The 57671-nt window shown below is 46.6% G+C and carries 60 protein-coding genes (1 of these 60 running past the window's edge); 23 read left to right on the top strand and 37 right to left on the bottom strand.

The features are described 5' to 3' along the window. Positions 1-398: 398 nt before the first annotated feature. Positions 399-947, top strand: a complete 549-nt coding sequence (locus R7P74_RS20570; protein WP_005379096.1) for a gamma carbonic anhydrase family protein — start codon at positions 399-401, stop codon at positions 945-947. 7 nt (positions 948-954) lie between these two features. Here R7P74_RS20570 and R7P74_RS20575 read toward each other — a convergent pair whose 3' ends face one another. The 4 genes from R7P74_RS20575 to R7P74_RS20590 form a co-directional block, all read right to left on the bottom strand. Then, a complete protein-coding gene (locus R7P74_RS20575; RefSeq protein ID WP_005379090.1) occupies positions 955-1218 on the bottom strand; it encodes a DUF1488 domain-containing protein in 264 nt (87 codons plus the stop codon). A 3-nt stretch (positions 1219-1221) separates the two neighbouring features. After that, positions 1222-2055 carry a shikimate dehydrogenase gene (gene aroE, locus R7P74_RS20580; protein WP_318123136.1) on the bottom strand — a complete coding sequence of 278 codons (834 nt, stop codon included), beginning with the start codon at positions 2053-2055 and terminating at the stop codon, positions 1222-1224. A 101-nt stretch (positions 2056-2156) separates the two neighbouring features. Then, positions 2157-3074, bottom strand: a complete 918-nt coding sequence (hemF, locus tag R7P74_RS20585; protein ID WP_053350839.1) for an oxygen-dependent coproporphyrinogen oxidase — start codon at positions 3072-3074, stop codon at positions 2157-2159. Positions 3075-3121: 47 nt separating this feature from the next. Then, positions 3122-3679: an L-threonylcarbamoyladenylate synthase gene (locus tag R7P74_RS20590; RefSeq protein ID WP_005379084.1), complete on the bottom strand. Its 558-nt coding sequence runs from the start codon at positions 3677-3679 to the stop codon at positions 3122-3124. 199 nt (positions 3680-3878) lie between these two features. Here R7P74_RS20590 and purE point away from each other — a divergent pair, with 199 nt between their 5' ends. Together purE and R7P74_RS20600 are read left to right on the top strand one after the other, a co-directional pair. Next, on the top strand, positions 3879-4364 hold the full coding sequence (gene purE, locus R7P74_RS20595; RefSeq protein ID WP_005379082.1) for a 5-(carboxyamino)imidazole ribonucleotide mutase: 486 nt from the start codon (positions 3879-3881) through the stop codon (positions 4362-4364). 4 nt (positions 4365-4368) lie between these two features. Beyond that, entirely contained in the window at positions 4369-5502 is a 1134-nt protein-coding gene (locus tag R7P74_RS20600; RefSeq protein WP_104975714.1) for a 5-(carboxyamino)imidazole ribonucleotide synthase, read from the top strand. A 66-nt stretch (positions 5503-5568) separates the two neighbouring features. Here R7P74_RS20600 and R7P74_RS20605 read toward each other — a convergent pair whose 3' ends face one another. The 4 genes from R7P74_RS20605 to R7P74_RS20620 all read right to left on the bottom strand — a co-directional run bounded on the left by R7P74_RS20605 (position 5569) and on the right by R7P74_RS20620 (position 8884). Beyond that, positions 5569-6138 carry a DNA topoisomerase family protein gene (locus R7P74_RS20605; RefSeq protein ID WP_213906779.1) on the bottom strand — a complete coding sequence of 190 codons (570 nt, stop codon included), beginning with the start codon at positions 6136-6138 and terminating at the stop codon, positions 5569-5571. 76 nt (positions 6139-6214) lie between these two features. Further along, positions 6215-6694, bottom strand: coding sequence for a DUF494 family protein (locus R7P74_RS20610; RefSeq protein ID WP_005379074.1), 480 nt, complete (start codon positions 6692-6694; stop codon positions 6215-6217). 2 nt (positions 6695-6696) lie between these two features. Then, the gene (dprA, locus tag R7P74_RS20615; protein ID WP_262681862.1) at positions 6697-7806 is read right to left on the bottom strand and encodes a DNA-processing protein DprA; all 1110 of its coding nucleotides are present in this window, start codon (positions 7804-7806) and stop codon (positions 6697-6699) included. Continuing rightward, a complete protein-coding gene (locus R7P74_RS20620; RefSeq protein ID WP_318123139.1) occupies positions 7790-8884 on the bottom strand; it encodes a LysM peptidoglycan-binding domain-containing protein in 1095 nt (364 codons plus the stop codon). The genes dprA and R7P74_RS20620 overlap by 17 nt, the downstream gene beginning before the upstream one ends. A gap of 138 nt (positions 8885-9022) precedes the next feature. On the opposite strand from R7P74_RS20620, the gene def reads away from it, so the two are divergent. From def to R7P74_RS20650, 6 genes are all read left to right on the top strand, one after another. Then, on the top strand, positions 9023-9541 hold the full coding sequence (gene def / locus R7P74_RS20625; RefSeq protein WP_005379068.1) for a peptide deformylase: 519 nt from the start codon (positions 9023-9025) through the stop codon (positions 9539-9541). A 33-nt stretch (positions 9542-9574) separates the two neighbouring features. Continuing rightward, positions 9575-10522 (top strand): methionyl-tRNA formyltransferase, encoded by a 948-nt coding sequence (fmt, locus tag R7P74_RS20630; protein WP_005379066.1) that lies wholly within the window; start codon positions 9575-9577, stop codon positions 10520-10522. Between the two features lie 80 nt (positions 10523-10602). Beyond that, a complete protein-coding gene (gene rsmB / locus R7P74_RS20635; protein WP_025628789.1) occupies positions 10603-11886 on the top strand; it encodes a 16S rRNA (cytosine(967)-C(5))-methyltransferase RsmB in 1284 nt (427 codons plus the stop codon). Positions 11887-11949: 63 nt separating this feature from the next. Beyond that, positions 11950-13326 (top strand): Trk system potassium transporter TrkA, encoded by a 1377-nt coding sequence (trkA, locus tag R7P74_RS20640; RefSeq protein ID WP_005379062.1) that lies wholly within the window; start codon positions 11950-11952, stop codon positions 13324-13326. A gap of 9 nt (positions 13327-13335) precedes the next feature. After that, a complete protein-coding gene (locus tag R7P74_RS20645) occupies positions 13336-14781 on the top strand; it encodes a TrkH family potassium uptake protein (RefSeq protein ID WP_017821575.1) in 1446 nt (481 codons plus the stop codon). Between the two features lie 26 nt (positions 14782-14807). Beyond that, entirely contained in the window at positions 14808-15392 is a 585-nt protein-coding gene (locus tag R7P74_RS20650) for a DUF3157 family protein (RefSeq protein WP_025768917.1), read from the top strand. Between the two features lie 33 nt (positions 15393-15425). Here the strand turns inward: R7P74_RS20650 and trhA are convergent, their stop codons facing one another. Continuing rightward, positions 15426-16079, bottom strand: coding sequence for a PAQR family membrane homeostasis protein TrhA (trhA, locus tag R7P74_RS20655; protein ID WP_025768918.1), 654 nt, complete (start codon positions 16077-16079; stop codon positions 15426-15428). Between the two features lie 70 nt (positions 16080-16149). Next, positions 16150-16956, bottom strand: a complete 807-nt coding sequence (locus R7P74_RS20660) for a sporulation protein (RefSeq protein ID WP_031781056.1) — start codon at positions 16954-16956, stop codon at positions 16150-16152. 296 nt (positions 16957-17252) lie between these two features. On the opposite strand from R7P74_RS20660, the gene R7P74_RS20665 reads away from it, so the two are divergent. The 5 genes from R7P74_RS20665 (at position 17253) to R7P74_RS20685 (ending at position 21261) form a co-directional block, all read left to right on the top strand. Next, the gene (locus R7P74_RS20665) at positions 17253-17420 is read left to right on the top strand and encodes a hypothetical protein (protein WP_005379043.1); all 168 of its coding nucleotides are present in this window, start codon (positions 17253-17255) and stop codon (positions 17418-17420) included. Positions 17421-17586: 166 nt separating this feature from the next. Beyond that, the gene (locus R7P74_RS20670; RefSeq protein WP_017821571.1) at positions 17587-17853 is read left to right on the top strand and encodes a YihD family protein; all 267 of its coding nucleotides are present in this window, start codon (positions 17587-17589) and stop codon (positions 17851-17853) included. Positions 17854-18164: 311 nt separating this feature from the next. After that, positions 18165-19586 carry a cytochrome c oxidase accessory protein CcoG gene (ccoG, locus tag R7P74_RS20675; RefSeq protein WP_225474243.1) on the top strand — a complete coding sequence of 474 codons (1422 nt, stop codon included), beginning with the start codon at positions 18165-18167 and terminating at the stop codon, positions 19584-19586. A gap of 48 nt (positions 19587-19634) precedes the next feature. Next, the gene (locus R7P74_RS20680) at positions 19635-20621 is read left to right on the top strand and encodes a serine/threonine protein kinase (RefSeq protein WP_225474246.1); all 987 of its coding nucleotides are present in this window, start codon (positions 19635-19637) and stop codon (positions 20619-20621) included. A gap of 34 nt (positions 20622-20655) precedes the next feature. After that, positions 20656-21261: a thiol:disulfide interchange protein DsbA/DsbL gene (locus tag R7P74_RS20685; RefSeq protein ID WP_225474244.1), complete on the top strand. Its 606-nt coding sequence runs from the start codon at positions 20656-20658 to the stop codon at positions 21259-21261. 46 nt (positions 21262-21307) lie between these two features. On the opposite strand, the gene R7P74_RS20690 is transcribed toward R7P74_RS20685, so the two are convergent. Continuing rightward, the gene (locus tag R7P74_RS20690) at positions 21308-22186 is read right to left on the bottom strand and encodes an acyltransferase (RefSeq protein WP_005383867.1); all 879 of its coding nucleotides are present in this window, start codon (positions 22184-22186) and stop codon (positions 21308-21310) included. Between the two features lie 149 nt (positions 22187-22335). Here R7P74_RS20690 and R7P74_RS20695 point away from each other — a divergent pair, with 149 nt between their 5' ends. Continuing rightward, complete coding sequence (locus R7P74_RS20695) at positions 22336-23292, top strand: DUF2860 domain-containing protein (RefSeq protein WP_005383865.1); 957 nt, start codon at positions 22336-22338, stop codon at positions 23290-23292. Positions 23293-23347: 55 nt separating this feature from the next. On the opposite strand, the gene R7P74_RS20700 is transcribed toward R7P74_RS20695, so the two are convergent. Continuing rightward, positions 23348-24871, bottom strand: a complete 1524-nt coding sequence (locus R7P74_RS20700) for a YifB family Mg chelatase-like AAA ATPase (RefSeq protein ID WP_262591890.1) — start codon at positions 24869-24871, stop codon at positions 23348-23350. 465 nt (positions 24872-25336) lie between these two features. On the opposite strand from R7P74_RS20700, the gene ilvG reads away from it, so the two are divergent. From ilvG to ilvA, 5 genes are read left to right on the top strand one after another with little or no spacing between them, the layout of a single operon-like run. Continuing rightward, complete coding sequence (gene ilvG, locus R7P74_RS20705) at positions 25337-26983, top strand: acetolactate synthase 2 catalytic subunit (protein WP_005378960.1); 1647 nt, start codon at positions 25337-25339, stop codon at positions 26981-26983. Positions 26984-26994: 11 nt separating this feature from the next. Next, on the top strand, positions 26995-27279 hold the full coding sequence (gene ilvM / locus R7P74_RS20710; RefSeq protein ID WP_005378958.1) for an acetolactate synthase 2 small subunit: 285 nt from the start codon (positions 26995-26997) through the stop codon (positions 27277-27279). A 12-nt stretch (positions 27280-27291) separates the two neighbouring features. Beyond that, entirely contained in the window at positions 27292-28230 is a 939-nt protein-coding gene (ilvE, locus tag R7P74_RS20715) for a branched-chain-amino-acid transaminase (protein WP_005378953.1), read from the top strand. A 13-nt stretch (positions 28231-28243) separates the two neighbouring features. Further along, a complete protein-coding gene (ilvD, locus tag R7P74_RS20720; protein WP_005383859.1) occupies positions 28244-30085 on the top strand; it encodes a dihydroxy-acid dehydratase in 1842 nt (613 codons plus the stop codon). 2 nt (positions 30086-30087) lie between these two features. After that, positions 30088-31635, top strand: coding sequence for a threonine ammonia-lyase, biosynthetic (ilvA, locus tag R7P74_RS20725; protein WP_017635600.1), 1548 nt, complete (start codon positions 30088-30090; stop codon positions 31633-31635). Between the two features lie 55 nt (positions 31636-31690). Here the strand turns inward: ilvA and punR are convergent, their stop codons facing one another. Then, positions 31691-32593 carry a DNA-binding transcriptional activator PunR gene (gene punR, locus R7P74_RS20730; RefSeq protein ID WP_017821565.1) on the bottom strand — a complete coding sequence of 301 codons (903 nt, stop codon included), beginning with the start codon at positions 32591-32593 and terminating at the stop codon, positions 31691-31693. Between the two features lie 152 nt (positions 32594-32745). On the opposite strand from punR, the gene punC reads away from it, so the two are divergent. After that, complete coding sequence (punC, locus tag R7P74_RS20735) at positions 32746-33951, top strand: purine nucleoside transporter PunC (protein WP_085570050.1); 1206 nt, start codon at positions 32746-32748, stop codon at positions 33949-33951. Between the two features lie 44 nt (positions 33952-33995). On the opposite strand, the gene R7P74_RS20740 is transcribed toward punC, so the two are convergent. Continuing rightward, complete coding sequence (locus R7P74_RS20740; RefSeq protein ID WP_005378944.1) at positions 33996-34772, bottom strand: transporter substrate-binding domain-containing protein; 777 nt, start codon at positions 34770-34772, stop codon at positions 33996-33998. 115 nt (positions 34773-34887) lie between these two features. On the opposite strand from R7P74_RS20740, the gene R7P74_RS20745 reads away from it, so the two are divergent. After that, a complete protein-coding gene (locus R7P74_RS20745) occupies positions 34888-35628 on the top strand; it encodes an amino acid ABC transporter permease (protein ID WP_005383852.1) in 741 nt (246 codons plus the stop codon). A gap of 80 nt (positions 35629-35708) precedes the next feature. Here R7P74_RS20745 and glmU read toward each other — a convergent pair whose 3' ends face one another. The 23 genes from glmU to R7P74_RS20860 form a co-directional block, all read right to left on the bottom strand. After that, positions 35709-37070 (bottom strand): bifunctional UDP-N-acetylglucosamine diphosphorylase/glucosamine-1-phosphate N-acetyltransferase GlmU, encoded by a 1362-nt coding sequence (gene glmU / locus R7P74_RS20750; RefSeq protein WP_085570052.1) that lies wholly within the window; start codon positions 37068-37070, stop codon positions 35709-35711. 149 nt (positions 37071-37219) lie between these two features. After that, positions 37220-37642, bottom strand: coding sequence for a F0F1 ATP synthase subunit epsilon (locus R7P74_RS20755; protein ID WP_005378937.1), 423 nt, complete (start codon positions 37640-37642; stop codon positions 37220-37222). Positions 37643-37660: 18 nt separating this feature from the next. Beyond that, the gene (atpD, locus tag R7P74_RS20760; protein ID WP_005383849.1) at positions 37661-39064 is read right to left on the bottom strand and encodes a F0F1 ATP synthase subunit beta; all 1404 of its coding nucleotides are present in this window, start codon (positions 39062-39064) and stop codon (positions 37661-37663) included. Positions 39065-39099: 35 nt separating this feature from the next. Then, a complete protein-coding gene (gene atpG / locus R7P74_RS20765; protein ID WP_005378932.1) occupies positions 39100-39966 on the bottom strand; it encodes a F0F1 ATP synthase subunit gamma in 867 nt (288 codons plus the stop codon). A 44-nt stretch (positions 39967-40010) separates the two neighbouring features. Next, on the bottom strand, positions 40011-41552 hold the full coding sequence (atpA, locus tag R7P74_RS20770; RefSeq protein WP_005378931.1) for a F0F1 ATP synthase subunit alpha: 1542 nt from the start codon (positions 41550-41552) through the stop codon (positions 40011-40013). A 13-nt stretch (positions 41553-41565) separates the two neighbouring features. Continuing rightward, entirely contained in the window at positions 41566-42099 is a 534-nt protein-coding gene (atpH, locus tag R7P74_RS20775) for a F0F1 ATP synthase subunit delta (protein WP_017635596.1), read from the bottom strand. A 14-nt stretch (positions 42100-42113) separates the two neighbouring features. Further along, a complete protein-coding gene (gene atpF, locus R7P74_RS20780; RefSeq protein ID WP_005378929.1) occupies positions 42114-42584 on the bottom strand; it encodes a F0F1 ATP synthase subunit B in 471 nt (156 codons plus the stop codon). 74 nt (positions 42585-42658) lie between these two features. Next, positions 42659-42913, bottom strand: coding sequence for a F0F1 ATP synthase subunit C (gene atpE, locus R7P74_RS20785; protein ID WP_002540812.1), 255 nt, complete (start codon positions 42911-42913; stop codon positions 42659-42661). Positions 42914-42970: 57 nt separating this feature from the next. Beyond that, positions 42971-43783 carry a F0F1 ATP synthase subunit A gene (gene atpB, locus R7P74_RS20790; protein ID WP_005378922.1) on the bottom strand — a complete coding sequence of 271 codons (813 nt, stop codon included), beginning with the start codon at positions 43781-43783 and terminating at the stop codon, positions 42971-42973. Positions 43784-43791: 8 nt separating this feature from the next. Next, positions 43792-44181 (bottom strand): F0F1 ATP synthase subunit I, encoded by a 390-nt coding sequence (locus tag R7P74_RS20795; RefSeq protein ID WP_005378921.1) that lies wholly within the window; start codon positions 44179-44181, stop codon positions 43792-43794. A gap of 189 nt (positions 44182-44370) precedes the next feature. Next, positions 44371-45252, bottom strand: coding sequence for a ParB/RepB/Spo0J family partition protein (locus R7P74_RS20800; RefSeq protein ID WP_005383840.1), 882 nt, complete (start codon positions 45250-45252; stop codon positions 44371-44373). A gap of 24 nt (positions 45253-45276) precedes the next feature. Then, on the bottom strand, positions 45277-46050 hold the full coding sequence (locus R7P74_RS20805; protein ID WP_005383838.1) for a ParA family protein: 774 nt from the start codon (positions 46048-46050) through the stop codon (positions 45277-45279). Positions 46051-46060: 10 nt separating this feature from the next. Then, positions 46061-46696 carry a 16S rRNA (guanine(527)-N(7))-methyltransferase RsmG gene (gene rsmG / locus R7P74_RS20810; protein ID WP_005378902.1) on the bottom strand — a complete coding sequence of 212 codons (636 nt, stop codon included), beginning with the start codon at positions 46694-46696 and terminating at the stop codon, positions 46061-46063. After that, positions 46696-48591 (bottom strand): tRNA uridine-5-carboxymethylaminomethyl(34) synthesis enzyme MnmG, encoded by a 1896-nt coding sequence (gene mnmG / locus R7P74_RS20815; RefSeq protein ID WP_158157054.1) that lies wholly within the window; start codon positions 48589-48591, stop codon positions 46696-46698. Before mnmG ends, rsmG begins: the two co-directional genes overlap by 1 nt. Before the next feature lie 477 nt (positions 48592-49068). Then, positions 49069-49503 (bottom strand): FMN-binding protein MioC, encoded by a 435-nt coding sequence (gene mioC / locus R7P74_RS20820; RefSeq protein WP_154204938.1) that lies wholly within the window; start codon positions 49501-49503, stop codon positions 49069-49071. Between the two features lie 100 nt (positions 49504-49603). Beyond that, on the bottom strand, positions 49604-50965 hold the full coding sequence (gene mnmE, locus R7P74_RS20825) for a tRNA uridine-5-carboxymethylaminomethyl(34) synthesis GTPase MnmE (protein ID WP_005383836.1): 1362 nt from the start codon (positions 50963-50965) through the stop codon (positions 49604-49606). A 130-nt stretch (positions 50966-51095) separates the two neighbouring features. Then, positions 51096-52718 (bottom strand): membrane protein insertase YidC, encoded by a 1623-nt coding sequence (gene yidC, locus R7P74_RS20830; protein ID WP_005383834.1) that lies wholly within the window; start codon positions 52716-52718, stop codon positions 51096-51098. Positions 52719-52720: 2 nt separating this feature from the next. Beyond that, positions 52721-52978: a membrane protein insertion efficiency factor YidD gene (gene yidD / locus R7P74_RS20835; RefSeq protein WP_005378822.1), complete on the bottom strand. Its 258-nt coding sequence runs from the start codon at positions 52976-52978 to the stop codon at positions 52721-52723. Continuing rightward, a complete protein-coding gene (gene rnpA, locus R7P74_RS20840) occupies positions 52945-53268 on the bottom strand; it encodes a ribonuclease P protein component (protein WP_005394102.1) in 324 nt (107 codons plus the stop codon). The genes yidD and rnpA overlap by 34 nt, the downstream gene beginning before the upstream one ends. A gap of 46 nt (positions 53269-53314) precedes the next feature. After that, complete coding sequence (rpmH, locus tag R7P74_RS20845) at positions 53315-53449, bottom strand: 50S ribosomal protein L34 (protein ID WP_005378825.1); 135 nt, start codon at positions 53447-53449, stop codon at positions 53315-53317. Positions 53450-53691: 242 nt separating this feature from the next. Further along, complete coding sequence (locus R7P74_RS20850) at positions 53692-54429, bottom strand: amino acid ABC transporter ATP-binding protein (RefSeq protein WP_005378827.1); 738 nt, start codon at positions 54427-54429, stop codon at positions 53692-53694. Then, positions 54426-55097, bottom strand: coding sequence for an amino acid ABC transporter permease (locus R7P74_RS20855; protein WP_005378829.1), 672 nt, complete (start codon positions 55095-55097; stop codon positions 54426-54428). Before R7P74_RS20855 ends, R7P74_RS20850 begins: the two co-directional genes overlap by 4 nt. A 114-nt stretch (positions 55098-55211) precedes the next feature. Next, positions 55212-55958, bottom strand: a complete 747-nt coding sequence (locus R7P74_RS20860) for an amino acid ABC transporter substrate-binding protein (protein WP_005378831.1) — start codon at positions 55956-55958, stop codon at positions 55212-55214. A gap of 412 nt (positions 55959-56370) precedes the next feature. On the opposite strand from R7P74_RS20860, the gene dnaA reads away from it, so the two are divergent. Then, positions 56371-57671, top strand: the 5' portion of a protein-coding gene (dnaA, locus tag R7P74_RS20865; protein WP_005378835.1) for a chromosomal replication initiator protein DnaA. It continues 106 nt past the right edge of the window; the window shows 1301 of its 1407 coding nt (coding positions 1-1301); its start codon is at positions 56371-56373; its stop codon lies off the right edge, out of view.

The raw sequence follows: 57671 nt of genomic DNA on the forward strand, positions 1-57671 counted from the left end.
TGATACCGAAGTATCGAATTGGATTATCATCAACGAGTGCCCACACAGATTGATAGGTCTATATTGTTAAAGAGCTTTCCTGTTGAGCTTTGCTCAAAACAGGACGGCCATTTTAGCGAGTTAAAGTTTAGTGTCAATCACTTTTTTCAAACTTTCTTCAAGCGTTTCCGCTTGGCTAATTTGGCTTGCTAACTTGGCTTCTTACTTTCGAAACTTAAGCTTCGAAGCGTTGCCGTGTCAGCGAGGTGGCATTATAGAGATTGCGATCACATTGGCAAGCCCTTTTTCTCGTTTTTTTTGATTTTTTTATCGTTTGGGTGTTTTTTATTCTAAAAGGCGAGTTTTCACTACTATTCTACCTCCATACACCCTGTAATCGCCCTGAATAAGGAAAAAAGATGAGCTCAATGAGAAGCTACAAAGGTATAAAGCCTGAACTTGGTGAGCGTGTTTACGTTGACCCAACCTCTGTTTTAGTCGGTGATATCCGAATTGGCGATGATTCTAGCATTTGGCCACTGGTAGCAGCGCGAGGTGATGTAAACCACATTCACATTGGTGATCGAACGAATATTCAAGATGGCAGTGTTTTGCATGTCACCCATAAGAACGCCGAAAACCCAAACGGCTACCCATTGATTATTGGTAATGACGTTACGATTGGCCACAAAGTGATGCTGCACGGTTGTGAGATCCACGATCGTGTTTTGGTTGGTATGGGAGCTATTGTTTTAGATGCTGTTGTAATTGAGTCAGAGGTGATGATCGGAGCAGGCAGTTTAGTGCCACCTGGGAAAGTATTAGAAAGTGGCTACTTATATGTTGGAAGCCCAGTAAAACAAGCTCGCCCTCTATCAGAAAAAGAACGAGCTTTCTTGCAAAAGTCTGCCAACAACTATGTGCAGAACAAAAACGACTACTTAAATGAAGTAAAAGACTTGAACTAAAACCCTGTTAACCGATGATGATATGGCCTTCTTCGTTGAAGGCTTCATCTTCTATTAGCTCTTCAGCCATTTCTTCTAGGTCGAATCGGTAATCAGTAAACACTTTAATTGCCGCTTGCTCAGTTTCAATCAGTGAACCACTGAGCTTTTCTAACTTTTGTTTCGTCACAAAGCACTCTATTAGTGCGCCTGATTGTTGCGCCGAAAAGTTTACCGATTGTGATACTTCATCCCATGATTGAATATCTGGGAATAAGATGGATTGATTCATCGCTTATTGACCTTCAAGATTCTTTCTTAGTTCTCTGAGAATTTGTTTGGCACCAGGACGTAAGCCACGCCAGAGCATAAAGCTTTCCGCAGCCTGCCCAACTAACATTCCAAGACCGTCATACGCATGAGCGGCACCATTCTCTTTTGCCCATAAGTTAAAGCTCGTCACCCCTTTGCCATAAATCATGTCATAGCTTGTACTGTTAGCGGCAAAGATGGAGGATGAAATAGTCGGTAGTTCACCACTAAGAGAAGCGGATGTGGAGTTAATGATGACATCATACTCTTCATCAATACTTGCCATCTCTTTGGCGCGGATAGGACCGTGAGAGACAAACAGCTCTGCAAGCTCCTGTGCTTTACTAAAGGTACGGTTGGAAATGGTTAAAGAGGTCGGCTTTTGATCGAGTAGTGGCTTAATAACACCACGAGCTGCACCACCAGCGCCAATAATTAGGATTCGCGCGCCTTCCAATACAACCTGATGCTGAATCAGATCTTGCACTAAACCTGCACCATCAGTGTTGTCACCGATGATTTCACCATCGTCTAACTTCTTGAGGGTATTTACCGCGCCTGCTAACTGAGCCCGTTCTGTCAATCGACTAGCAAATTGATAAGCATCTTCTTTAAATGGCATAGTGATGTTGCACCCCTTGCCACCTTCAGCAAAAAACACCTTCGCCGCGTCAATAAAACCATCAACAGGTGCACTTTCTGCGGTATACACCAAAGATTGATTAGTTTGACGAGCAAACAAGGTGTGAATGAATGGCGACTTACTGTGTCCGATAGGATTACCAAACACGGCATAGCGATCGATTTGCTGGGTCATTTCCTTACCTTTGTTCCTTACTTAGATATAGAGAAAACAGGGCCACCTGATTACAGATGACCCTATCACTATCTATCTATATAGAAAAGGAGATTCCGTGCTTACCACTCTCGTGGCGTTAGGTATCGCTCGTAAAGTTCAGCTTCTGGCGATCCCGCTTCTGGCTCGTAGCAGTACTCCCAGCGAGCGAGCGGCGGCATTGACATCAGAATCGACTCAGTACGCCCACCACTTTGTAAACCAAATAAGGTACCACGGTCATACACTAAGTTGAACTCTACGTAACGGCCGCGACGATATAGTTGGAATTCACGCTCACGCTCACCATACTCGATCTCTTTACGACGAGAAACGATCGGCAAGTAAGCCTGGCAATAGCCTTCACCGACTGCTTTGATGTAAGCAAAACACTTATCAAATTCCCACTGGTTTAGATCATCAAAGAACAAACCGCCAACACCGCGAGTTTCATTACGATGTGGTAGGAAGAAATATTTGTCACACCATGCCTTATGCTCTTGGTAAACATCGTCACCAAATGGTGCACAAAGCAGTTTTGCAGTATCGTGCCATGATTGGCAATCTTCTTCAAATGGATAGAACGGCGTTAGGTCAAAACCACCACCAAACCACCAAATTGGGTCTTCGCCATCTTTTTCTGCAATAAAGAAGCGAACATTGGCGTGTGAAGTCGGTACATAAGGGTTTTTAGGGTGAATAACCAAAGAAACACCCATCGCTTCAAAACGACGACCCGCTAGCTCTGGACGATGCGCTGTCGCAGATGCTGGCATTTCTTTCCCTTCCACATGCGAGAAGTTCACGCCTCCCTGCTCGAAAACAAGGCCATCACGCATAACACGTGAGCGCCCACCGCCACCAAGACGTTCGCCCGGTTCACGATGCCATGCATCCTCGACAAAGACGGCCTTTCCATCTTCTTGTTCTAACTGCTGACAAATGGAGTCCTGAAGTGACATCAAGAACTGCTTTACGGCGTGCTTATCGATCGCTGACATACGTTATTACCTATTACGTGAAACCTAATGATGGCTGGCTAGCAGGGTTAACCCTGTCTTAATATTTGTGAAGTTTTGGCGTCACGAATCTCGCTGGGTTTATCACGACCGCTGGTCTCGCCACGAAGAATGGCGACCAGCTTATCACCCAACTGCTCTTCGACTTCTTCCGTGGTCATACACGGTGGTAAGCCGGAAAGATTCGCGCTGGTAGAGGTTAACGGCTTTCCGAATGCATTACACATTTTTTGCACCAAAGGATGATCAGTCACACGAACCGCAATTGAATCAAACTGCCCTGAAACCCAGTTGGATACTTTATCGCTCGCTGGCATGATCCAAGTGTATGGGCCTGGCCAAGTGGCATGAACAGTCTGTAATTGTTCTTCAGTCAACTGAGATTCATCAATATAAGGCAAGAGCTGATCATAACTTGCCGCGATGAGAATCAGCCCTTTTTCTACCGGACGCTGCTTGAGCTCTAATAGCTTTTGAATTGCTTCTGGGTTATCTGGATCACATCCGACACCAAAAACCCCTTCTGTTGGATAGGCAATCACTTCGCCTTGCTTGAGTGCGTTGAGCACTTGTTCAAAGTTATCCACCGATTACTTCCTATTTGTTTGACTGTGTTGTTTTCACTAAGTGTACAAATATTCATTCTCAGACACTAAAGCAATTTTTTTATAAAATGTATCAATAGCGCCAACAACAAGACGCAAACGTTTGCTTGAGATAAAAATCCCCGTATAATGCGCACAAATTTATAGCTCACCTAATTTTTGCAGCTTAAAGGAGTTTGAGATGAAAGTCGGTATCATCATGGGTTCTAAATCCGATTGGCCAACCATGAAACTAGCAGCGGACATGCTAGACCAATTTGGCGTGCCTTACGAAACAAAAGTCGTGTCAGCACACCGAACTCCTCAATTACTGGCTGACTACGCTAGTGGCGCAAAAGAACGCGGCATCAAAGTTATCATCGCAGGCGCAGGTGGTGCAGCCCACCTACCAGGTATGGCGGCGGCGTTTACTAGTTTGCCAGTGCTTGGGGTTCCCGTTCAGTCTCGTGCACTGAAAGGTATGGATTCACTGCTTTCTATTGTACAGATGCCAAAGGGAATTGCGGTTGGTACATTGGCGATTGGCGAAGCGGGCGCAGCAAACGCCGGTATCCTAGCTGCGCAAATCCTAGGCACTCATGATGAAAACATCATGGCGAAGGTAGAAGCATTCCGTAATGAGCAAACGGAAACAGTTCTCGCAAATCCAAACCCTGCAGAGGATTAATCAGATGCATGTACTGGTTCTTGGTGCGGGTCAGTTGGCTCGTATGATGTCTCTGGCTGGTGCGCCACTGAATATTCAAATTTCAGCTTACGATGTCAGCAGCGGTGATGTCGTTCACCCTTTAACTCAACAGGTACTTGGCCATGGCTTGGAAAATGCGATTACGCAAGTTGACGTGATTACTGCCGAGTTCGAGCATATTCCACATGACGTGCTCAAGGTTTGCGAAGCGAGCGGCAAGTTCCTACCAAGTACGCAAGCCATCAAAGCAGGTGGTGATCGCCGTATTGAAAAAGCACTGCTTGATGATGCTGGCGTGCGCAACGCGAAATACTACGTCATTGAAACTCGTGAAGACTTTGAGCGCGCAATTGAACACGTTGGTATGCCAATGGTTCTGAAAAGTGCATTAGGTGGTTACGATGGTAAAGGCCAATGGCGCTTAAAAGAAGCTTCTCAAGTCGACGACATTTGGACTGAGATGGCAGAGTGCATCGCGGCAACACCAACTCAAGCGATTGTTGCTGAAGAGTTTGTTCCTTTTAACCGCGAAGTATCACTGGTTGGTGCTCGAAGCAAAGATGGCAGTGTGGAAGTGTATCCTCTGGCAGAGAACGTCCACACCAACGGTGTATTGAGCCTTTCTACTGCGATTGATGCGCCAGGGTTACAGGAACAAGCAAAGCAAATGTTCACGGCAGTCGCAGATAGCCTAGATTACGTTGGCGTATTAGCGCTTGAGTTCTTTGATGTCGATGGGGCACTTTTAGTGAATGAGATTGCTCCACGCGTGCACAACTCTGGTCACTGGACACAGCAAGGTGCAGAAACGTGTCAGTTTGAAAACCATCTGCGCGCAGTGTGCGGCTTGCCATTAGGTAGTACGAAATTGGTTCGTGAAACCTCAATGATCAATATTCTTGGTGAAGACACACTACCAGAAGCATTGTTATCAATGGATGGTTGCCACCTTCATTGGTATGGCAAAGAGAAACGTGCAGGTCGCAAGATGGGACACATCAACGTGTGTGGCGACTACCCAGGAGAATTGCACCGTAGGTTGTGCGCTCTGGCAGACATCTTAGACCCAATAGCTTTCCCAGCCGTGCAAGCGTTCGCTAAACAGCCTCAACACTAACGTTTGGCAGCAAAAAAATAAAAAAAGGGTCGCACGATGCGACCCTTTTTAATTCCTTTGATGTATTTACCCTTGCTGGGTGTGCTGGCACTTACGGTTGGCACATTGCAATTTCACACCACTGGCAAGTTTCTTCTCCACCAACAGAGTAAAACCACACTCTTCGCATCGCCCCTTGACCGGAGCAAGGTTCACAGCAAATTTGCATTTAGGGTAGTTGTCACATGCGTAGAAGGTTTTACCAAAACGCGTCTTACGTTCAACTAAATGACCTTTACCGCATTCAGGACACGCTTGGTGCTCTTGCGACTGTTTTTCTGGCTCTGGTTGATTAATCGACTCAATATGATGGCACGCCGGATAGTTACTGCAACCAACAAACATCCCATAACGCCCTTGGCGTAATACCAACTCGTTACCACAATCTGGACAAGGCACACCCAACTCTTTCACGATGTGACCATCATTGCTGTGTAGCGGTTTAATGTAATCACAGCTTGGGTAATGGTTACAGCCGAGAAATGGGCCATGTTTTCCGTGCTTGAGAGTCAGCTCACCACCACATTTTGGACACGGCTCGTGCTCCAAAGCGTGTTCATGGGCAGAGAAAAGGGTGTTGTCGATTTTACTACTCATACTTACCGTTTCGTGAAAAACACACAAAAAGACAAGCTCGCGTTTATTCTAGCTAAACTCGAACTTGCCCAGATGGTTAGTGAAGAATCCCTTGTTCCTTGGTGTACAACAGCTCTTCCATTAGCGTGTAAGCGTTTTCGTTACCAGGCACATTGAACAGCACCATCAGAATGATCCATTTGAGATCTTCAAGCTCAAACTCACTCGTTTCTAATCCCATCACTCGGTCAATCACCATTTCGCGAGTTTCTGTGGTTAACACATTGATTTGCTCGAGAAACAATAGAAATCCTCGGCATTCCAAATCTAAACGCTGCATCTCTTTCGCTGTGTAGATACGAGTTGATGACGAAGCCATGCAAGTCGAGATTGCAGAAGAGGTGTCACTTTGCTGCAATGCGGCAAGCTCTTCTAACCAGACAAGGGCTTTGTAGATATCTTTTTGTTGGAAGCCTGCACGAAGCAACTCTTCTTCCAACTCGTCTTGTTCGACCTGTAACTCTGCATCGCTATGGATGTAGGTTTCGAATAGATACATCAGTATATCCATCATCATAGCTAGCCCCTCCCCTTTCGAATATAGCCACCTGAAACCGCAACGACATGCCCAGAGAGTTCTAACTCTAAGAGCTGCATCATGACTTCTTGGACAGGTATATTGGTCCTGTTTGCAAGAATATCAACCGGTGTAGCTTCACTTCCTACGTTAGCTAACAGCTGAGGAAATGGCAATTCTTCTTCATCATTTAACGTAGAAAATAAATCGGTACTCTGATGAATAGACCAATCAAGCAAGGACTGTATTTCATCTAAGACATCTTTCGTCTTTTCTACGAGGCAAGCGCCATGACGTATCAACTGGTTTCCACCGCAGGCATTGGGGGCATTGATTGACGCTGGCAGCGCAAATACTTCTCGACCTTGCTCAAGCGCGTAACGAGCTGTAATTAACGAGCCGCTCTTTTTCGCCGCCTCGACGACCAGTACACCAAGCGATAATCCACTAATAATACGATTACGACGCGGGAAGTTTTCTGGGCGCGGCTTGGCATTAGGCCGAAACTCAGACACCAAAGCCCCATGTTCAATAACACGTTGCGCTAAACCACGATGACGTGCCGGATAAATATTTGCTAAGCCAGATCCTAGCACCGCAATCGTCTTACCACCCGCTTGCAACGCACCATCATGCGCATGACCATCAATGCCTAAAGCGAGACCACTGGTGACAATAAAATCGTGCTGAACAAACTCTGCAGCAAACTGACGTGCATGCTGTAATCCATCAATACTCGCATTTCGGCTGCCAACCATCGCGATTTGTGGCAGAGAAAGACAAGTAGAGTTTCCTTGAACAAAAAGTAGAGGTGGCGGCGCAACGATTTGTTTGAGTTGAGGTGGATAATGCGGGTCAGTCAGTGTCAGGATATGATGATTTGTAGAAGCTTCAAGCCAGCTTAAACAAGCATCGACTTCTTTATCTGTTGAAGCCCAAGCTTGAATTTGCTTAGTTGTTAACCCAAGTTGTTGTAGCTGTTCAGGAGAGAAGTTTACGATGTTACGTGGCGTGTCTCTTGCCAGTAGCTTATTCATTTTGACGCCGCCAATGCCTGGTAAACAACTCAGTTTTAACCAGGCAGCGAGATCATCGTTATTTCGTCGATTCATCGATGGTTAATTCGTCCGCCAACGGTGACACCACCGAAATATCTTGGTTAATGGGTTTAGTACTGTTAGTGATCAGTGCCAAGCTAAAGTACTCATAAGGACGAATGACCAGCAACTCACCAACTTTGCTTTGAGGCAAAGTAATTTTCTTATCAAGCACGCCAAACTCTTTCTTGAACTCATCGCCGTCTTTGTAAACTGGGTGCGCGTCTTCTTTTAAATCAAACACACTGCCTTGCTTCAGATTGTCTGACGTGCCTTTATCAATCACCACGACTTGGTTAGTTGAACTAAAGCGAATACCTTCGATATTACCTAGCAACTTTGCCGAACTGCCTTGTGGCGACGGCAGCGGGTAGAACGTAGTCGTGAAGTCAGTATTCTCAACCGATTGATTTGGCAACGCGATATCGTTACGTAGAATTTCTTGCATCTGCGATGTAAGCTTCAAACCTGAATAATCACTCGAAGCTTCAACGAGCTCGCCTTTGGCAATCAAACGCAGCGCGGTAATCTCTTCGGACACATCGTCACGCGAAAAGGTAGCTACTGGTCGGTAAATAGCCCAACCTGTCGCGGTCTGATTACCATTGATATACAGCACATCTTCTGCAGTCAGATACTTACTGCCTTTGCTGCTACCCATCACTTTTGCTGCTCTGCTCAACGAATCTTTATCTAGCAACCGATCCGATTTAAGGTAAGGCATCACCAAACCTTCCGCGACCGTTGGTACGGCTTTCTTTTCTGTGATGCGAGCTTTCGGGCTCAGCTTCTTAACCGGTTTTAGGCTCAACACGGGCTGACCGTTAATCCATACCAAAGACAGCTTGTCTCCGGGATAAATTAAATGAGGGTTATCGATTTCCGGGTTTACTTGCCATAAACGAGGCCACAACCACGGGCTATCCAAGTACATGGCCGAAATATCCCATAGCGTATCGCCCTTCACAACTACATATGTTTGTGGCGCATCATCTTTAACAGTCAGTGGGTTCGCATCCACATTTGCTACAGCGTTGAAAGAGAAAAGTAACGGCAACGTAACACTGGCAACGTTGCGGAAAATTCGATTCATGACCCTCGTCCTTGGTCTATTAAGCAGGAACCAGAATGGAAATTGGTGCAAGGATGCTGTCATTTAGGCTATAAAATGTCTAGAATTGAGCCAACAAGGTTTGTGCTGTTTCGGCACAGTTCAATATTTCGAGTGAATATGTCTGTATTACAAGTATTAACATTCCCGGATGATCGCCTGCGCACAGTCGCAAAGCCTGTTGAAGCGGTGACCCCTGAGATTCAAAAAATCGTCGATGACATGATTGAAACCATGTACGACGAAGAAGGTATTGGCCTTGCTGCAACGCAGGTTGATATCCACAAACGTATCGTAGTGATTGATATTTCAGAAACTCGCGATGAGCCGATGGTGCTAATCAACCCTGAGATTCTGGAAAAGCGTGGCGAAGATGGCATCGAAGAAGGCTGTCTGTCGGTACCAGGTGCGCGCGCACTTGTGCCTCGCGCTGCAGAAGTTACCGTTAAAGCACTGGATCGTGATGGCAAAGAGTTCACCTTTGAAGCCGACGACCTGCTAGCGATTTGTGTTCAACACGAGCTTGATCACCTACAAGGTAAGCTGTTCGTGGATTACCTATCACCACTGAAACGCAAACGCATTCAGGACAAGCTAGCAAAAATCAAACGCTTTAACGAGAAGCAGCAAAACGCTTAATCTCGAACCATACCAATTAGAAGGAAGTCTACCTTGAGTCAGTCTTTACGAATTGTCTTTGCAGGTACTCCGGATTTCGCCGCCCGTCACTTGGCGGCGTTGTTGTCTTCGGAGCATGAAGTAATCGCGGTTTACACAAACCCAGATCGTCCAGCGGGTCGTGGCAAGAAATTGGCTGCGCCACCGGTAAAACAACTGGCGCTGGAACACAACATCCCGGTTTACCAACCTGAAAGCTTTAAGTCCGACGAAGCGAAACAAGAACTTGCCGATCTGAACGCCGATCTCATGGTTGTCGTGGCGTACGGTATGCTCCTGCCACAAGCGGTTCTTGATACACCTAAACTGGGTTGTATCAACGTACATGGTTCTATCCTACCTCGTTGGCGTGGTGCGGCTCCAATCCAACGCTCTATTTGGGCGGGCGATGCAGAAACTGGCGTGACCATCATGCAGATGGACATCGGTCTCGACACTGGTGATATGCTGAAGATTGCCACGCTGCCAATCGAAGCGACAGATACCAGCGCTTCAATGTACGAAAAATTGGCTGAGCTTGGTCCAGAAGCCCTGATTGACTGCCTAGTAGACATTGCTGCGGGTAAAGCAGTGCCAGTGAAGCAAGACGATGAGCTAGCGAACTATGCGAAAAAGCTCAGCAAAGAAGAAGCACGCATCAACTGGAACGACGATGCGGCGCACATTGAGCGCTGCGTTCGTGCATTTAACCCATGGCCAATGAGCCACTTTGAGGCGGCAGAAAACAGCATCAAAGTATGGCAAAGCCGTGTGGCAGAGCAAACCAGTGACAAGCCAGCCGGCACCATCGTACAAGCAGATAAAACTGGTATTTATGTTGCGACAGGCAACGGCGTACTGGTGCTAGAGCAACTGCAAGTTCCTGGCAAAAAAGCCATGTCAGTTCAGGATATTCTGAATTCGCGTGCGGCTTGGTTTGAAGTTGGCACTCTGCTGGTTTAAGCCATACTAGGGGTTATTATCCCCGATTATACGAACTTTTAGAGGGCAGAGATGCCCTCCTTTACTTTAAGGTACTCATCATGAATGTTCGCGCTGCGGCTGCTAACGTCCTGTATCTTGTCGTCGACAAGGGCCACTCACTTTCAAGCGCTCTTCCAGCGGCTCAACAAACGGTACGACCTCGTGACCACGCTCTGTTACAAGAGATCTGTTACGGTGCGCTACGTTACCTCCCTCGCCTAGAAATGATCGCAAACCAGTTGATGGATAAGCCGCTCAAAGGCAAACAACGTGTATTCCATCACCTAATTCTGGTTGGTATTTACCAACTGAGCTTCATGCGCATTCCTGCGCACGCAGCAGTTGGTGAAACGGTTGAAGGCACTAAAGAGCTGAAAGGTCCTCGTCTGCGTGGTTTGATTAACGCTGTATTGCGTAACTACCAGCGCAACCAAGAAGAACTCGACCAAATGGCCGTCAGCAACAACGCTGGCAAGTACGGTCACCCAAGCTGGTTACTAAAACTGCTGCAAGAGGCCTACCCACAGCAATGGGAAAGCATTGTTGAAGCGAACAACCAAAAAGCACCAATGTGGCTGCGTGTGAACCATCAACACCACACTCGTGATGAATACCTTGCGCTGCTCAAAAATGAAAACATTGATAGCACGCCACACACAGAAGCAATGGACGCCATAAAATTGGCCGCACCATGTGATGTGATGAAGCTACCTGGTTTTGAAAAAGGTTGGGTTTCGGTCCAAGATGCGGCGGCGCAGCTCTCGATCAACTACCTAAAACCACAAGACGGCGAACTGATTTTAGATTGCTGTGCAGCGCCAGGTGGCAAGACGGCGCACATTCTAGAGCGCACGTCGGGCAGTGAAGTGGTCGCGATTGACTGCGACGACACACGCTTGAAACGTGTGCATGAAAACCTGAAGCGTCTCAACCTTCAGGCAAAAGTGGTTTGCGGTGATGCGCGTAATCCACAAGAATGGTGGCAAGGCGAGCAATTTGATCGCATTTTGCTGGATGCCCCATGTTCTGCGACTGGCGTGATTCGTCGTCACCCAGACATCAAATGGCTACGTCGTGCAGACGACATCGCCGCATTAGCAGAGCTGCAAAGTGAAATTTTTGATGCCATGTGGACGCAACTGAAGCCCGGCGGCACAATGGTTTACGCGACTTGTTCAATCACACCGCAAGAAAACGTGGAGCAAGTAAAAGCGTTTTTAGCACGTACCGCGGATGCGCAACTGCTGGATTCTGATCCCGACCAGCCTGGTCGTCAAATTCTACCAGGCGAAGAAGATATGGATGGTTTCTACTACGCAGTGCTAACTAAAACACACGCGTAACAGCATGCTAAATAGGGCGATTGAAGCGATTTCAATCGCCTTTTTCAGATACGAGAAAAGAGTATGAAGATCATTATTCTTGGTGCAGGTCAGGTTGGCGGCACACTGGCAGAAAACCTAGTGGGTGAAAACAACGACATCACCATCGTCGACAATAATGCCGACCGACTGCGTGAATTGCAGGACAAATACGACCTACGTGTGGTCAATGGCCATGCGAGCCATCCAGACGTGCTACACGAAGCTGGCGCGCAAGACGCCGATATGCTCGTCGCAGTAACCAACACTGATGAAACCAACATGGCCGCCTGTCAGGTCGCGTTCACTCTATTCAATACCCCAAACCGCGTTGCGCGTATTCGCTCTCCAGAATACTTGGCAGAAAAAGAAGCCCTGTTTAAATCTGGCGCCATTCCTGTTGATCACCTTATCGCACCAGAAGAACTCGTCACGAGCTACATCGAACGTCTGATCCAATACCCAGGCGCGCTGCAAGTGGTGAGCTTTGCTGAACAGAAAGTCAGCCTAGTGGCGGTGAAAGCCTACTATGGTGGCCCGCTGGTGGGTAATGCGTTGTCTGCTTTGCGTGAGCACATGCCGCACATTGATACCCGTGTGGCGGCGATTTTCCGTCAAGGCCGTCCGATTCGCCCACAAGGTACCACCATCATTGAAGCCGACGATGAAGTGTTCTTCGTTGCAGCAAGTAATCATATTCGCTCAGTGATGAGTGAGCTTCAGCGCCTAGAAAAACCGTACCGCCGCATCATGATTGTTGGCGGGGGTAACATCGGCGCAAGCTTGGCAAAACGCCTAGAGCAAACTTACAGCGTGAAGCTGATTGAGCGTAACTACCAGCGTGCAGAAAAGCTCTCTGAGCAACTAGAAAACACCATCGTGTTCTGCGGTGATGCGGCAGACCAAGAGCTTCTCTCGGAAGAGAACATCGACCAAGTCGACGTCTTCATCGCGCTGACCAACGAAGATGAAACCAACATCATGTCTGCAATGTTGGCAAAACGCATGGGCGCTAAAAAAGTGATGGTGCTGATCCAACGTGGCGCTTATGTAGACCTGGTACAAGGCGGCGTAATTGATGTAGCAATCTCACCTCAGCAAGCCACTATTTCAGCCTTGCTAACGCACGTTCGTCGCGCTGATATCGTAAACGTGTCCTCACTTCGCCGCGGCGCTGCGGAAGCGATTGAAGCCGTCGCTCACGGTGATGAAAGTACATCTAAAGTGGTTGGACGTGCGATTGGAGATATAAAGCTTCCACCTGGGACCACCATTGGTGCTATCGTTCGTGGCGAAGAAGTTCTTATTGCCCACGACCGTACGGTCATCGAACAGGATGACCATGTGGTGATGTTCCTGGTCAACAAAAAATACGTATCAGACGTCGAAGCGCTATTCCAGCCGAGTCCATTCTTCCTCTAGGATTTTCCTATGGTCAACTTACGTCCCGTACTGTTTGTTATCGGGCTAGTTTTATCCAAACTGGCCCTGTTTATGTACGTGCCGACTTTGGTCGCTTTCTTTACCGGTACGGGGGGATTCCTCGATTTCGCCCAAGCCGTTGTGATCACGCACCTTGCCGCCTTCATCTGCCTAACGATAGGTCGAACCGCCAAGTTCAAACTCAGCGTACGCGATATGTTCCTCATCACCAGTTTGGTTTGGACCATCGCGAGTGCGTTTGCCGCCTTGCCATTTGTGTTTATCAACCACATCAGCTTCACCGACGCCTACTTCGAAACGATGTCGGGTATCACCACGACGGGCTCAACGGTGCTCAGTGGCCTAGACAACATGGCGCCGAGCATATTGCTGTGGCGCTCTATTTTACAATGGCTTGGTGGCATTGGTTTTATCGTGATGGCGGTAGCAGTGTTACCTATGCTGAATGTCGGTGGTATGAAGCTATTCCAAACCGAATCATCAGATTGGTCGGATAAAAGTAGTCCAAGAGCGAAAACGGTCGCCAAAAACATCGTAGCGGTTTATTTGATGCTAACGGGCCTATGTATTTTGGGCTACTTGATCACCGGCATGAACCTGTTCGAAGCAATCAACCATGCCTTTACTACGCTATCGACGGGTGGATACTCTACATCTGATGGGTCAATGAACCACTTCTCTAATGGCGCACATTGGGTGGCCACTACCTTTATGTTCTTAGGTGGTTTGCCGTTTTTGCTCTTTATCGCCGCGTTACGTAAACGCCGTATTGATGTGTTGGTTAACGACGCTCAAGTTAGAGGATTTGCGTACCTGTTCGTATTCTCAAGCTTAGTGATTTCAGCTTGGTTAGTGATTCGAGATGGGTACACCATTTTGGATGCCCTGCGAGTGTCGATGTTTAATATTGTCTCTGTCGTCACCACAACTGGCTTTGGCTTAGAAGACTTCACCGCATGGGGCGCATTACCCACCACTCTTTTCGCATTCTTAATGATGGCGGGGGCATGCTCAGGCTCAACGTCTGGCGGGATCAAAATCTTCCGCTTCCAAATTGCAATGACGCTGCTAAACAAACAAATGATGAAGTTGATTCACCCTTCAGGAGTGTTTGTACAGCGTTATAACCAGCGACCGGTGAATGATGATATTGTTCGCTCAGTGGTGGCATTTGGCTTGATGTTTTTTATCACTATTATCTTTATCGCGGGTTGTTTAAGTGCACTAGGCCTCGACCCTGTGACCAGTATTTCTGGCTCAATCACCGCCGTTGCCAATGTTGGCCCTGGTATGGGCAGTGTGATTGGCCCGACAGGCAACTTCGCGCCTCTGCCCGATACTGCCAAATGGCTCTTAAGCTTTGGGATGTTAATGGGCCGCTTGGAAATTCTGACTATTCTTGTACTGTTCTTTCCTGCGTTTTGGCGCCGCTAAGCAGACTCTAATTAAAAGGTATAACAATGAAAACATGGATTACTCTGGCGACCCTACTTGCCGCCTCATCCACATACGCCGCCGAGGTCATCACTTTAGCCGATGGTCGAGAAGTGAAGTTGAACGATGACTTTACCTGGGAGTACGTCATGAAAAAACCGGCGCAGCAAGCGACGGAGACACAAACAACAGCAAGCGTAGTTGAAACAATCGCAGCTCCTGCGATTGCGACAATCCCAGTGATAACGAAAACCGTTGGCACGACCGTGGTGGTAAACGCCAAAAAGCCAACCATGCAGCTATCAGATTCAGGTGTGGATGTATTGATTGGTTCAGCAAGCTATCAAAGCGGTGAGCTTGTTTTACCTACATCAATCACTAACCAAAGCTCTCAATCTGTCATTCAAGTGGAAGTTGAGGTGCAAGTGTTTGATATGTCTGGTCAGCAACTGGCAAAAGAAAACGTGACTGTTTGGCAATCCATCAAGCGCATGGCGGATACCTACCTGCGACCTCAGCAAGCGGAGCAAGGTAAGAGCATTAAATTGGCTGTACCGCAATCACAGCAATACCAGTTTTCTGCCAAAGTGCTAGAGGTAAAAACTCGCTAATACGTGTTTAATATTCTTTGTTGAGCCTATCGGCTAGATAGGCTCAACAAAGTAATAAATAGCAAAGAAATGGCACACGCAGCCAGCCAAAACAAAGCCGTGCCAAATCGCATGGTTAAAGGGAATGCGCTTCGCAACGTAGAAAATCACGCCCAGTGAATACACAACTCCACCAGCAGCAAGCAGTGTAAGTCCGCCGACATCCAAGTTAATCGCCAACTGATAAATCACAATCAGCGATAACCATCCCATCACCAAATACGTCATCAAAGAAAGCTTTTTAAATCGATAGACGAACGCAACTTTCATGATGATGCCAATCAACGCAATGCTCCAAATAACGATCATCAACCCAAATGCTAGAGGTGTTCTTAAGCTGACTAACAAGAAAGGGGTATAGCTGCCTGCTATCAAAAGATAAATAGCACAATGGTCGAAGGTTTTTAGCCAACGTTTCGCTTTGGGATGAGGGATCGCATGATAGAGCGTCGAGGCCAAAAATAGCACGATAATACTCGCTCCATAAATCGCCATACTGGTAAGCGTTAAAGTGTCAGCTTGATGGTCTATGGCTTTAACTAACAGCAGTATCAAGCCAACAATACCAAAAATCATCCCTATACCGTGGGTGATGGTATTGGCCAGTTCTTCACGTTGACTGTATTGAGGTTTCTGCAGCTCGGACATCAATGCGCCTATACTAGAGTTTGAAATTTGCTCTAGTATGGCACATTAGGCTTACACGTGTAAGCTTAAATTAAGACTCATGAACGGCAGTAGTTTGATCGAGATAATTGAGTACCAGTTCGCCAACTTGATCTGGCTTAGTCGTGGCAGGAATGGTCAGCTCTCGCTTGAGTTTGCCACTACCCAGTAAGCTCGCGAGCATGCCACCTTGCCCCTTGCGTGTGCGGTCAACTTCAAACCACAACTTGAGCTCTTGCTCACTGCGGTGGGCAACAAATTCTAATTCGCGCCACACGCCGTGGTAAGGTCCGTCGGTTGGCACCAGTTCAAACTCTTGCACAAATGGTAGATCGAATCCTTTCACTTCCTCGCATTCCACCTGGCGAATTCGTAAACCTTGCGCTTCAAATGCAGATAGTACCGCATCCATCAGTGGATCAGGTCGAACGGTGAGGATGTCTTTATCAGTCGGATCCAAAGCAGCGGCAACGTCTAAGCCGGTTTCTAACCATACTTTGGCATCACCAATGGTGATAGGCGTGTTCCAAGGCACATCGAGCTTAACATCGAAGGTACGCTCTTCGCCGGAATGGATGGTAAATGCGTAAGGGAGACTCCACTTAGCAAGCACATGAGTTTGAGGTACTCGGCGCATGCTGTGTCCTTCTCGCGCACCACGGTCATCAGGGGCTTCTGCGATGTAGCGGCAACAGAGTTTTAAATCAATGTTGTCGATCGCTTGTTCAGTCGCACCACCATATACATGGATAGACACATCCACACTTTGACCTGGGTATAGCACGTCTTGGTTTAAGATTGAGTCGACCTTCGCGCTCCCAATCCCAAAACTGGCAAGTGTCTTCTTCAAAAATGACATAGGCACCTCCTTCATCGAGATCTCATACTACTACTGCTGATCGTGGGATCAAACAAAAATTGCCTCGAACATCGCGACAAAATGACAAAATCTAAACAATTCAATTGCTCAACTATCGACCAATTATTACAAGGATGCTAATCTTACACTTGATATGCATGCATATCGGTATTCCTGACTCATTAACTGGATTGGCGAGAGCCAGAAGAGTGATTCTTCAATCTTGTTGGAGCCTAGCTCATAATGATTCAGGCCATTACATCGGCAATGGATATGCCTGACAGTTAGGTAAATTAATGCGCCCAACAACAGTCAGGTTCGCACACACTAATACTAGTGCAATGCGCCGCCGCAGTGGCTTTACTACTGCACCAAAGGCAAAGCAAGTTGCGCCAGCAATGACATTGGTTGAGAAGACAGCAATGATGTCGAGTGTTCCGGCCAAAGTTATCAAAGCAGCTTAATCAAAAGCGCGGCGCCAGCTGCGCTTTTTTCTTTGCACGCAACTCATAAAACTTCAAAGACTTAGAACAAACCACGGTGAAAGAGATCGTTTTTCCTATTTGGTCTTAGCAAAGCAATTTGGTACCTTTACTGCTAATTACACCTATAAATTCTGTGGAGAAAGAAATGAAGTGTCATCGCATTGAAGAGCTGCTTGAGCTACTAGAGCCTGAATGGCATAAAGATCAGGAGCTGAACCTATTGCAGTTCATCGTTAAGCTGGCAAAAGAAGCAGGCTATGAAGGAAAGCTAGAAGATCTGACCGACGATGTACTGATCTACCACCTTAAAATGCGTAATAGCAGCAAAGATGAAATGATCCCTGGACTCAAAAAAGACCAAGAGGACGATTTTAAAACGGCGATCCTACGCGCTCGTGGCATCATCAAATAACCAGCTCAACAGCCAGTATTCTTTAAGCGACTCTCTCTGTGAGTCGCTTTTTTATAACCAAAGTTTTTAGTCCCACAATTGGTTATAACTGTTCAGCCAATTATCAGGTTAACTGTACTGATTTTTGTTGTTAAACATTGACTGCGTTAAAGAAAAGGAATTGTTATTGATTGTATAATCGCCGTTCATCAGTATTTACTAAAATAATTATGTCCGGTCATGATTTATGATAAGGACGAAGTAGCAATGTCATCGAGCGACATCAATAGAAATGACGCCGTACATTATAAAAGCCTAAGAAGGATGAGTGCATGAGTCAGGATAAGATCGATATCAAAGATGTGACTCCTAAAACCTACAACCCTAAGACTCATAAAGGGAATGGGGATCGGTTCAACCCAAGTAATCGCATCTATGTACGCGAAAGCAAAGGGACTTACCAGAAACTGCGTCGTTACGGTGGTTGGTTCTTACTGCTTCTCTTCGCTTTGATACCGTGGATCCCTTACGGTGAACGTCAAGCGATCTTGCTCGACATTGGCAACCAGCAGTTCAACTTTTTCGGTACCACATTGTATCCGCAAGATCTTACCCTACTCGCCTTGCTATTTGTGATCGCGGCGTTTGGGTTGTTCTTTATTACCACCTTCTTAGGTCGAGTTTGGTGTGGCTATCTCTGCCCACAAACCGTCTGGACCTTCATGTATATCTGGTTTGAAGAGAAGCTCGAAGGTAGTGCCAATAAACGCCGCAAACAAGACTCCAATAAGCTGACGGCGAATTTAGCGATGCGTAAAACCGTCAAACATATAGCTTGGTTTACCATAGCGCTCGCCACTGGTTTTACTTTTGTTGGCTACTTCGTACCAATGAAGCAATTGGTTATCGACTTTTTCACCTTTAACGCCAACTTTTGGCCCGTCTTTTGGGTAATGTTCTTTGCCATTTGTACCTATGGTAATGCTGGTTGGATGCGTTCCATCATGTGTATTCACATGTGTCCTTACGCGCGCTTCCAGTCTGCCATGTTTGATAAAGACACCTTCATCGTTGGCTACGATGCAAAACGTGGGGAAAAACGTGGCCCACGTCCGCGTAAAGCCGATCCAAAGCAACTTGGTTTGGGTGATTGTATTGATTGTGATTTGTGTGTGCAGGTGTGCCCAACAGGTATCGATATTCGTGACGGCTTGCAGTATGAATGTATCAACTGTGGCGCCTGTATTGATGCGTGTGACAACACCATGGATCGCATGGGTTACGAGAAAGGCCTAATTAGTTACACCACCGAGCACCGCTTATCGGGTAAGAGTACCAAAGTCATGCGTCCGAAGCTGCTAGGCTATGGTGCCGTACTACTAGTCATGGTCGGTCTTTTCTTTGCCCAAATTGCAGCGGTAGACCCAGCCGGCATGAGTGTTATTCGCGACCGTAACCAACTGTTCCGCGTTAATAGCTCGGGAGAAGTAGAAAACACCTACACCCTCAAGGTGATCAACAAAACTCAGCAAGTGCAAGAGTACTCGTTGGATGTTGAAGGGCTATCCGATGTAAGCTGGTATGGTAAGCAGACAATTCAGGTCCAGCCAGGTGAGGTATTGAACCTGCCAATGAGTCTTGGTGCCGATCCTGACAAGCTAAACTCTGCGATTACGACAATTCAGTTTATACTCACCGATAAGAGCAACGAATTCACCATTGAAGTGGAAAGCCGATTTATCAAGAAGCTATAACTTCGATGACTAATGGAAAAAGGCTCAGTAATGAGCCTTTTTGTTTATATGTCCCAAAGTATGTTTAACTTTGACGCCCTTACCCCAGACTTTATGTGGTACGCGTTAGAAAGCATCGGCGTTCGCGCAGAATCAGGCTTTCTTCCCCTCAATAGCTACGAAAACCGTGTTTATCAATTTACTGACGAAGAGCGTCGTCGTTATGTCGTCAAGTTTTACCGTCCTGAACGTTGGAGCAATGAACAGATCCAAGAGGAGCACGACTTTACTTTAGAGCTGATTGGCAATGAGATCCCCGTCGCACCACCTGTGCGCATCAACGGTGAAACCCTGCATCACTATCAAGGCTATGCTTTTGCGCTGTTTGATAGCGTGGGTGGTCGCCAATACGAGGTTGACAATTTAGATCAGCTCGAAGGTGTAGGGCGTTTCCTTGGCCGAATCCATAAAGTCGGCAGCCGCCAAGCCTTCCAACATCGCCCTACGATCGGCTTACAAGAATACCTGTATCAACCAAGAGAGATTCTGCAAAACGCCAATATGATTCCAATGCACTTGGAGAACAGCTTCTTCAATGACTTGGATATGCTGATCAAATCAATTGAAAGCCACTGGCACGAAGGCTTCAATATGATTCGTTTGCATGGCGATTGCCACCCAGGCAATATTTTGTGGCGAGATGGCCCTATGTTTGTTGATTTGGATGACGCTCGTAACGGCCCTGCAGTACAAGACTTATGGATGCTACTGAACGGTGAACGCCAAGACAAACTGATACAGTTGGATATTGTTTTAGAGGCTTACCAAGAGTTTTGCGACTTTAATCCTGCAGAATTGAAACTAATCGAGCCACTTCGCGGTCTACGAATGGTGCACTATATGGCATGGCTAGCAAAACGTTGGCATGACCCTGCATTTCCTCTCGCTTTTCCATGGTTTAATGAGCCAAAATACTGGGAAGGTCAGGTCCTTGCATTTAAAGAGCAGATCGCCGCTTTAGAAGAAGCACCGCTGTCTTTAATGCCTCAATGGTAAGTCAGGCCAAAAATTCAAAAATGGAGATATTTCGATGAAAAAACTGTTCGCACTGTTTTCTATGCTGATGTTAAGCCTGTCGGCACATGCAGCGCAATTCAAAGAAGGTGAACATTACAAAGTATTGGATCTTGAGGCATCAAAAAAACCTCTTGTGACGGAGTTTTTCTCTTTCTACTGCCCGCACTGTAATAGCTTTGAACCAGTTATCCAGCAACTGAAAAAGCAGTTGCCAGAAGGTACTAAGCTATTAAAAAACCACGTTTCTTTCATGGGTGGCAACATGGGCCCATCAATGAGCAAAGCCTACGCAACGATGGTTGCACTAAAAGTGGAAGACAAAATGGTGCCAGTGATGTTTAACCGCATCCACAATCTAAAGAAAGCACCACGTAATGATGAAGAACTTCGTCAAATCTTCCTTGATGAAGGTGTAGATGCGAAAAAATTCGATTCTGCATTCAAAGGCTTCGCGGTTGATTCAATGGTTCGCCGTATGGACAAGCAATTTGAAAACAGCGGTCTAACCGGCGTTCCTGCGGTTATCGTTAACAACAAATACCTAGTTCAAGCACAAAGCATCAAAACGATGGATGAGTACTTCTCTCTGGTGAACTACTTGCTGACACTAAAAAAATAAGCACATCGATATCAATCAAAAGGGGAGCACATCGCTCCCCTTTTGTTTACTTGTAAATCTCTTGTAGTAACCGATCTTTTTCTTGCCACACATCACTCAGCCATTGCTGAAATTGCCGCTTATAGGGCTTATCGTTGAAGTAATCACCGAGCACTCGTTCATCAACGGGTAACACATTCACACGCACAACCACCTTGCCCATTCGACCCATCAATAAATCCTTGAACGGTTTATGCGTATTTTCTGGGTACGCCAACGTAACGTCGATAATGCTCTCGAACTGTTCCCCCATCGCCGCTAACGTGTACGCAATCCCGCCCGATTTTGGTTGCAGCAAATATTGATAGTTTGCTTTACTCTTACGCTGCTTTTCTTCGGTAAATCGGGTTCCTTCGACATAGTTAACCACTGTGGTTGGAGTGTGTTTGAATTTAGCGCACGAGCGACGTGTCGTTTCTAAATCTTGACCTCGCTTATGAGGGTTGCGGATCAGATACTCTCGCGAATAGCGACGCATAAATGGCATATCGAGCGCCCAACACGCCATCCCGATGAAAGGCACATACAGCAGTTGTTGCTTGAGGAAAAACTTCGGCATGGGAATACGGTCTTTAAACACGCAGCAAAGCACAACAATATCTGTCCAACTGAGATGATTACTGATCAGCAGATACCACCCGTCTTTTTTAAGCGCTTCACCGCCCTGAACATCCCACTCAACACGGTTAGATACCGCCAGAATGCACGCATTAACGGTAGCCCATAACCACATCACCTTATTGGCACAAGCGGTCGCTATCGCTTTTAGCTTTACGCCAGGAAGCAATATTTTAAATACAGCGATAACACAAATTGCGAGTGAACAAACCGCAGAATTGAGAATCACAAAAGAAGCGTTAAAAAAAAATAACAAATATGCCAACATGATAGTCAAACAACAGTGATAATGTGTGAAGAATAAAACAGCGTGTAATTATACTGCGCCTTTGCCACATTGGAACATGCGTGGGAATGGTCAGATTTGTTACCGCAACCAATATGTGCACCACTCATTCGACAACAAGGAGATAACGAATGAAACCAAGGCTACTTCTCTTGCCTTTGGCCTTTGTCGTCAGTTCTGCTCAGGCTCAACTCGCTGAAACCGCAGGTTTTGGCGGTGAAATTTCGCTGAATGCCGGATTCATATCATCAGAATCCAATTTCAATACAGAAAATAGTAACACCATCGATTCTCTCGATAAGCGTGCCGATAGTGACAGTTCCGTTATCGCTGCACCGCTAGGGAGTGTGACATACACCTTTGGTAGCCGACTCAACCACCAAGTTTACGCCGGTACCACACGCTCAGATGTCGCGGTAGGTACACTCGCTTTTCAGTTGGGCTATCAACACGAGCTACAATCTGGCACCGTGATCGATGTTTCCTATCTGCCGACGGTACTCAAAGGCGAAACTTGGCGCAACCCTTATCAAGTAGGAACCGCACGTAAAGAGACGGATGTTGACGGCAATGCGTATCGCTTTCAGATCAAAGGGTTAATTGATAAGAACTTCAACCTTGATCTTGCTTATGCTGATAAAGACATCGAGCAGGAGGAAGTGACAGACCGCTCACTTGCTCGCGATGCTAACCTTTACTATGTCAAAGGCGACTATCGCATTCCACTCAACCAAACGTCTATGTTGCAACCCGCTTTCACCTACATCAATCAAGATGCCGACGGTAAGGCGGAGTCATTTGATTCGTACGGATTTGACATTAGCTGGTTTAAATTTATCAACCGCCATCGATTGGCTCTCACCGCGGGTTACGCATGGAAAGACTATCAAGCCGCTAGCCAAACTTTTGCTAAAACACGAAATGACGACACCATCAGCCTATTTGCGGCCTACGAATATCAAAACGTATTTGACTGGCAAGACTGGTCGTTCATTTCTTTAGCCGGCTATAGCCAAACTGACTCGAATATAACGTTTTATGAGGAGAAAGAGTACCTATTGTCGCTTGGTCTCAACTACACCTTCTAACGTCCTTCATCGCAACAAGGTGCTTACAACACTTGTTGCGATGACACTTTGCTGTCTATACCGCTTGCGCCGTAAGCTGTTTCAGTAAACGGTCCATCGCTCGATACCCAAGTGCCTCAGCCAAGTGCGTTCGTTCAATTTGCTCCGCCCCATCCAGATCGGCGATTGTTCGCGCCACTTTGATAATACGATGATACGCACGAATCGAGAGCCCTAAACGATGCAAAGCGGTTTCAAGAAACTCAGCATCACTCTTATGCAAGGGACAAAACGCCTCAATTTCTCGACTACCTAGCAGTGCATTGACCTTACCACTGCGGTTTAGCATATTGTTACGCGCATGGCTCACACGCGCTTTTACGATAGCAGTCGGCTCACCGCGATCACCTCCTTCTGCTAATGTCCCTTTGGGCAAAGCTGGGATTTCTAAAGACATATCAAAGCGATCTAACAGTGGTCCAGATAATCGACCAAGGTAGCGCAAAATAGCTTGTGGATTGGTGCGCGCTTGATTGCCTTCGTAATATCCTGTCGGGCTTGGGTTCAATGCTCCAACTAATTGGAAGCGAGCCGGAAAGCGTGTTTTACCTTGCGCTCGAGAGATAATGATCTCGCCAGATTCGAGCGGTTCGCGTAACGAGTCCAGAACTTTACGATCAAATTCGGGCATTTCATCGAGAAACAATAACCCGTTGTGGGCTAAAGAGATCTCCCCTGGTCTGGGTACCGAACCACCGCCGACTAATGCCGCCATTGAACTTGAATGATGCGGAGAACGAAACGGACGCGACTTCCAGTTATGCTCATTAATTTCACTCTGAGTCAACGATGCCACCGAAGCGGTTTCCATTGCTTCTTCGTCACTCATTTCCGGTAATAAGTCACACAAACGCGAAGCCAACATCGTTTTTCCAGTACCTGGCGGGCCAAGGAAAAGTAAGTTGTGGTTTCCAGCGGCAGCAATCTCCAGTGCTCGCTTACCTTGTTGTTGGCCAATAATATCTTGTAAGTCTCGACCATGTTTTTCGATCGTTTTTCGCTTAGGCGTTTGAAAAAGATTCAGTCGATGTTGACCACAAAGCTCGGCACATACTTCCAGTAATGATTGGGCCGATTTATGTTGTTCCTTCCCCACCAGCGCCGCCTGATCGCCATTCACATGTGGGACGACCAAATGACGTTGAATCTTAATAGCTTCCAGCGCAGCAGGCAGCACACCTTTTACAGGTCTCAGACCACCAGATAGTGCTAACTCACCAACAAATTCGTAGTTTTTGAGCTTATCTGTCGCGATTTGCTCCGAAGCGGCCAAAATTCCCAATGCTATAGGAAGATCAAAACGTCCTCCCTCCTTGGGTAGATCTGCCGGAGCCAAGTTCACGGTGATCCGCTTAGCAGGAAATTGAAAGTTAGAATTAATGATCGCACTGCGTACGCGATCTTTGGACTCTTTTACCGTTGTCTCTGGCAAGCCTACTAAGGTAAACCCTGGCATGCCGTTGCTGATATGAACTTCTACACTAACCGATGGCGCTTGCACCCCGACGCTTGCTCGACTATGAATGATTGCCAGCCCCATACGTTCCTCAATTTTTTTGAACACTCTGTAAACAAATGTTTTATCTAGTTGGTTATGTTATATACCGCGTCCCAATTGAGAGTTAATGTGAAAAAAGAATGACTTTTTGCTTGTCATGCAGCGGAATTGTGTGATACCACTAATGACGCAAACAATTTCGTAGAACATTACACAACATTTTTTAACGAAAAAAGAACGACAGACAGATGAATCTTTTCGCTCATATCAACGCACTGCTAGCCCTGATTATCGTGGTCATTATTGGCACCGCGCGGGGTATTGTGGGCGAAAGGTAACCACAAATTACAAAAAACCCCCGCACTGAAAAGTCCGGGGGTTTTTTTACAACTACAAGTTGTCATCTGTCTAACCCTCGGACAGTTTAACGGGAAGAATGGGAGTGCACATGAAGTGCAATAAATATGGCAATCGCTACGAGCCACAACGTAGCAAAGGAGGTTTACGATGACTGGTGCACAACTTGTCGTAGCCGCTTTAAGACAGCAAGGCATCGAAACCGTTTTTGGCTACCCCGGCGGGGCCATCATGCCAATCTATGATGCTTTGTATGACGGTGGGGTGGAACACATCCTATGCCGTCACGAGCAAGGGGCCGCTATGGCAGCTATCGGGATGGCTCGTTCCACTCAAGACGTTGCTGTGTGCATGGCAACTTCTGGCCCAGGAGCCACTAACCTTGTTACCGGCCTTGCCGACGCTTTCCTTGACTCCGTACCTCTAGTTGCCATCACAGGCCAGGTTGCTAGCTCTCATATCGGTACCGATGCATTCCAAGAAATGGATGTGATCGGAATGTCCCTAGCCTGTACTAAGCACAGCTATCTCGTGACCGAAATTGAAGATCTAGCTCCGACACTTGCCGAAGCCTTTGAGGTCGCAAAAACCGGTCGTCCGGGTCCAGTCATTGTCGATATCGCCAAAGACGTTCAACTCGCTCAAGCACCCACAGACCTTCTTCCTCCATACATAGCACCAGCAATCGAAGATGTCAGCGCTGAAGATATCAAACGTGCGCAAGATGTGCTGGCAGCATCTACTCGCCCAGTGTTGTATGTTGGTGGTGGCGTGCAACTTGCGAAAGCAACCGATGCAGTACGCGAATTTCTTCGCTTAAACCCAATGCCTGCAGTTAGCACATTAAAAGGCCTCGGTACCATTGAACGCCATGATCCCCACTATCTTGGTATGTTGGGTATGCATGGCACCAAAGCCGCTAACCTAGTGGTTCAAGAAGCCGATCTATTGATTGTGGTTGGCGCGCGTTTTGATGACCGTGTGACGGGTAAGCTCGATACGTTTGCACCAAATGCGAAAGTGATTCACATCGACATTGATGCTGCGGAGATTCATAAACTGCGCCACGCCAACGCACCATTACGTGGCGACATCAACACCATTCTCCCTCAGCTAGAACTGACTCAAGATATCTCACCGTGGGTTCATCACAGTGAAAGTCTGCGCAGCGGCTTTAAGTGGCGTTACGACCACCCGGGCGAGTTAATCTACGCACCGCTATTGCTTAAACAGCTGTCTGACATGATGCCAGATAGCTCAATTGTCTCGACCGACGTCGGTCAGCACCAGATGTGGGCAGCGCAACATATCCAGCCACGCGAACCACAAAATTTCATCACTTCTGCTGGCCTTGGCACCATGGGCTTTGGCTTGCCAGCAGCGATGGGCGCTGCAGTCGCACGTCCTGATGATCAGTCTATCCTTATTACAGGTGACGGTTCATTTATGATGAACGTTCAGGAATTGGGCACGCTGAAGCGTCGTCAGATTCCAGTGAAGATTGTCCTTCTTAATAACCAACGTCTTGGCATGGTTCGCCAATGGCAGTCATTGTTCTTTGACGGTCGCCACAGTGAAACCATTCTTGATGACAACCCAGATTTCGTGATGTTAGCAAAAGCGTTCGATATCCCGGGCAAAACCATCACCAAGAAAGAAGAAGTCGAACCTGCTCTCAAAGAGATGCTAGCGAGTGAAACTTCTTACATGCTTCACGTTTTGATTGATGAAGAAGAAAACGTGTGGCCATTGGTGCCACCTGGCGCATCAAACAGTGATATGTTGGAAAATACATAGGAGACAATCGCATGGACAGATATTTACTCGACATCAAAGCCGATGACAAACCGGTACTGTTGGAGCGCGTTCTACGTGTGATTCGTCACCGAGGCTTCGTGATCAAACAAGTCGCTGCTACGCAAAACCACGAAAGCAAAGTAGCCAGCGTCGAGATCATCGTCGACAGCGATCGACCAATCTCGTTTTTGATCAATCAAATAGAGAAGTTGTGGGACGTTCGTAAGGTTGAGGTGCTAAAAATCCGCAACGATGAACTGCCAAATCACAACTTACAACAACACGTAAGTGCATAAGGAAGGCAACAAATGGCAACGAAAACTGCAGATTTCATTTGGTTTAATGGTGAGATGGTTCCATGGGCAGAGGCGAACGTTCACGTTCTGACTCACGCAATGCACTATGGTACATCCGTGTTTGAAGGCGTGCGCTGTTACAACACACCAAAAGGCCCAATTGTCTTCCGTCACCGTGAGCATGCACAACGTCTAAAAGATTCTGCCAAGATTTACCGCTTTCCGATCCCTTTCTCTGTAGAAGAAATCATGGAAGCGACCCGCGAAACACTGCGCCAAAACAAACTCGACAGCGCTTACATTCGTCCATTGGGTTTTGTCGGTAATGTTGGCTTAGGCGTATGTCCACCAGTTGGCACTGAGATGGATCTAATCATTGCAGCATTTCCTTGGGGCTCTTACTTAGGCGAAGAAGCGCTAGAAAAAGGTGTCGATGCGATGATTTCAAGCTGGAATCGCGCTGCGCCAAACACCATCCCAACTGCGGCTAAAGCAGGCGGTAACTACCTATCTTCACTACTGGTTGGTGGTGAAGCGCGTCGTCACGGTTACGACGAAGGTATTGCGCTAAGCGTAGATGGTTACCTATCGGAAGGGGCTGGTGAAAACATCTTCGTTATCAAAGATGGCGTAATCACCACACCACCAGCAACTAGCGCGATTCTACCGGGCATCACTCGCGACTCGATCATGACAATTGCACGCGATAAAGGCTACGAAGTACGTGAAGCGAACATTGCTCGTGAAGCCCTTTACCTTGCCGATGAAGTCTTCATGACAGGTACTGCGGCTGAGATTGTACCAGTGGCAACCATCGACAAGATTGAAGTGGGCACTGGTAAGCGCGGCCCTATCACTAAAGAACTACAAGCAGCCTACTTTGGCCTATTTGACGGCACCACGGAAGATAAGTGGGGCTGGTTAGACTATGTGTACCCAGAACAGAAGTAAGAAGGATTAGGAAATGCCAAAATATAGATCAGCTACCACCACACATGGTCGTAACATGGCGGGTGCACGAGCACTGTGGCGTGCAACGGGTGTGAAAGAAGAAGACTTCGGTAAACCAATCATCGCCGTTGTAAACTCGTTTACTCAATTTGTTCCGGGTCACGTACACCTGAAAGACATGGGTCAGCTTGTAGCACGCGAAATCGAAAAAGCTGGCGGTATTGCGAAAGAATTCAACACCATCGCGGTTGATGATGGTATCGCAATGGGTCACGGCGGCATGCTGTACTCACTGCCTTCACGCGAACTGATCGCAGACTCTGTGGAGTACATGGTCAACGCGCACTGTGCCGATGCCATGGTATGTATCTCTAACTGTGACAAAATCACTCCGGGAATGTTGATGGCATCTATGCGTCTCAACATCCCGGTTATCTTTGTTTCTGGTGGTCCAATGGAAGCGGGTAAAACCAAGCTTTCTGATCAGATCATCAAACTAGACCTTGTAGATGCGATGATCCAAGGCGCGGATCCAAAAGTGTCTGATGAGCAAAGCGAGCAGATCGAACGCAGCGCATGTCCAACGTGTGGATCGTGTTCAGGCATGTTCACTGCAAACTCAATGAACTGTCTAACGGAAGCACTGGGTCTTTCTCAACCAGGTAACGGTTCTATGCTGGCAACGCACGCTGACCGTGAACAACTGTTCCTTAATGCAGGTCGTCGCATCGTTGAACTGACTCGTCGTTACTACGAGCAAGATGACGAATCAGCACTGCCACGCAACATCGCTACGTTTGATGCGTTCGAAAATGCGATGGCACTGGATATTGCAATGGGTGGCTCAACCAACACCATTTTGCACCTGTTGGCTGCAGCGCAAGAAGGTGAAGTGGATTTCGATATGGAAGATATCGATCGCCTATCACGCCAAGTACCACACCTATGTAAAGTGGCACCATCTACCCAGAAATATCACATGGAAGATGTACACCGCGCTGGTGGCGTCATGGCAATTCTTGGTGAGTTAGATCGTGCAGGTCTTCTACACAATGATGCGCGCACCGTGCTTGGCCTTTCGATGAAAGAGCAGCTGGCGAAATACGACATCATCCAAACTGAAGACGAAGAAGTACTTAAGTTCTACCGCGCAGGTCCTGCGGGAATTCGTACTACTCAAGCGTTCTCACAAGATTGCCGCTGGGATCGCCTTGATGACGACCGTGCGGAAGGCTGTATTCGTACTATCGATCATGCCTTTAGCCAAGAAGGTGGCCTAGCCGTTCTATCAGGCAACATCGCATTAGATGGTTGTATCGTTAAGACTGCTGGTGTGGATGAGAGCATTCATAAATTCACTGGCCCAGCCGTAGTTTTCGAAAGCCAAGAAGACGCCGTAGAAGGCATCTTAGGCGGCAAAGTAAAAGCTGGCGACGTGGTTGTTATCCGTTACGAAGGCCCTAAAGGTGGTCCGGGCATGCAAGAAATGCTTTACCCAACCACTTATCTAAAATCGATGGGCCTTGGCAAAGAGTGTGCACTTCTGACTGACGGCCGTTTCTCTGGCGGCACATCAGGTCTTTCTATCGGCCACGCCTCTCCTGAAGCAGCAAACGGCGGTGCAATTGGCCTGGTAAAAGAAGGCGATATGATTGCAATTGATATTCCAAACCGTTCAATTTCACTCCAAGTGTCTGAACAAGAACTTGCTGAGCGCCGTGCAAAACAAGACGAACTAGGCTGGAAACCAGTTGACCGCCAACGTGAAGTTTCATTTGCACTCAAAGCGTACGCGAGTATGGCAACCAGTGCTGACAAGGGTGCAGTACGAGACAAGTCGAAGCTAGAGGGCTAGCAATGATGGAAGCTCAACCCGAAAAACAAGTGAACCAAACTGGCGCAGATTATCTGCGCCAAATCCTTCGCGCACCTGTTTATGAAGTAGCAACAGTGACGCCACTGCAAGAAATGCCTCGTTTATCTGCACGTATCGGGAATAACGTGCAGATCAAGCGTGAAGATCGCCAACCCGTACACTCGTTCAAATTGCGCGGTGCATACAACATGGTGGCGAGTTTATCTGAAGCACAAAAAGCCGCTGGTGTCATTGCAGCATCGGCAGGTAACCACGCTCAAGGCATGGCGCTCTCTGGTACTAAGCTAGGCATCAAAACCACCATCGTGATGCCTAAAACCACACCAGACATCAAAGTCGATGCGGTACGTGGCTTCGGTGGCAATGTAGTGCTGCACGGCAGCAACTTCGATGAGGCAAAAGCGGAAGCGGAACGCCTTTCTGATCTGCATGGGTACACATTTGTCCCTCCTTTCGATCACCCACTGGTGATTGCAGGTCAAGGCACCATAGGCATGGAAATGCTGCAGCAAAATGGTCACCTTGATTACATTTTCGTCCCTGTCGGTGGTGGCGGTTTGGCTGCGGGTGTTGCGGTACTTGTGAAGCAGCTCATGCCAGAAATCAAAGTGATTGCAGTTGAGCCAGAAGATTCGTCATGCCTCAAAGCTGCTTTGGATGCTGGTGAGCCAGTAGTACTAGACCAAGTCAGCATGTTTGCCGATGGCGTCGCTGTAAAACGCATTGGCGAAGAGACTTTCCGTCTATGCCAAAAGTACATTGATGGCCATATTGCCGTCTCTAGCGATGAAATCTGCGCAGCAGTAAAAGACATCTTTGAAGACACCCGTGCGATTGCAGAGCCTTCTGGCGCGCTTGCTCTGGCGGGTTTGAAGAAGTTTGCTGAGCAAAACAAACTGCAAGGTAAGAATTTAGGTACTGTGCTGTCTGGTGCCAACACTAACTTCCATGGCTTACGTTATGTTTCTGAGCGTTGCGAGCTTGGTGAGAAACGTGAAGGTTTGCTTGCCGTCACCATTCCTGAGCGTCAAGGTGCCTTCTTTGAGTTCTGTAACCTCATTGGCGGCCGCGCCGTAACGGAGTTTAACTACCGCTACAACGATGACGCATTGGCAAATATCTTTGTCGGTGTGCGTTTGCAAGGCGGTCAGGAAGAGCTAGAACATATCATTCACGACTTACGTGATGGTGGCTACCCAGTGGTTGATTTGTCTGATGATGAAATGGCGAAGCTGCACGTGCGCTACATGATTGGTGGTAAGCCGTCTAAGCCGCTTAAAGAGCGCCTATACAGCTTTGAATTCCCAGAATATCCGGGAGCGCTACTCAAGTTCTTAAGCACACTCGGTACTCATTGGAATATCAGCTTGTTCAACTACCGTAACCACGGCGCTGACTACGGACGCGTTTTATGTGGTTTCGAGTTAGATGAAAGCGATTTAGCTCAGTTTTCTGCACATTTACGTGAACTTGGCTATCAATGCAAAGACGAGACAGACAACCCATCGTATAAGTTTTTCTTGTCATAAAACCGCCACATTTTAAACATATCAAAGACAACACCTCGCATTAGCGAGGTGTTTTTTATGACTGTAACCAATCTTTATGTAGCTGATTAGGCGACCCAAGATAGTCCACCATCCACTGGATCAATTTATGATTATCATCTTTGCGCCATACTAAGCAGCAGTGACTGAGCGGTTTATCATCCGGCATGACCTTCTCCACCAGCACACCATCATTGATTAAGGGTGTTGCAATATGACGTGGCATGTAACCCACGCCCACCCCATTTTTTAAACATTCAATCGCACTATACCAATTGGGCAATAATAATCGGCGCTGTTGCGGATAATGGCCAGTATGGCGTTTTGGCAGCACGTTCGAAGTATCATCAAGACAGATCGCCGGAAATTGACTCACAAACTCTTCAGTAAGCACTTGTTGTCGAACGCAAGGATGAGCGGGTGACATTACAAATGCCCAATCTAATACGCCCATATCTTTGACTTCAAAATCTCCCCCAACGGGAACCGCAGATGTCGCGCCAACGACAATGTCGGCTCGACCTTGTGCTATGGCTTCCCAAGAACCATTGAAGACCTCCATATTGATCTGCAATTCAGCAAATTCAAACTCGCGATAGAAATCTTCCACCAAAGGTTTGAGTTTTTCTAACTTCACCACGTTATCTAAGGTCAGCTTTAACGTGCTTTTCCATCCTTGAGCCGCTCGCCGCGTTTGTGCTTTCACCTCTTCCATTTGACGCAGCAAAGAGCGCGCCTCAGCCATAAAAAGTTCACCCGCTGGAGTTAGCTCGACTTTCCTTGGTAAACGTCGAAACAGCACCACATCTAAATCTTGCTCGACCTGCCTTACTCCATAGCTGATGGCTGAGGGGACTTTATGCAATACCTCAGCCGCAGCGGTGAAACTGCCTAAACGGGCAACCGTATCCAGCATTTCCAAAGACGCTTTAGAGAACATGATTTAACCTTTCAAAAAATTTGATTGATAACCAACAATTTTAGCGTTTTATTTTCTCAAAATCGAAAAATAGAATAATAAGGTAAATAAATCAGGGTTGGCGCCAACTGATGTTGATTAAAAAATGATTAAATAATTTGACTGGTTGAATCATGAAAATCTCAAAACTACAGCTCATTTATCTGGCAGCATTATCGATGCTTGGCTTCGTTGCTACCGATATGTATCTGCCAGCATTCAAAGCGATGGAAATCGACTTTGCAACAGGCCCTGAGCAAATTGCGCTCTCTTTAACGGTATTCCTCGTTGGTATGGCGATTGGTCAACTAATGTGGGGATTGGCATCCGATAAATTTGGCCATCGTAATACACTCGCAGCCGGGTTGGTGCTATTTACTATCGCGTCATTCGGTTTGGCTTTCTGTGATCAAGTATGGCAACTACTCACACTGCGCTTTATCCAAGCTATCGGTGTGTGTGCACCAGCCGTGATCTGGCAGGCTATGGTCATTAAGCGCTATTCAAGCAGTAGCCAACAAATTTTTGCGACAATCATGCCACTCGTCGCGCTATCACCAGCACTAGCACCTCAATTAGGAGTTGTGTTGGCAGATAACTTCGGCTGGCACAGTATCTTTATTACGCTAACACTGGTTGGTGTCTTTTTGGTCTTTGCGACCATGGCACAAAAAGACGAGAAATCAGAAATCAAACAAACCAGTATGTCTGCCGACATCAAAGCGCTGCTGAGTTCTAAAAAATACCTTGGCAACGTGTTTATGTTTGCGACGGCTTCAGCTGCATTCTTTGCTTACCTAACTGGGATGCCAGAAATCATGGCGCAACTGGGCTACGAAGCAAAAGATATTGGTTTGAGCTTTATCCCACAAACCATCGCGTTTATGGCTGGTGGCTACTTAGGTAAAGTAGGCGTTCGAAAATTTGGTGATGAAAAGGTTCTGCGCCAACTGATTGGCCTATTTAGTGTCGCGGCATTAATGATTTTCATTGCTTCACAGTGGGAGCTGTCATCGATTTGGCCTATTCTTGCGCCATTCTGTTTGATTGCCGTTGCTAACGGCGCGCTGTACCCAATCGTGGTAAACCGTGCACTGGCCAGCGCACAACAGAGTCCTGCAACAGCAGCAGGTCTGCAAAACAGCCTGCAAATCTGTGTAAGTAGCTTCTCAAGTGCATTGGTAGCCGCAATGGCAAGCCAAGCTCAGATGGTTACTGGCATCGCAATCATCATCTGTATGGGTGGGCTGTGGATGGGATACATTCTGTCGAATCGCGAATTATCCAAGCACTTTACGACTCCTGACAACGCCCGAGTCGTGAGTGAAGACGAACTTTAATCGTTCAGATAATAAAAAGAGCCGCGCAATGCGGCTCTTTCTGTTTATAAGCTTTTCAACCCCCACTTCTTGGCAGTCTGCTTAAAAAAGCCTTGAGTCTTTTTCAACTCTACCCAGTGATTGATATAATTAATCCATACTTGATCGTCTTGCGGCAACAACATAGCAATTGGGGTTGGTTTACGCGGTGCGGTCACTGGCACTATCGCCAACTGTTTAAACTTATCCACCAACGTCGCTGCTTCCACATTGGACGTCACCGATACATCGGCCCTGCGAGCTAGTAGTTCTTGGAAGTCGCGCGCTGGCGCTTCAATAACAATATGTTGAGCAGACGGGAAGAATTCTTTCACCATTTTTTCTTGTACCGTACCTAACGTCGCCGCGACTTTTACTTCTGGTTTATTAAAATCCGCCCAATCAGAGAATTTGGCGAGATCTTTCTTTTGCACCACAGGTACAAAGGCAAGGTAGAAATACGGCTGGCTGTATCCAGCTACTTTCGCGCGCGACATGTTCAGAGATGCGCTGCCAGTAATATCGTATTTGTTGGCGGTAATTCCATTAACTAGCGTCTTCCAATCCGTGGGCACATACTCCACTTTTACACCAAGATCTTTAGCAAGCTCTGTTGTTACATCAATATCGAAGCCACGATAACTGTTTGTCGCAGGGTCTTTCATCGTCATCGGATTCCAATCTCCCGTCGTTCCAACTCGGAGTACGCCATTGTCTAAAATGGATTGAAGACGGCTTTCAGCGTGAGCGACTTGAGTCGCAGCAAGCAAACACATTCCTAGCACTAGTAAAATCTTTCTCATTTTTATTCCCTTAAAAATAATGACCTTATACGGTTTAATAATTAACCTTTATTAGAGCTCTACTGATAACATAGCAGCAACAAAGGAAGTTTTTTAGTTAATTCAGGGAGTAAATGTGACGTTTCGAACTCTATGGCTGTTTTCACTGCTATTACTCACTGGTTGTTCAGATTATCAATGGGGCTGGTATGTACTTGACCCTTCGACGGATCAAGGGCTCACCAATCTAAAGTTTTTAATCGCTGGGTTTAACGACACCATTCAGGTATCACTCCTCAGTATGTTATTTGCGATGAGCTTGGGTCTGATCGTTGCGTTACCCGCTCTGTCGGACTCAGCCTCTCTGAAGTGGATAAACCGTATTTATGTCGAGGTGATCCGTTCAGTGCCAGTTTTAGTCTTACTACTTTGGGTGTATTACGGCATGCCTACACTATTGGATGTCTCACTCAATCACTTTTGGGCGGGTGTTATTGCACTGACTATCGCTGAGAGTGCGTTTATGGCGGAAGTGTTTCGCGGTGGGATACAAGCTATCAGCCGTGGCCAACATGAAGCGGCTGAATCTTTGGGCTTAAGCTATTGGCAAAAGATGCGCTTGGTAATTCTTCCCCAAGCATTTCGACAAATCCTCCCTCCACTGGGCAATCAATTTGTCTACATTCTCAAGATGAGTTCTTTAGTCAGCGTGATTGGTTTAAGCGATCTCACTCGCCGTGCTAATGAGCTGGTGGTGAATGAGTACTTACCCTTAGAGATTTACACCTTCCTCGTTTTGGAGTACTTGTTGCTCATCCTATTTGTATCTCAAGCCGTTCGTTGGCTCGAAAAACGTATTGCCATTCCTAGCTACTAGCGATGAAGCCTTAGCTAGAAACAACAAAGCCGCTCTTGTTGAGCGGCTTTGACAATATAGCGACAGAGTGCAGGTAATGCTTATTTCTGTTTTACGGGACGCTGCCAGCCAGTAATTTTGCGCTCTTTGACGCGAGTAATTACTAACTCACCTTCTTCAACATCTTTTGTTAGTGTCGTGCCTGCACCGATGGTTGCGCCATCAGCGATAGTGACAGGCGCCACCAGCTGGCTATCAGAACCAACAAATACATCATTACCGATGATGGTTTTAAACTTGTTCGCACCATCGTAGTTACAAGTGATCGTACCTGCGCCGATGTTAGTACGTTGACCGATCTCTGCATCACCTAAGTAAGTTAGGTGGTTCGCTTTTGAACCTTCTCCGATGCGCGCATTTTTCACTTCAACGAAGTTACCCACATGGGAATCGTTACGCATTTCAGCACCAGGACGAAGGCGAGTAAATGGACCAACCGTACATTCTTCACCAACCGTTGCACCTTCAATCACACTGTAAGGGCGAACGATGGTGTTGTCGTCGATTTCACAATCTTTCAGTACACAACCCGCACCGATAACCACGTTATCACCCAGTGAAACTTTACCTTCGACGATAACATTCACGTCGATTTCACAGTCCATACCGCACTGTAACTCACCACGCAAATCAAAGCGTGCTGGATCGCGTAGCATGACACCTTGCTCTAGTAGCTTCTGAGCTTGCATTGACTGGAAAGCACGCTCTAGACGAGCAAGCTGTGCGCGGTCATTGACCCCTTCCACCTCAATGGCATTGACTGGGTGTACAGCCTCAACGGCACGACCTTCTTCGTGTGCAGCTGCAATAACGTCAGTTAGGTAATATTCGCCTTGTGCGTTGTTGTTGTTTAAGCCAGACAACCAACGCTTAAGATCCCCACCAGTCGCAACCATCACGCCAGTATTGATCTCTTTAATTTGTTTTTGTTCTTCTGTTGCATCTTTTTGCTCAACGATCGCCACAACAGGACCATTCTTACGGATAATACGACCGTAGCCTGTCGGGTTATCTAGAATCACTGTTAGTAGTGCAATACCGCCTGTTGGCTGTGCATCTAATAGGTTTTCAATCGTTTCAGCTGAAATCAGTGGAACATCACCGTAAAGCACGAGGATTTTTTCATCGTCTTCAAAGCGAGGAGATGCTTGATCAACCGCATGACCAGTCCCTAACTGCTCCGCTTGCAGTACCCAATTTACAGGCTCTTCTGCAAGAGTAGTTTGCATTTGATCACCACCGTGACCAAAGACCAAGTGGATATTTTGTGCGCCAAGACCTGTACATGTATCAATCACATGTTTTGCCATTGGCTTACCTGCCAAAGTGTGTAGCACCTTAGGCATGTTCGAATGCATACGGGTACCTTTACCCGCTGCAAGAATCACAGCACTGAATTTCATTGATAACCTATTGACGTTTTATGTTAATTGGCCGTTATTTTAAACAGCTCTTTTAAAATAGTTAATGGAGTAAGGTAAATTTCCAACTAAAATTAATCAAAAAGGCGACCAATTGGCCGCCTTTTTTCATGCAACGTTGCTAATTGAGCTTAGCGACGCTTTTTTGTCAGCTCGATAACTCGTAGCTGAGCAATGGCTTTAGCCAGTTCACTGGCCGCTTGTGCGAAGTCCATGTCACCATGCTGATTCTGGATTTGCTCCTCAGCGCGGCGTTTGGCTTCTTCTGCCTTCGCTGCGTCTAGCTCTTCACCACGGATAGCTGTATCAGCTAGTACAGTCGCTGTACCAGGCTGAATCTCTACCATACCACCAGAAACATAAATAATTTCTTCGTGGCCGTGCTGTTTCACAATACGCACCATACCAGGCTTGATAGCGGTCAGCAGCGGTGTGTGACCATGGAAAATACCAAGTTCACCTTCGCTACCGGTCACCTGAAACGTTTCAACACGACCAGAGAAGATTTTCTTCTCAGCGCTTACTACGTCTAGGTGAAAGGTTATTGCTGCCATATCGCCTCCTAGTTAGCCTTATAGCTTCTTCGCATTCTCAATAGCATCGTCGATGCTACCGCAGTACATAAATGCCTGCTCAGGAATGTCGTCGTATTCACCAGCTAGTAGACCTTTAAAGCCACGTAGAGTCTCTTTTAGAGGTACGTAAATACCAGGGTCACCTGTAAATACTTCTGCTACGTGGTAAGGCTGAGTTAGGAAACGCTCAATCTTACGTGCACGAGATACAACTTGCTTATCTTCTTCAGATAGCTCGTCCATACCTAGGATAGCAATGATATCTTTCAGCTCTTTGTAGCGCTGAAGAGTCTGCTGAACACCACGAGCAACTTCGTAGTGATCTTGACCAACGACTAGTGGATCAAGCATACGAGATGTTGAATCTAGCGGGTCGATCGCAGGGTATAGACCCATTGCAGCGATGTTACGGTTAAGTACAACCGTTGCATCCAAGTGCGCGAACGTTGTTGCTGGAGACGGGTCAGTCAAGTCATCCGCTGGTACGTATACCGCCTGTACAGACGTGATAGAACCTGATTTCGTTGACGTGATACGCTCCTGAAGTACACCCATCTCTTCTGCAAGAGTTGGCTGGTAACCTACCGCAGAAGGCATACGACCTAGTAGTGCTGATACCTCTGTACCTGCAAGTGTGTAACGGTAGATGTTATCAATGAACAGTAGTACGTCACGACCTTCGTCACGGAAACGCTCTGCCATTGTTAGACCAGTCAGTGCAACACGTAGACGGTTACCTGGTGGCTCGTTCATCTGACCGTAAACCATCGCTACTTTTGATTCTTCAGGCTTCTCAACGTTTACAACGCCCGCTTCCTGCATCTCGTAGTAGAAATCGTTACCTTCACGAGTACGCTCACCAACACCAGCAAATACTGATAGACCTGAGTGCTGTAGTGCGATGTTGTTGATAAGTTCCATCATGTTAACGGTCTTACCTACACCTGCACCACCGAATAGACCGATTTTACCACCCTTAGCGAATGGACAAATTAGGTCGATTACTTTAACGCCCGTTTCTAGAAGTGCAATTTCGTTTGATTGCTCTTCGTAGCTTGGTGCACTACGGTGGATAGAGTAAACCTCTTCCGCACCCACTTCACCACGCTCGTCAATCGCGTCACCTAGGACGTTCATGATACGACCTAGAGTTTTAGTACCTACTGGTACTGAAATTGGAGCGCCAGTGTTAACCACTTCTACTCCACGACGTAAACCATCAGAGCTACCCATTACGATACAACGAACTACGCCACCGCCTAGCTGTTGTTGAACTTCAAGAACTAGACGCTCTTTTGAGTCCGTTACGTTTAGAGCGTCATATACACTAGGTACATTGCTCTGTGGGAACTCTACGTCGACTACCGCACCGATGATCTGTACGATCTTACCTGTAGCCATCGTTAATCCTCTAAACTATTTCGTTTTACCTAAGCTTAAACCGCAGCTGCACCACCAACGATTTCTGATAGTTCTTGTGTAATCGCAGCCTGACGGGCTTTGTTGTACACAAGTTCCAAATCGTCAATCAAACTGGTTGCGTTATCCGTTGCAGCCTTCATCGCAATCATTCGAGCCGCTTGCTCACAAGCAAGGTTCTCAACCACACCTTGGTATACCTGAGACTCTACGTAACGCACTAATAGCGTATCCAGTAGAGGTTTTGGTTCAGGCTCATAGATGTAGTCCCATGAATGCTCACGCTGCATCTCTTCGCTGTCCGATTTAGGCAAAGGTAGCAATTGATCGATCGTTGGTTGCTGAACCATAGTATTAACAAACTTGTTGAATACTACATATAGACGGTCCAGTTCACCTTCATCGTATTTCTTCAGCATTACGCCAACAGAGCCGATTAGGTCTTGTAGGCTTGGATTATCTCCAAGACCAGAAACCTGTGCCGCAACTTTTGCGCCACCATGTTTAAAGAAAGCTGTTGCTTTTGAGCCAACAACGGCTAGCTCAATCTCAGCACCTTTCTCTCTCCATGCTTGCATGTCTGTAACGGCTTTTTTGAACACGTTAATGTTCAAACCACCACACAGACCACGGTCTGTCGAAACGATGATGTAACCAACACGTTTAGCTTCACGCTCTTCTAGGTACGGATGACGGTACTCTAGGTTTGCGTTAGCCACATGACCGATCACTTTACGCATTGTTTCAGCGTATGGACGAGAAGCTTCCATTGCATCTTGAGAACGACGCATTTTTGAAGCTGCTACCATTTCCATCGCTTTCGTAATTTTCTGAGTGCTTTTAACACTACCGATTTTATTACGTATCTCTTTTGCGCCGGCCATCGTTACTCTCCGTTAGTTGGTGGCAGAAACTGCCACCGACCTAATTACCAAGTTTGGGTTGCTTTGAAGTCGTCAGTCAGTTTCTTCAACTGAGCTTCGATTTCATCGTTGTAAGCGCCAGACTTGTCGATCTCAGCTGCTAGTTCAGCGTATTGACCGCGAGCGTACGATAGTAGAGCCGCCTCGAAATCTAGAACTTTGTTAAGTTCTACATCATCAAGGTAACCGCGCTCTGCCGCGAAGATAGTTAGAGCTTGGTCAAATACAGACATTGGAGCGTACTGCTTCTGCTTCATTAGTTCTGTAACTTTTTGACCATGGTCTAGCTGTTTCTTCGTTGCGTCATCAAGGTCAGAAGAGAACTGAGCAAATGCCGCTAGTTCACGGTATGCAGCTAGTGCTGTACGGATACCACCTGATAGTTTCTTGATGATTTTCGTCTGAGCTGAACCACCTACACGAGATACTGAGATACCTGGGTCAACAGCAGGACGAACACCAGCGTTGAATAGCTCAGTTTGTAGGAAGATCTGACCATCAGTAATCGAGATTACGTTAGTCGGTACGAATGCTGAAACGTCACCTGCTTGAGTTTCGATGATAGGAAGAGCAGTCAAAGAACCAGTCTTACCTTTCACTTCACCGTTAGTGAAACGCTCTACGTACTCTTCGTTTACACGAGCTGCACGCTCTAGTAGACGCGAGTGTAAGTAGAATACGTCACCTGGGAATGCCTCACGGCCTGGTGGACGTTTAAGTAGTAGAGAGATCTGACGGTAAGCTACCGCTTGCTTAGATAGATCATCGTAAACAATCAGTGCGTCTTCACCGCGATCGCGGAAGTATTCACCCATCGCACAACCTGCGTAAGGCGCTAGGTATTGAAGCGCTGCAGATTCAGAAGCTGATGCAACTACAACGATAGTGTTTTGTAGTGCGCCGTGCTCTTCTAGTTTGCGAACAACGTTAGCGATAGTCGATGCTTTCTGACCGATTGCTACGTAGATAGAGAAAATACCAGAGTCTTTCTGGTTGATGATCGCGTCGATCGCCAGTGCTGTTTTACCAATCTGACGGTCACCGATGATAAGCTCACGCTGACCACGACCGATTGGGATCATTGAGTCAACTGACTTATAACCAGTTTGCACAGGTTGGTCTACCGATTTACGGTCGATTACACCTGGTGCGATCACTTCTACAGGCGAAGTCATTTTCGCTTCGATTGGACCTTTACCATCGATAGGCTCACCCAGCGTGTTTACTACGCGGCCTAGTAGTTCTGGACCAACTGGCACTTCAAGAATGCGGCCAGTACCTGTAACTTTCATGCCTTCCTTAAGGTCAGCATATGGGCCCATTACAACCGCACCAACCGAGTCACGCTCAAGGTTAAGTGCCAGTGCATAACGGCCACCCGGTAATTCAATCATTTCACCTTGCATCACGTCCGCTAGGCCGTGGATGCGGATGATACCATCGCTTACCGATACGATAGTACCCTCGTTGCGAGCTTCACTAACAACTTCGAAAGATTCGATACGTTGTTTGATCAGATCGCTAATTTCCGTGGAATTAAGTTGCATGCTCCAATCCCCATTAAGACTGCAATGCATCGCTCAGGCGGTTCAAACGACCACGCGCTGAGTCATCGATGACTAGGTCTCCGGCTCGAATAATAACCCCACCAAGTAGGGTCTCATCTACACTGCAATTCAGCTTCACTTTGCGTTCAAGACGCTTTTCAAGTTTGCTGCCAATGTTTGCAAGTTGTTCATCAGAAAGCTCTGTTGCTGAAATTACTTCAACATCAATTTCTTTCTCATGTTCTTTTTTCAGAGTAAAAAACTCCGTGCAAACATCAGGAAGGGCCGCTAAACGACCATTCTCAGCCATTACCTTCAAAAGGTTTTGACCGTGCGCATCAACTTGTTCGCCGCAAACTGCAACAAAAATTTCTGCCATTTTGTCAGCAGAAACCGAACCCGTTAGTAGTTCGTTCATTTGTTCGTTTTTGGCCACTTCAGCAGCAAAAGATAACATTTGGCCCCATTGGTCCAACTGGTCTTTCTCTAAAGCAAAGTCGAAGGCTGCTTTAGCATAGGGGCGTGCGATAGTAGTCAAATCAGACATATGCGCCCCCAGACTTAAAGTTTTGCAGTAATGTTGTCGAGAATATCTTTTTGCGCATCTTTATCGATAGAACGCTCAAGGATTTTCTCAGCACCAGCTACAGCCAGAGTAGCAACTTGTTTGCGCAGCTCATCGCGTGCACGATTGCGTTCAGCTTCAAGTTCTGCTTCTGCTTGCGCTAGGATTTTCTGGCGTTCTGCCTGAGCTTCCTCGCGAGCTTCATCAAGAATTTGAGACTTACGCTTGTTCGCTTGTTCGATGATCTCAGTTGCTGTGCGCTTCGCTTCTTTCAATTGATCAGAAGCGTTGGCTTGTGCTAGATCCAAGTCTTTCGCAGCACGTTCTGCTGCTTGAAGACCATCAGCAATTTTCTTCTGACGCTCTTCGATCGCTTGCATCAATGGTGGCCATACATACTTCATGCAGAACCACACAAATAGTGCGAACGAGATTGCTTGACCTAGCAGAGTTGCGTTTATGTTCACAACAGCTACCCCTCTATTTGGACTTAGTGTTAATCAGTGACAAGCGATAATCGCCCGTCCCGAGTTAAAGGTGATTAACCTAGTTGACCAACGAATGGGTTTGCGAAAGTGAATAGTAGCGCGATTACGATACCGATCATTGGAACCGCATCAAGTAGACCCGCGATGATGAACATCTTAACTTGTAGCATAGGAGCCATTTCTGGTTGACGTGCAGCACCTTCTAGGAATTTACCACCTAGCAGTGCGAAACCAATCGCTGTACCAAGAGAAGCAAGACCGACGATAATACCTACGGCGATTGCAGAAAAGCTCAGTAAAGTTTCCATTACTATCTCCAATTTATAGTTGTTGGCTTAGTGCCCAAATAAAAAGCTTTAAAAAAATTAATGATCAGGATCTTCGTGTGCCATTGACAGGTAAACAATTGTCAACATCATGAATACGAAGGCTTGAATCGTAATAACCAAGATATGGAAGATTGCCCACGGTAGTGAACCCATCCATTGTAAGTACCATGGTAGCATTGCCGCACAAAGAATGAATACAACCTCACCCGCGAACATGTTACCGAATAGACGCATACCAAGTGATAGAGGTTTCGCTAATAGCGATACCACTTCAATTAGTAGGTTAAACGGAATCATCAGTGGGTGATTGAATGGATGTAGTGCAAGTTCTTTTGCGAATCCACCTAGACCTTTTACTTTGATGCTGTAGTAAATCATCAATGCAAAAACGCCTAGAGCCATAGCCATGGTGATATTCACATCAGCAGACGGTACAACCTTAAGGTAAGGAATACCTAGCCAATGCTCTGCTGGGTATGGTAAGAAGTCGATAGGAACTAAGTCCATCACGTTCATCAAAAATACCCAACAAAAGATAGTCAGTGCTAAAGGCGCGATCAGTGGGTTGCGTCCATGGAACGTGTCTTTGACGTTATCGGCGACAAATTCAACGATCATTTCTACAGCACACTGAAGCTTACCCGGTACACCCGCTGTTGTTCTCTTTGCTACTTTGTAAAAAATTCCGAGGAAAATTAAACCAGTAAACCAAGAAAAAAACAGGCTATCGATATGTACGTTCCAGAAACTTGTCTCCGACCCTACTAAACCCAACTTGTATAGCGATAGGTTAGAAAGGTGGTGGGCAATGTAACCGGACGATGTTAGCGCTTCACCTGGCGCAGCCATAACTCATCCTATTTTTTGTTGTTAATGAATAGCACTGGTGCACAGATATTAATACCTAGTACCAGCAAATAGGTTAGTTTGAGGGGAACAAGTTCCACCTGCATATACATGTAGGCAACATAGAACAGTGCAACCGTGATGAGAATTTTCAGTACTTCACCCGTATAGAAGGAAGCAGCGATGCGCTTGGCAGCGCGAGCTCCACTAAACATGAAAGCACACAGCGCGAATACTGCATTGGCAACAACAAAAATGCCTCCGCCAATCAGCGCTGAAAATCCCCAGTCAGGATTTATGGCTACCGCCATTCCTGCTGCCACAAAAATAACCGCGCCAGACTGGATCATTAACAATTGCCTTGCGAGCTCTCGTCCTGGTCTAGCTAACGCAGCTACCATGTATTCGTACCTCTAGTAATATCCACTTCGCACTTAACTCTCTGTGCTGGGAAATTGGCGAAAATTATACGTTCAGTTCAACGTAAAGCAATTCGATTGCATCAAAAACTTACAGTTTTGTTTACAAAACGACAACTTTCGCACAAAATTCGATTAATTAGATTAATTGACCTAAATCAATTATCTCATCTAGGCCTCAAGCTTGGCAATTAGTTGGTCCAATTTGTGAGGCTCATCAAGACTTATCGTCAATTTCGCTTTTCCGTTTGCAGAACGGGTAAGAGAAACTTTTGCATCAAGCAGCTGACTCAATTTATGCGACATTTGCTCGGCTTCGGTATCCTCTTGTTGCCCTTTTTGCTCATTTTGTGGGGCTAAGCACTTTTTTACTAACTGTTCGGTTTGGCGAACAGTCATTTGCTTCTTAGCCACTTGTTGAGCTACTTCGACTTGCTGTTCGCCTTCTAACGCTAACAGAGCTCGAGCATGACCCATTTCCAATTTTTTATCTGCAACCAGACCTTTTACATCAACTTCCAACTGATTCAGACGTAATAGGTTACTCACCGTCGTTCTTGATTTACCAATCACATCGGCCACTTGCTGATGTGTCAGCGTGAATTCATCTTGTAGACGCTCAAGCGCTTGGGCTTCCTCAATCACATTCAAGTCTTCACGTTGAATGTTTTCAATCAACGCCATGGCGATGGCGGCACGATCTTCAACTTTTTTCACCAAACACGGCACGCGTTTTAAACCCGCCTGCCTTGCAGCACGCCAGCGGCGCTCACCTGCGATGATCTCAAACTGACCATTTTCGACCTGGCGAACCACGATTGGTTGAATAATGCCTTGTGATTGAATCGAAGCCGCTAGTTCTTCTAGCGCTTCAGGCGCCATATCTTTACGCGGTTGGTATACGCCCGGCTGCAATTGACCAATCGCTAAATCGGTTAACTCACCGTCTGCCGATAATTCTTGGCTATGCGATGCAATATGCTGTTTTTCACGAGCAAACGAACTGGTCGACAATAACGCATCCAGTCCTTTTCCGAGACCACGCTTAGACATGGGATTGAATTCCTTAGGTTAGAGTTAAACTGGGATTTCTTCGCGGCGGAGCATTTCGCCCGCTAGAGCAAGATACGCTTTGGCACCTGCGGAGTACTTATCGTAGTACATTGCAGGCTTACCGTGACTTGGTGCTTCAGCCAAACGAACATTACGCGGAATGACAGTACGGTAAACTTTATTCCCAAAGTGTTTTTTAAGTTGATCGGATACTTCATTCGATAAGCGGTTGCGTGGGTCGTACATGGTACGCAATAAACCTTCGATTTTGAGGTTTTCATTCACGACAGCCGCTAACTTGCTGATTGTATCCATAAGAGCAGTTAAACCTTCTAACGCAAAGTATTCACATTGCATCGGCACCAGCACAGAGTCAGCTGCCGCCATCGCATTGATTGTAAGAAGGTTTAGAGAAGGAGGACAATCAATAAAGATGAAATCATAGTTATCGCGAACTGACGACAATGCATTTTTTAGACGCACTTCACGAGCGAAAACTTCCATCAATTTGATTTCTGCCGCGGTCACGTCTCCGTTCGCCGCGATCAAATCATACTTCCCTGTTGTTTGGGTACAAACGACTTGATCGAACGGTGTATCTTCAACCAAAAGATCGTATGCAGTGGCGTCGACCATATACTTATCCACGCCACTGGCCATCGTAGCATTGCCTTGCGGGTCGAGATCGATCACCAAAACCTTGCGCTTTGTTGCCGCCATCGAAGCCGCTAAGTTAATGCACGTTGTTGTTTTGCCGACCCCACCTTTCTGGTTGGCGATTGCTACAATTTTACCCACGATTACCTCGCTAATTTTCCTTGCGCGATAAGATTACTAGATGACGATCACCTTCCAACTCAGGAACAGCCAAAGATATGATCTCTGTCACACTGCACCATTCAGGAAGCTGATCCATTTCATCTTTAGGGTGCTGTCCTTTCAGCGCTAGAAACACCCCGTGCTCTTGTTTCGGCAAATGGTGGCACCATTCCACCATGTCTGTCATTGAAGCAAAAGCTCGACTCAAAACGCCATCAAATTTTTCTTCAGGCTGGAATTCTTCGACGCGACTTTGAATTGGTGTCACGTTTTTCAGCCCTAATGTGTGCACAACTTGCTTGATAAAACGGATGCGTTTGCCAAGACTGTCGAGCAAAAAGAAGGTTTTCTCAGGGTTCATGATTGCCAAAGGGATGCCCGGTAACCCCGGACCAGTACCAACATCAATGAAGCGCTCACCGGGCAGGTGTGCGCTTACAACGATACTATCAAGAATATGTTTCACTAACATATCAAGCGGATCACGTACCGATGTTAAATTGTATGCTTTGTTCCATTTGTCGAGCAGTTCGACATAACCAACTAACTGCTCTCGTTGCTGTTCTGACACTTCCAAATCGGTTTTCGCGATCAGTGAATCCAGCTTTGTTCGCAATGCGCTCATTATTCTTCCTCACCTTTCTTCAGCAAACCATGCTTTTTCAAGTGAACAAGTAGAATAGAAATTGCAGCAGGCGTAATACCAGAAATGCGTGATGCAATACCGATGCTCTCTGGTTTGGCCTCGCTCAGTTTAGCAACGACTTCGTTTGATAAACCTTTTACATCGCGGTAATCCAAATCAGCAGGTAACTTGGTATTTTCGTGACGCAGTGATTTTTCGATCTCTTCCTGCTGACGCTTGATGTAACCATCGTATTTCACTTGAATTTCAACTTGCTCAGCCGCTTGCTGATCTTCAAGAGCAGGAGCAAACGCTTCAAGTTGCGTCAGTTGCGAATAAGTGATCTCTGGACGACGCAGAAGATCCTCACCACTCGCTTCACGGGCCATTGGGGTTTTCAGCAGCTTGTTCAACTCATCAACACCCTCTGACTTCGGATTCATCCACGTTGCTTTCAAACGCTGACGCTCCGTTTCCATATTGTTGATTTTCTCGTTAAAGCGAGCCCAACGAACATCATCAATCAAGCCTAGCTCGCGCGCTTTTTCCGTTAAACGTAAATCGGCGTTATCTTCACGAAGTAGCAGGCGGTATTCCGCACGAGAAGTGAACATGCGGTACGGCTCTTTGGTACCCATGGTCGATAAGTCATCAATCAACACGCCCATGTAAGCTTGGTCACGACGTGGGCTCCAGCCTTCTTTGTCTTGGCTAAACAAGCTTGCGTTTAGGCCCGCCATCAAGCCTTGCGCTGCGGCTTCTTCGTAGCCAGTCGTACCATTAATCTGGCCAGCAAAGAACAAACCATGGATGAACTTCGTCTCGTACGTTTGCTTCAAATCACGTGGATCGAAGAAATCGTATTCAATCGCATAACCTGGGCGAACGATGTGTGCACTTTCAAACCCTTTCATTGAGCGCACGATTTGTACTTGCACATCAAATGGCAAGCTGGTCGAGATACCATTAGGGTATAACTCGTGCGTGGTTAGGCCTTCTGGCTCAATGAAGATTTGGTGGCTGTTTTTGTCAGCGAAACGCATCACTTTGTCTTCAATAGACGGACAGTAACGCGGACCAATACCTTCAATCACACCTGCGTACATTGGACTGCGATCCAAGTTACTACGGATCACATCGTGAGTTTGTTCATTGGTGTGGGTGATGAAACATGGAATCTGACGCGGATGCTGTTCACGTTTGCCCATGAACGAGAATACAGGCGTTGGGTTATCACCGTGCTGAGCTTCTAGCACTGAAAAATCAACAGTACGAGCATCAATGCGCGGTGGAGTACCTGTTTTTAAACGATCCACACGGAACGGCAGTTCACGCAGTCGATCCGCTAATGCGATCGATGGTGGATCCCCGGCACGACCACCAGACGAGCTTTCCATACCTATGTGGATCTTACCACCAAGGAAGGTACCCACGGTTAGCACAACGGCTTTCGCATGGAAGCGAAGTCCCATTTGAGTTACCACACCAACTGCGCGATCTTGTTCAACAATCAGATCATCAACTGATTGCTGGAACAACGTTAAGTTAGGCGCATTTTCTAATGCATTACGAACGTACGCTTTGTACAGAGCGCGATCGGCTTGAGCTCGAGTTGCTCGTACTGCAGGACCTTTGGAGGCATTTAGTGTACGAAACTGAATACCTGCATGGTCGATGGCTTCAGCCATCAAACCGCCCATAGCATCTACTTCTTTTACTAAGTGACCTTTACCAATACCACCGATCGCCGGATTACAAGACATCTGGCCTAATGTATCGATGTTATGGGTAAGGAGAAGCGTTTTTTGTCCTGTGCGTGCAGATGCGAGCGCGGCTTCCGTTCCTGCGTGTCCGCCACCGACAACAATGACGTCAAAGTTTTCGTGATAAAGCATGAACTGACCTCAGGTATTCAAAGGGATTTAATGGACAGATAAAGGAGCCGTATTTTACCTGCTTTATGCCAGAGAGAAAAACGTTTTCTCGTTTTATCCGTTTTAAGCTTCAAGATAAATATATATAAGATCTATATATATGATCTTTTATTAGATCTACTATTAGGATCGACCGTTTCTGTGGATAACCTAAAAATGATCAACAAGATCATGGATCTTCTTTGGATCATATCTTGTGATCATGATTGGATCAGATCGAGGATTACCTGGGATCAAAAGTGGTAGTTATACACAGGGGGTAAAATTGATCAAAGTTGTTATTGGGATAACTAAAGGAAAATCACTGGATCTTATTGTAGTTATCCACAGTCTTTTTGGTTGGTTTTTGAGCGGTTAAACAAAATAATTTGGTGGGAGTTATTCACATGGGAGAAAACAGAGCCGAATTTCGACTCTGTTGAAGGGAAAGTCGTGAGTTTAAAAACGTTCGATATTCTCTTTTAACCACATCTCTGCGGCGTCTTCTGGCACATCATGGCTCAGTACATCGATTTTAAAGCAATCTGCGAGAGGGGTTGCACCAATATCCTCTAATAAATCATAAGCGTGTTGACCAGCGGCACAGAACGTATCGTAGCTAGAGTCACCAATCGCAATCACCGCAAATTTTACATCAGTCATTTTTGGCGGTGTATTTTGTAATGCTGCGATAAAAGGTTGGATATTATCAGGATACTCACCAGCTCCATGTGTAGAGGTGATCACCAACCACGTACCTTGATTTTCGATATCACAGAGGGAAGGCTGGTTGTGGATCGTTGTTTCAAATCCATTCTCGTTGAGTAGATCACTCAGGTGATCCCCTACGTATTCTGCGCCACCTAACGTGCTGCCTGTAATAATGTGGATCATACTTCTTCCTTATTGAATGCGACGGCTAAAGCTCATGGATGGCTTGCCGTACAAAAAGAAACGCGGTGTGAGTTAAGCTCAGCACCGCGCGTTCGATTATTTACTTCCCGATACAGAATGAAGAGAAGATTCGTCCCAGTAAGTCGTCAGAACTGAACTCACCGGTAATCTCATTGAGATGTTGTTGGGTGATGCGTAGCTCTTCAGCCAATATTTCACCTGCCATATAGCCTTCAAGCTGCTCCTGGCCTATTTGAAGGTGCTGTGCGGCACGTTCTAATGCATCGAGATGACGACGACGAGCCATAAACCCACCTTCACTGTTGCCAGAGAAGCCCATACACTCCTTGAGATGATCGCGCAGAGCTTCAACCCCTGCACCAGTCTTCGCTGACAAACGGATAAGAGTAGGGTTATTGACGTGGCAGATCCCCATATCTTCACCCGTTTGATCCGCTTTATTACGGATCACAGTTATGCCAATGTTGTCTGGTAGGCGATCCACAAAATCTGGCCAGATATCTTTCGGATCGGTGGCATCGGTTGTCGTGCCATCCACCATGAACAACACGCGGTCTGCTTGGGCTATTTCATCCCACGCGCGTTCGATACCGATTTTCTCTACTTCATCGGAAGCATCACGCAAACCTGCAGTATCGATGATGTGCAGAGGCATGCCATCAATATGGATATGCTCACGCAGTACATCACGCGTAGTTCCTGCGATGTCGGTTACGATTGCAGACTCTTTACCCGATAGCGCGTTCAGCAGGCTTGATTTGCCCGCATTTGGACGACCCGCAATCACGACTTTCATCCCTTCACGCATAATAGCGCCTTGGTTAGCTTCTTTGCGCACCGCATCTAGGTTGTCGATGATGGCTTGTAGGTCACCAGCCACTTTACCGTCGGCCAAAAAGTCGATCTCTTCTTCAGGGAAGTCGATGGCTGCTTCAACATAGATACGCAAATGAATCAGCGACTCAACTAAGGTATTAATGCGGCCTGAAAATGCGCCCTGTAAGGATTGCAGCGCCGATTTTGCTGCTTCTTCAGAACTGGCATCAATGAGGTCTGCAATCGCTTCGGCTTGAGCTAAGTCGAGTTTATCGTTCAGAAATGCGCGTTCAGAGAACTCACCAGGGCGAGCAGCTCGAATACCATCTATACCTAGAATGCGTTTTATCAGCATATCCATCACGACAGGGCCGCCATGGCCTTGCAGCTCAAGTACGTCTTCACCTGTAAATGAGTGTGGGTTAGGGAAGTACAGTGCGATGCCCTGATCAAGCACAGTGCCATCTTCTGACTTAAACGGCAGGTACTCTGCGTAGCGGGGCTTTAGTGTTTTGCCAGTGACTTCTAACGCCACTTGGTTGGCTTTAGGGCCAGAAACTCGAATAATACCGACACCGCCACGACCAGGCGCGGTCGCTTGAGCGACAATCGTATCTGTAGTCATAATTTTGCCTTTTGAGCTGGGCTATAGGGAAGATACCTAGGGAGCCATCACAATTAATTAGCTGAATTGTAATCAGCCAAAAACAAAAAGGCGACCTTTTGGCCGCCTTTCTCAATCATTTCCTAAAAGGTTACTTGCTGTGTAAGCCTTTTTTCTCTAATCCTTTGTAGATCAGAGTTTGCTGGATAAGCGTTACGATGTTCGACACCAACCAGTACAGAACGAGACCTGATGGGAAGAACAAGAAGAAGAAGGTAAACATAACCGGCATAAAGGTCATGATCTTCTGCTGCATTGGATCCGTTACCGTTGTCGGGCTCATCTTCTGGATTAGGAACATAGACGCACCCATCAATAGTGGCAGGATGTAGTAAGGGTCCTGTGCTGAAAGGTCATGAATCCAACCGAAGAATGGAGAGTGACGTAGCTCTACCGATTCCATTAGTGCCCAGTAAAGCGCGATGAAAATAGGCATCTGTAGGATAAGAGGTAAACAGCCACCTAGTGGGTTCACTTTCTCTTTCTTGTACAGTTCCATCATTTCTTGGCTCATGCGCTGACGGTCATCACCGATACGCTCACGCATTGCTTGCAGCTTAGGCTGTAGCATGCGCATTTTCGCCATAGACGTGTATTGCGCTTTTGTTAGTGGGTACATTGCACCACGAACGATGAAGGTCAGACAGATGATTGCCACACCCCAGTTACCAACAAAGCTCTGGATGAATGAAAGCAACATATGAAGAGGCTTCGCAATGAACCATAACCAGCCGTAGTCCACTACTAGGTCTAGGTTAGGTGCCACTTCTGCCATTTCATCTTGCAGTTTTGGACCAACCCAAAGTGTTGCTTCAAACTTAGCCTGATCGCCTGTTGCGATAGTTTTGTTCGGCATACGAACGCCGATGTCGCCTAGGTTGCCAATTACACGAGTGTATAGGTTAGTACCTGGTTCGTTACGTGGGATCCAAGCTGCGGCAAAGTAGTGCTGAATCATTGCTGCCCAACCTTGGCCATCGGCTAGGTTAAGAGACAGGTTGCGATCCTGCATATCATCAAAGCTGTACTTCTTGTAACGCGTATCTTCTGTTGAGTATGCGCCACCACGGTAAGTAGGCATTGTGATGCTACCACCATCGTCCATTAGGTTTTGACGTAGGTGAGCGTACATACCAAATGTTGCGTTGTTGCCTGAGTTGTTCACTACATCGTATTCAACATTAAGCGCGTAGCTGCCGCGTTTAAAGATGTAAGTTTTGGTGTATTCGATACCGTTTGCAGTGAATGTCATCGGAACGCGAAGTTCATCTTGACCGTCAGCCATTGTGAAGCTGTCTGCACTTACGTTGTAGTGAGGGCGATTTGTGCTGCTCAAGTCGATACCTTGAGGGCCCACTAGACCGCTTTGAGCGATAAATTGGTGACCTTGAGCGTCTTTAAGCAGAACAAAGGAATCTGATGAATCTAACTCAGCAGAGTATTCGTTAAGGTTGGCATGTACCACATCGCCACCAACGGTGTCGATCGACAGAGTTAAAACATCAGTCGTTACTGTGATAGTTTTTGCAGAAGCTTGCTGTTGACCAGGAACTGGGTCAAGTTCATCAGCAAAAGATGGTGCAGGTAGAGTGCTGCTTGATTGAGCCTGTTCAACTGCTTGAGGTTCTGGATTCTTTGCAACTTGCCATTGTTGAAACAGCAAAAAAGAAACCAGGGCCAAACCGATGAGCAGGATATTACGTTGAGAATCCATCGTTAGTTATCTCTGTCTTGTTTTTGGACTGGTGGAACGGGGTCATACCCCCCTTCATTCAAAGGGTGGCATTTTAATAGACGTTTGCCTGATAACCAACATCCTTTTACAAAACCGTGAGCTCTCAAAGCTTCTAGCGCGTAAGTGGAACAGGTTGGTGTGAACCGGCAACGAGGACCAATCAAAGGGCTGATAAACCAGCGATACAGATAAACGAGCCCAATGGCTATCCACGTGAAGGGCGAGACAGGCGTTGCCATAGCTTATCAAACAACTTAAAAATTTCCTCATTGCTTAAATCTTGCGCGCTTTTCTTCGCAATCACAACAAAATCTTTGTTTGGAAGCTGATGTTGATTGTTACGAAAGCTTTCACGAGCCAAACGCTTAAATCGGTTACGACCGACAGCCGTTTTGATTTGCTTTTTGGGAACCGCTAAACCTAATCGTGGGTGAGAAAGTTTGTTATTGCGAGCAATGATGGTGAAATGAGGCGAGCCAGCTCGATGAGCTTGCTGGAAGACGTTTTGATAATGCTCGGGAGTTAACAAACGTAACTCCCGATTAAACGCGTACGTGTTCAAAATAAACTAGCGATTATTTTGATAGGCGCGCACGGCCTTTTGCACGACGTGCGTTGATAACTTTACGACCGTTCTTAGTTGCCATGCGAGCACGGAAGCCGTGAGTACGCTTGCGCTTTAGAACTGTAGGTTGAAAAGTGCGTTTCATGATAATTACCTTTACTGATCAGTAGTTTTAGGTTCTTGTTAAACCCGGCGTGGGTATTTGCTTTCTTATATAAAGAAGCTCTTTATATAGAGAAGGACAACCGACGCCTCTCAACAAAGAGGCGGAATTGTAATCACACTCACATAATGTGTCAATGACTCAATGAGTACGAAATTCCGGCCGGGCGATTATACGTAGTGTGAGTAAAATCTCAAGGATCAATCGATCCTGATGCTTGATCGTTACTCTATTCCTACTTGGTTAAGGAATTTTTTCAAACGAGGATCTTGTGGATTATCGAAGATATCCTGTGGAGAACCTTGCTCAACGATATTGCCTTCCGCCATGAAGATCACTCTATCAGCGACTTCTTTCGCGAATTGCATCTCGTGCGTCACCACCAGCATGGTTTGATGCTGATTAGCTAACTTCTTCATTAATGAGAGAACTTCACCGACCCATTCAGGATCCAGCGCAGAAGTTGGTTCGTCAAACAACAGCAGTTCTGGTTGCAGCGCCATCGCTCGGCCGATACCCACACGTTGTTGTTGGCCGCCAGACAATGCTGCTGGATAACTATCGCCTTTATCCCCAAGACCGATGTCATCCAGAATTTGTTGCGCTCGTTTGAGAGCATCGGCTTTTTTCCAGCCTCGAACGGTCACTAGACCTTCGGCAATGTTCTGGCGCGCATTCATGTGGGCAAACAGGGCATAGTTTTGGAACACAAAGCCAGTTCGACGACGCAGCGCTAATACTTCGGCTTTAGTGTGTTTTTGAGTATCAACGGAGATGTCATCTATCGTGATACGACCTTCATCTGCTTGTTCTAGAAAGTTCACCGTACGCAGCAAGGTTGATTTACCCGTACCACTTGAGCCGATAATCACGATGATCTCACCTTGCTTAATATCGAGGTCGATGCCTTTCAGCACTTCAGTCTCACCAAAACGTTTGTGAATATTTTCTAACTTAATCATCGTACGTACGCCTTATTCAGTTTTGCTTCTGCCCAGATTTGTACGCGAGTCAGAATCACCACCACGCCCCAGTAAATAAGAGCAACCGCAAGGAAAGCTTCAAAGAAACGGAAACTTGATGAGGCTTCCATCTGTGCTTTCGCCATGATTTCGGCCACACCAAGCGTGAAAGCGAGAGACGTTGACTTGATCATATCGATGAAGTAGTTCATCAATGAAGGCAGTGCGACACGCGTTGCTTGAGGTAAAATCACTCGGCGCATTGCTTGGGATGTCGTCATACCGACCGATAAGCTCGCTTCCATTTGGCTGCGATCAATGCCAATAATGGCGGCACGAATACTTTCCGCCATATAAGCGGCAAAGTGCAGCGTTAAACCGATAACCGCTGCTGAAAAGGCGTCGATACCGACCATCAATGGAAAAATTTGCGGTAAGCCGTAATAAAGCAGGAAAAGCTGAACCAACAGTGGGGTGCCACGGAAGAAGCTGATGTACAGTTGGCTTAATTGATCCAGAACTGGCAGTTTAAATACGCGAATATTGGCTAAAATGACGGATAAAATCAGCGAAAACACCAATCCCCATGTCGCCATTTCCATGGTTGTGCCAAGATATTTCAGCAATATCGGCAACAGTTCCAACATGTAATTAAAGTCAAATCCCATACGGCTTACCTAAAGGCTAGAGAAAAGAAAAGGTGGAAAACAAGTTCCACCTTTACGTAAGTTTATTTTAGTCCGAGAGTGATACCACTTTGCGGCCTAAAGTACAAAGAGTTCTTATTTCGTGATGTCAGCGCCAAACCACTTCACGGAAATTTTCTCTACTGTACCATCTGCGCGCATCTCAGCCAGTGCTTTGTTTACTTCTTCTTGCAGTTTACGACCTTTCTCGTTGTCAACGAAAGGCCATGCGTTTTGAATGGTCTCAAACGGTTCACCTGCCAATTCCAGAGGAAGGCCAGTTTTCTTAATCAGCTCTAACGCAGAAAGACGATCCATTACAAACGCGTCTGCACGACCGAGCGCCACGTCATGTTCGATACCTGTGTCGTACGTTTTAATGTTGATCTTGCCGTCTTTGTCGTATTGACGCAGTAGTTGCTCAAAGTTAGAGCCTAGGTTGACCGCAACGGTTTTGCCCGCAAGATCGTCAACACCTTTGATGCTGTCGTTGCCTTTACGCACGGTAATTTGTGCGCCATCTACAACGTAAGGGTCAGCAAATAGGTATTTAGCTTTACGCTCATCAGTCATGGTGATTTGGTTGGAGATCGTATCGATACGACCAGTTTCTAAAAGACCAAATAAACCAGAGAAGTTGGCTGTTACGTATTCGATTTTGTAATCGTTACGTTTACCGATTTCATCCCACATGTCGACTTCAAAGCCTTGTAGCTTGTCTTGCTTTACAAAAGTAAACGGGAAGTAGCGACCTGACATACCAACTTTGACTTCAGTAGCGGCTTGTACGGTTGCTGCCGACAGTGCAATGGCTGCAACGGCAACCTTAATCCAGTTTTTCATAATACATCTCCATAATTTTATGGTTGGAAATACTACTGTTAGTTAGCTCAATTAAATAAATAACCAAGAGCAATAACCTAGACCTGTGAGTTATTAGATAATAGAAGAAGAATGTTAAATGTGACGAAAATGCGAACTGAACCTAGCGAAATGATCGACAAAATCAGCATTGGGAATAAAATAATACACAGACTTATCACCAATCGCTCGATCTTGTGAATTTTGCCCAATTGTGGATCGTTGTGTGGGCAAATTTGGGGCAAGGTGTGTTGATCTCATCAAGTTTGCAGAAATAATTGTGAATAACTTGGATCTTATTCACTGGATCGTCGATCAATCGCTGGCGATCTTGGTTATCAACAGGTAAAATTGCCAGTCTTTTCCGATAATTCAATTACTCAGTGGGGGCACCGTGTCATCTTCGCTTTGGCTGCAATGTTTGCAGCAGCTTCAAGAAGAGCTACCAGCTACAGAATTCAGCATGTGGGTTCGTCCGCTACAAGCGGAGCTCAATGACAATACTCTCACTCTATTCGCGCCAAACCGCTTTGTGTTGGACTGGGTGCGTGATAAGTATCTGAACAATATTACTCGCTTACTGCAGGAATACTGCGGTGGCGATATTCCTAACTTACGTTTTGAAGTGGGGAGCCGACCTGTCTCTGCTCCAAAACCAGCGCCGACACGTACGCCTGCAGATGTGGCTGCCGAGTCATCTGCACCTGCGCAATTACAGGCGCGTAAGCCAGTACACAAAACCTGGGATGACGACGCTCAAGCGATTGCGGCTATCAATCACCGCTCAAACATGAACCCAAAACACAAGTTCGACAACTTTGTTGAAGGTAAGTCGAACCAACTGGGTTTGGCTGCGGCGCGTCAGGTATCGGATAATCCTGGTGCAGCATACAACCCGCTGTTCCTATACGGTGGCACGGGCTTGGGTAAAACGCACTTGTTGCATGCGGTGGGCAACGCGATTGTGGATAACAACCCGAACGCAAAAGTGGTCTACATGCACTCAGAACGTTTTGTGCAAGACATGGTGAAAGCGCTGCAAAACAATGCGATTGAAGAATTCAAACGCTACTACCGCAGTGTGGATGCACTCCTTATCGATGACATCCAATTCTTTGCTAATAAAGAACGTTCGCAAGAAGAATTCTTCCATACCTTCAACGCACTATTGGAAGGTAATCAGCAGATCATTCTAACGTCTGACCGTTATCCTAAAGAAATTAATGGCGTTGAAGATCGTCTTAAATCTCGCTTTGGTTGGGGTCTTACTGTTGCGATCGAGCCGCCTGAGCTTGAAACGCGTGTGGCGATCTTGATGAAAAAAGCTGAAGATCACCAAATCCACCTTGCTGATGAAGTGGCATTCTTCATTGCCAAGCGTCTGCGTTCGAACGTTCGTGAGCTAGAAGGTGCATTGAACCGTGTTATCGCGAACGCGAACTTTACTGGTCGTCCAATCACGATTGATTTTGTGCGTGAAGCGCTGCGCGATCTGCTTGCTCTACAAGAGAAGCTGGTGACGATCGATAACATTCAAAAGACCGTGGCGGAATACTACAAGATTAAAGTGGCGGACTTGCTGTCTAAGCGTCGTTCTCGTTCTGTAGCGCGTCCTCGTCAGCTGGCTATGGCGTTAGCAAAAGAGCTAACCAACCACAGTTTGCCTGAAATTGGCGATGCGTTTGGGGGGCGCGA

The sequence above is a fragment of the Vibrio sp. 2033 genome (genome assembly GCF_033339735.1).

Excerpts from the sequence above, each read along its gene's own strand:
- mnmE (WP_005383836.1), bottom strand. The coding sequence starts at position 50,965 with ATGACTACAGATACGATTGTCGCTCAAGCGACCGCGCCTGGTCGTGGC.
- atpG (WP_005378932.1), bottom strand. The coding sequence starts at position 39,966 with ATGGCCGGCGCAAAAGAGATACGTAATAAAATCGGTAGTGTTAAAAGC.
- R7P74_RS20685 (WP_225474244.1), top strand. The coding sequence starts at position 20,656 with ATGAAAAAACTGTTCGCACTGTTTTCTATGCTGATGTTAAGCCTGTCG.
- R7P74_RS20695 (WP_005383865.1), top strand. The coding sequence starts at position 22,336 with ATGAAACCAAGGCTACTTCTCTTGCCTTTGGCCTTTGTCGTCAGTTCT.
- ilvM (WP_005378958.1), top strand. The coding sequence starts at position 26,995 with ATGGACAGATATTTACTCGACATCAAAGCCGATGACAAACCGGTACTG.
- mnmG (WP_158157054.1), bottom strand. The coding sequence starts at position 48,591 with ATGCTTTATCACGAAAACTTTGACGTCATTGTTGTCGGTGGCGGACAC.
- R7P74_RS20645 (WP_017821575.1), top strand. The coding sequence starts at position 13,336 with ATGGTCAACTTACGTCCCGTACTGTTTGTTATCGGGCTAGTTTTATCC.
- rsmB (WP_025628789.1), top strand. The coding sequence starts at position 10,603 with ATGAATGTTCGCGCTGCGGCTGCTAACGTCCTGTATCTTGTCGTCGAC.
- R7P74_RS20670 (WP_017821571.1), top strand. The coding sequence starts at position 17,587 with ATGAAGTGTCATCGCATTGAAGAGCTGCTTGAGCTACTAGAGCCTGAA.
- ilvG (WP_005378960.1), top strand. The coding sequence starts at position 25,337 with ATGACTGGTGCACAACTTGTCGTAGCCGCTTTAAGACAGCAAGGCATC.
- rpmH (WP_005378825.1), bottom strand. The coding sequence starts at position 53,449 with ATGAAACGCACTTTTCAACCTACAGTTCTAAAGCGCAAGCGTACTCAC.
- yidD (WP_005378822.1), bottom strand. The coding sequence starts at position 52,978 with ATGGCAACGCCTGTCTCGCCCTTCACGTGGATAGCCATTGGGCTCGTT.
- R7P74_RS20850 (WP_005378827.1), bottom strand. The coding sequence starts at position 54,429 with ATGATTAAGTTAGAAAATATTCACAAACGTTTTGGTGAGACTGAAGTG.
- atpD (WP_005383849.1), bottom strand. The coding sequence starts at position 39,064 with ATGGCTACAGGTAAGATCGTACAGATCATCGGTGCGGTAGTCGACGTA.
- rsmG (WP_005378902.1), bottom strand. The coding sequence starts at position 46,696 with ATGAGCGCATTGCGAACAAAGCTGGATTCACTGATCGCGAAAACCGAT.
- R7P74_RS20665 (WP_005379043.1), top strand. The coding sequence starts at position 17,253 with ATGCGCCCAACAACAGTCAGGTTCGCACACACTAATACTAGTGCAATG.
- R7P74_RS20650 (WP_025768917.1), top strand. The coding sequence starts at position 14,808 with ATGAAAACATGGATTACTCTGGCGACCCTACTTGCCGCCTCATCCACA.
- R7P74_RS20700 (WP_262591890.1), bottom strand. The coding sequence starts at position 24,871 with ATGGGGCTGGCAATCATTCATAGTCGAGCAAGCGTCGGGGTGCAAGCG.
- atpA (WP_005378931.1), bottom strand. The coding sequence starts at position 41,552 with ATGCAACTTAATTCCACGGAAATTAGCGATCTGATCAAACAACGTATC.
- R7P74_RS20860 (WP_005378831.1), bottom strand. The coding sequence starts at position 55,958 with ATGAAAAACTGGATTAAGGTTGCCGTTGCAGCCATTGCACTGTCGGCA.
- R7P74_RS20740 (WP_005378944.1), bottom strand. The coding sequence starts at position 34,772 with ATGAGAAAGATTTTACTAGTGCTAGGAATGTGTTTGCTTGCTGCGACT.
- R7P74_RS20660 (WP_031781056.1), bottom strand. The coding sequence starts at position 16,956 with ATGTCATTTTTGAAGAAGACACTTGCCAGTTTTGGGATTGGGAGCGCG.
- R7P74_RS20575 (WP_005379090.1), bottom strand. The coding sequence starts at position 1,218 with ATGAATCAATCCATCTTATTCCCAGATATTCAATCATGGGATGAAGTA.
- R7P74_RS20800 (WP_005383840.1), bottom strand. The coding sequence starts at position 45,252 with ATGTCTAAGCGTGGTCTCGGAAAAGGACTGGATGCGTTATTGTCGACC.
- glmU (WP_085570052.1), bottom strand. The coding sequence starts at position 37,070 with ATGAAATTCAGTGCTGTGATTCTTGCAGCGGGTAAAGGTACCCGTATG.
- ccoG (WP_225474243.1), top strand. The coding sequence starts at position 18,165 with ATGAGTCAGGATAAGATCGATATCAAAGATGTGACTCCTAAAACCTAC.
- atpB (WP_005378922.1), bottom strand. The coding sequence starts at position 43,783 with ATGGCTGCGCCAGGTGAAGCGCTAACATCGTCCGGTTACATTGCCCAC.
- R7P74_RS20755 (WP_005378937.1), bottom strand. The coding sequence starts at position 37,642 with ATGGCAGCAATAACCTTTCACCTAGACGTAGTAAGCGCTGAGAAGAAA.
- R7P74_RS20855 (WP_005378829.1), bottom strand. The coding sequence starts at position 55,097 with ATGGGATTTGACTTTAATTACATGTTGGAACTGTTGCCGATATTGCTG.
- ilvD (WP_005383859.1), top strand. The coding sequence starts at position 28,244 with ATGCCAAAATATAGATCAGCTACCACCACACATGGTCGTAACATGGCG.
- R7P74_RS20605 (WP_213906779.1), bottom strand. The coding sequence starts at position 6,138 with ATGAGTAGTAAAATCGACAACACCCTTTTCTCTGCCCATGAACACGCT.
- hemF (WP_053350839.1), bottom strand. The coding sequence starts at position 3,074 with ATGTCAGCGATCGATAAGCACGCCGTAAAGCAGTTCTTGATGTCACTT.
- R7P74_RS20570 (WP_005379096.1), top strand. The coding sequence starts at position 399 with ATGAGCTCAATGAGAAGCTACAAAGGTATAAAGCCTGAACTTGGTGAG.
- R7P74_RS20690 (WP_005383867.1), bottom strand. The coding sequence starts at position 22,186 with ATGTTGGCATATTTGTTATTTTTTTTTAACGCTTCTTTTGTGATTCTC.
- mioC (WP_154204938.1), bottom strand. The coding sequence starts at position 49,503 with ATGATCCACATTATTACAGGCAGCACGTTAGGTGGCGCAGAATACGTA.
- trkA (WP_005379062.1), top strand. The coding sequence starts at position 11,950 with ATGAAGATCATTATTCTTGGTGCAGGTCAGGTTGGCGGCACACTGGCA.
- R7P74_RS20680 (WP_225474246.1), top strand. The coding sequence starts at position 19,635 with ATGTCCCAAAGTATGTTTAACTTTGACGCCCTTACCCCAGACTTTATG.
- atpE (WP_002540812.1), bottom strand. The coding sequence starts at position 42,913 with ATGGAAACTTTACTGAGCTTTTCTGCAATCGCCGTAGGTATTATCGTC.
- atpH (WP_017635596.1), bottom strand. The coding sequence starts at position 42,099 with ATGTCTGATTTGACTACTATCGCACGCCCCTATGCTAAAGCAGCCTTC.
- punR (WP_017821565.1), bottom strand. The coding sequence starts at position 32,593 with ATGTTCTCTAAAGCGTCTTTGGAAATGCTGGATACGGTTGCCCGTTTA.
- trhA (WP_025768918.1), bottom strand. The coding sequence starts at position 16,079 with ATGTCCGAGCTGCAGAAACCTCAATACAGTCAACGTGAAGAACTGGCC.
- R7P74_RS20600 (WP_104975714.1), top strand. The coding sequence starts at position 4,369 with ATGCATGTACTGGTTCTTGGTGCGGGTCAGTTGGCTCGTATGATGTCT.
- ilvA (WP_017635600.1), top strand. The coding sequence starts at position 30,088 with ATGATGGAAGCTCAACCCGAAAAACAAGTGAACCAAACTGGCGCAGAT.
- R7P74_RS20620 (WP_318123139.1), bottom strand. The coding sequence starts at position 8,884 with ATGAATCGAATTTTCCGCAACGTTGCCAGTGTTACGTTGCCGTTACTT.
- punC (WP_085570050.1), top strand. The coding sequence starts at position 32,746 with ATGAAAATCTCAAAACTACAGCTCATTTATCTGGCAGCATTATCGATG.
- yidC (WP_005383834.1), bottom strand. The coding sequence starts at position 52,718 with ATGGATTCTCAACGTAATATCCTGCTCATCGGTTTGGCCCTGGTTTCT.
- def (WP_005379068.1), top strand. The coding sequence starts at position 9,023 with ATGTCTGTATTACAAGTATTAACATTCCCGGATGATCGCCTGCGCACA.
- purE (WP_005379082.1), top strand. The coding sequence starts at position 3,879 with ATGAAAGTCGGTATCATCATGGGTTCTAAATCCGATTGGCCAACCATG.
- aroE (WP_318123136.1), bottom strand. The coding sequence starts at position 2,055 with ATGACCCAGCAAATCGATCGCTATGCCGTGTTTGGTAATCCTATCGGA.
- R7P74_RS20795 (WP_005378921.1), bottom strand. The coding sequence starts at position 44,181 with ATGGTAGCTGCGTTAGCTAGACCAGGACGAGAGCTCGCAAGGCAATTG.
- dprA (WP_262681862.1), bottom strand. The coding sequence starts at position 7,806 with ATGAATCGACGAAATAACGATGATCTCGCTGCCTGGTTAAAACTGAGT.
- R7P74_RS20610 (WP_005379074.1), bottom strand. The coding sequence starts at position 6,694 with ATGATGATGGATATACTGATGTATCTATTCGAAACCTACATCCATAGC.
- ilvE (WP_005378953.1), top strand. The coding sequence starts at position 27,292 with ATGGCAACGAAAACTGCAGATTTCATTTGGTTTAATGGTGAGATGGTT.